Genomic DNA, 57,671 nt, shown 5'->3' with positions numbered 1-57,671 from the left:
ACTTTAGCTTGAAACTTACTACAAAAACCAACAGAATATTTTGTGTAGTTTTGCCTTATAAATTAATTAAAATGAAAAATATAATTATTGCCAGTACCTCAACCATACATGGCAGCGGATATTTAGACTACATATTAGAAGAATTAAACACTTTTTTTAAAGAAGCTGAAACCATATTGTTTATCCCATACGCAAGACCAGGAGGTATTTCGCATGATGAATATACAAACATTGTAAAAACAGCCTTTACCAAAATTAATAAAACAGTTAAAGGCATTCATGAATTTGAAAATCCGGTTGAAGCTATAGCCAATGCAGAAGCTATTTTTACCGGAGGTGGCAATACTTTTGTTTTGACCGATATGCTTCACAGAAACCACTTAATTGAAGCTATACAAAACGTTGTAAAAAACGGAACACCTTATTTAGGCACGAGTGCCGGCAGTAACATTTGTGGATTAACCATTAGAACAACCAACGATATGCCTATTGTTTACCCACCAAGTTTTAACGCCTTAGCTTTGGTTCCCTTTAACATTAACCCACATTACTTAGACCCGGACACCAATAGTAAACATATGGGTGAAACCAGAGAAACACGAATTAAAGAATTCCACGGTTTTAACCCACAACCTGTAGTTGGTTTACGCGAAGGCAGTTGGCTACGAGTTTCTGGAGATTCTATTGTTTTAAAAGGACATTTAACCGCTCGAATTTTTGAAAAAGGAAAATCTCCTTGCGAAGTAGAACCTGAAACCGAATTAAATACCCTGAAATAAAAAAAGCATCCCGAAAGGGATGCTTTAAAAGGAAGTTATTCTTATTTTGATTAACACTTAAAAATTAAACTTCTTCCTTAAGTTTTAGCAATAAAAAAAGCCTCGTCTGTTAGCGATGAGGCTTTTTCTTTTTGAGCGGGAGACCGGGTTCGAACCGGCGACATTCAGCTTGGAAGGCTGACGCTCTACCAACTGAGCTACTCCCGCATTGCGGTTGCAAATATATAAAAACCTTCGAGTATTTCACAAATAAAAAATGCAACTTTTTTAAAAAAATTTCAATTAAAAAATTAAGACATTGATTTTGAACATATTTAGATAAAATTATTTTTAATAATTTCTGCTCACTTCAGTTATTAAAAGGGATTTTCAGTGTTTTTCGAACTAAAATTTGGCTTAAAAAAGATTCAAAAATGTCCGTTTTATTAAATCGTAATGGAATTTTTGATGACTTGAATAAATTTCCTTTCTAAAACAGGTATGAATTTGAATTTTATTTAAGTTTGAATTCATAGATAATTTCAAATCATGACGAAGCAACACCCATACGATATAAAAATAATAAGTGCCCCTGAAACATTTCCTGTTAGACATCCTGTTTTAAGACCTGGCAAACCCATAGAAACCTGTAATTTTGATGGCGATAATTTGGAAACCACATTTCATTTAGGCATTTATAACAACAATCAACTTCTCGGGGTGGTGTCCTATTTTAAAAGCTCCACTAATTTATTATCAGAAGCATTGCAGTATCAACTTAGAGGCATGGCCGTTTTAGATACTTTTCAAGGAAAAGGACTCGGTAATTTATTAGTAGCCTACGGTGACACATTATTAAAAGAAAAGAAAATTCAAGTCGTTTGGTGCAACGCCCGCGAGGTAGCAAAGACATTTTACAAGAAAAACAATTTCAAAGTTATTGGTGAGCCATTCAATATTTCAGATATCGGCTTACACTATGTTATGTACAAATCTTTAAAATAACAAACATAAAAAAGCCCTGTAAAAACAGGGCTTTTTTGAGCGACTAACTCAAATAATCATAAAATTAAGTGTTATAATTATTTTTTTGACAATGCCATTTCAATAACTTGCTGAGCATCTTTAGCACCGTGTAATTCGGCATATTTTTTTGCTGTATAACCTTTTCCACATTTTGCTTTTAAATCGGCACCTTCAGAAATTAAAAGTTGTAAAATTTCAACACGATTATATTTCGCAGCATACATAGCTGGTGTCATCCCGTTAGATTTTTGGTTAACGTCTTCACCTCTGGCTATTAATTTTTTTACGGTAACGATATCGCCTTTAGCAATAGACACACAAAATGAGTTGACTTTAAAATACGTTACTTTGCTAGTTGTAACATTAGGTTCGATTGTTTTTGCATTAACTGATACTACAGATAAACATAATGCAATGGCTGAAAGAATGATTGTTTTTTTCATGATGAAAGAATTTTGATTTGATTAATGATTTTGTTTTTTGATTATACTTAACAGACGACATTAAGTAACATATGTTACATTAAAACCATTCTTTTCTGCATTTTTAACATATCATTCACATTTCTTTAACGGAATCCACTTTTTTTAATTATACCACAAAAAAGCACTAAAAGGGGCTGTTTTTAAACAGTTTCATCTTCCTTTTTTTAACAAACTTCAGTATATTTGATACTGAAAAAATTACACATTATAATGAACAAAAAAGTTATCTTAATGATACTTGATGGCTGGGGAAATTCTCCAGATCCTAAAGTTTCTGCAATCGACAATGCCAACACCCCTTTTATAGATTCTCTTTACACAAAATACCCTTACGCTACCTTACGAACCGACGGTTTACACGTTGGTTTACCTGAAGGACAAATGGGTAATAGCGAAGTAGGACATATGAATTTAGGTGCCGGTCGCATTGTATATCAAGATTTAGTAAAAGTTAATTTAGCAGTTGAAAACAAAACCTTAAATACCGAGAAGGTATTGGTTGATGCTTTTGAATACGCTAAAACAAATAATAAAGACGTTCACTTTCTTGGTCTATTAAGTGATGGTGGCGTTCACTCTCACATAAAGCACCTTTTCGGTTTAATTGATGCCGCCGATGAATACGGTTTAGAGCACACCTACATCCACGCCTTTACCGATGGACGTGATGTAGACCCAAAATCTGGTTTCGGCTTTTTAACCGAATTAGAATCTCACCTTGAAAAATCCAATGCAAAATTAGCTACTGTAACCGGAAGATATTATGCTATGGATAGAGATAAACGCTGGGAACGTGTTAAATTAGCTTACGATGCCATGGTAAACGGTATTGGCGAGAAATCAACCAACGTTACCGATACTGTTCAAAAAAATTACAACAACGATATTACCGACGAGTTCATTAAGCCAATTATTATCACTGGTGCAGATGGCGAACCTGTAACAAAAATAAAAGACGGCGATGTAGTGATCTTCTTTAACTTTAGAACCGATCGTGGTCGTGAGTTAACAGAAGCGTTGTCGCAAACCGATTTCCACGAGCAAAACATGCACAAATTAAACCTGCATTATGTAACGCTTACCAATTACGATGACACCTATAAAAACGTTAATGTAATTTTCAACAAAGACAACTTATCGGAAACTTTAGGTGAAGTTTTGGCTAAGAATGGTAAAAAACAAATTCGCATTGCTGAAACTGAAAAATACCCACACGTTACTTTCTTCTTCTCTGGTGGTCAGGAAAAAGAATTTGAAGGTGAAACGCGTATTTTAAGAAATTCTCCTAAAGTAGCGACTTACGATTTACAACCGGAAATGAGCGCCTACGAGTTACGTGATGCCTTAGTTCCTGAATTAGAAAAAGGCGATGTTGATTTCGTATGTTTAAACTTTGCAAATGGAGATATGGTTGGACATACTGGTGTTATGGAAGCCGCTATTAAAGCCTGTGAAGCGGTTGATGAATGTGTTAAAGATGTAGTAACAACAGCTCTTGACAACGGTTACACAACTATTTTAATCGCGGATCACGGAAACTGTGAAACTATGATTAACCCAGATGGTACACCAAATACGGCACACACCACAAATCCTGTTCCTGTTATTTTAATCGACAACGAATTAAAATCTATCAAGGATGGTATTTTAGGTGATGTAGCACCAACAATTTTAAAATTAATGGGCGTTGAGCAGCCAGCTGCCATGACACAGCATGCTTTAGTTTAATTTCTTAATTAAAATTGTACATTTGTTTTAAACAACAAGTTTATAATCTTAATGAATTTAAACACACAACTTATAATCGCTGTCGATTTTGATGGCACCATAGTTGAAGATGCTTACCCGAATATAGGAAAGCCGATGCTTTTTGCTTTTGAAACTTTAAAAATGCTTCAAAACAAAGGCCATCGGCTTATTTTATGGACTTACCGCCATGGCAGTAAATTAGATGATGCGGTTAATTTTTGCAAAGAACATGGCATTACATTTTATGCCGTAAACCGCAGTTATCCAGAAGAGGATTTCAGTAATAATTCAAGCCGAAAAATTCACGCCGATTTATTCATCGACGATAGAAATATTGGCGGGTTTCCGGGTTGGGGTGAAATTTACCAAATGGTAACCAATACCGAACCAAAGGAAGAAGAAAAAAAGAAAGGCTTTTTCAGAATTTTCAAATAATCTACCTTTCATCGGTAATGTTAATTATTCCTTTCATTCAAAAGTCATTCCCACTATTTTAAGTATCTTTGCCCATATTTTTTTGACACATGATTCAGATTAAAACCAGAGAAGAAATTGAATTAATGCGCGAAAGTGCCTTAATCGTATCTAAAACTTTAGGAGAAATAGCAAAAGCCGTAAAACCAGGTGTAACAACATTACAACTTGATAAAATTGCCGAAGAGTGTATTAGAGATCATGGCGCTATTCCAGGATTTTTAGGCTTATACGATTTCCCGAACACCCTTTGTATGAGTCCAAACTCACAAGTGGTTCATGGTATTCCTAATAATGATCCTTTAGTTGAAGGCGATATTATTTCAATTGACTGCGGAGCTTTAAAAAATGGTTTTTATGGTGATCATGCCTATACCTTTGCCGTTGGTGAAATTGACCCTGAAACTGAAAAGCTACTTCAGGTTACAAAAGAATCACTTTACATTGGTATTCGTGAATTCAAAATAAATAATCGTGTTGGTGATGTTGGTTTTGCCATTCAAAAATATTGTGAAGATCGCGGTTACGGCGTTGTTCGCGAATTGGTAGGTCATGGATTAGGTAGAAAAATGCACGAAGACCCTGAAATGCCAAACTACGGAAAACGCGGTCGTGGTAAAAAGTTTGTTGAAGGTATGGTTGTTGCTATCGAACCTATGATCAACATGGGAACACACCGTATTCAGCAGCATAGAGATGGTTGGACCATTACCACTTTAGATAACAAACCAAGTGCGCACTTCGAGCATGATGTAGCTATTGTTGATGGCAAACCAGAATTACTTTCAACCTTTGCTTATATCTACGATGCTTTAGGCATCACATCAAACGAAGAAGACGAATTCAGACAAAAAGCATTAGTTCTTTAACATGAACCAAATTGAACGTATTGAACAAGAGCTTGCTCCTTTAAGAGCTCAGTTAAACAATCATAAATTATATAGTGACTTAAACGCTATCGACGATGTTAAAACCTTTATGGAACAACACGTTTTTGCAGTTTGGGATTTTATGTCGCTGTTAAAATCACTTCAAAACCAGTTAACCACAACTACCCTACCTTGGGTGCCTGTGGCTAATCCGGCAACCTCAAGATTTATAAATGAAATTGTTTTAGGTGAAGAAAGTGATGTTAACGAACTTGGCGAGCCTAAGAGTCATTATGAAATGTACTTAGATGCCATGCTTCAGGTTGGTGCCAATACAAAACAGATTAATACATTTATCGATTTCATAAAAGAAGGACTTTCAATTACCGATGCAGGCTTAAAAGCAAAACTGGAAGCCGAAACATTAAATTTCATTCAGTTTTCATTCGATGTTATTGACACTAAAAAACCGCATGTTATTGCTTCGGCATTTACTTTTGGTCGTGAAGATGTCATTCCTGATATGTTCTTTCAAATTATAAATCAGTCAAAAACTGAAGATAATACCTATAGTAAACTCACTTATTATTTAAACCGTCACATTGAATTGGATGGTGATGAGCACGGTCCGTTATCTTTAAAAATGATTGAAGAATTATGCAAGGAAGATGATAAAAAATGGGATGAAGCTTTAGCAACTGCGAAACAAGCTTTAGAACACCGCATCGCCCTTTGGGACAGCATTGCTGCCTTAATTCAAACCAATCGTTTAGTTGAAGCCTAACGCCATTGAAAAAGCTTTTTAAAATAATTCTGAATGTTATTCCGCGACCTTTATTAATCAGGTTAAGTTATATCATTCGTCCGGTTCTGGCTTTCTTTTTACGAGGAAACAACTTTATCGATCCCATAGACGGTAAAGGGTTCAGAACGTTTTTGCCTTATGGTTACGGCACACAACGCAATAACGTGTTGTCACCTTCAACTTTAAGTTTAGAACGCCATAGATTATTGTGGCTCTATTTGAATAAGGAAACCAATTTCTTTACCGACAACTTAAAAGTTTTACACTTTGCCCCTGAACAATGCTTTTTAAAACGCTTTAAAAGCTTAAAGCATTTAGATTATACTACAACTGATTTATTATCACCAATTGCGGATGTAAAAGCTGACATCTGCGATTTACCGTTTAAGGATAATGAATTTGATGTTATTTTATGCAATCACGTACTGGAACATATCCCTGATGATACTAAAGCCATGCAGGAATTATATCGTGTGATGAAACCAGGCGGCTGGGGAATTTTTCAAATTCCTCAGGACTTAAACCGCGAGGTTACTTTTGAAGACTACACAATAACCGATAAAAAAGAACGCGCTAAAATCTTCGGACAATATGACCATGTGCGTGTGTATGGTCGTGATTATTTCGACAAATTGCGTTCTATTGGTTTTACGGTTGAAGAAGCTGATTACACCAAAAATTTCTCTAAACAGGATATTGAAACCTACTGCTTAGCTAAAGGCGAAATTATTCCTGTGGTAAGGAAATAAAACTAAGATTAGATTAAATGGCACAACACTATTTTATTATAACAGGCACTTTATATGGTATGCTATCAGTAATATTTGGTGCCTTTGGTGCCCATGCTCTAAAAAAAATAATTTCGGACAGCGAACTATTAAAAAGTTTTGAAACAGGCGTTAAATACCAAATGTATCACGCCATTGTTTTACTTGCTCTAGGCCTAAATAACTTTAATAATTCAATCATTTACTGGTGTTTTACCATCGGGATATTACTATTTTCCTTCAGTATTTATGGCTTGGTTTTAAGCAGTGCTAAAGGCAAAAAATTAAAATTCTTAGGGCCAATCACCCCTCTTGGAGGTTTACTTTTAATTTTAGGCTGGTTGTTTATTCTATTGGAAACATTATAAATTAAGCTTCAGGAAACCCGTTAAGACTTAAGGTTTCAAATTCATGCTGTTCGTTTTCAAAAATTAGAAACACTTTAAGTTCCGGATGCGAATTTAAAAACGTCTTGATCTTTTCAACGCCCATAGCCTTAAACGCTGTTGCATAAGCATCGGCCGTCATACAATCTGACGCAATAACCGAAATACTCAACAAATTCGTTTTACTTGGATAACCTGTTTCGGTATTTATAATATGTGCATATTTGTTACCGTTTTCATCAACCTTAAACTTTCTGTACGTACCCGAAGTAGCCATGGCTTCATTTACTACAGTAATACCCTTTAAAATAGATTGCGTACCGTCAAAATGTGGTTGCTCTACACCCACTTTCCAAGGCGATTGTTTTTCAGCATTAATACCACGCGTTCTTATTTCCCCTCCTATTTCAACCAAATAGTTCTTAATATTTTTACTTTCTAAAAACTGCCCAATCACATCCACACCATAACCTTTTGCAATGGCATTAAAATCGATAAAAGCGCCTTTGGGTTTCTTTAAAATATGATTATTAAGTTGGACTTTATCAAATCCTACCGACAGCATTAAACTATCAATTTTTAAACTATCGAGATTCACTATTTTTCCAGCAGGACCAAAATCCCAGGCATTTACTAAAGCACCAATCGTTGGATCGAAAGCACCTTGTGTTGCTTTATAAATGATTTTTGAGGTATTGAACACCTTCTCGAAATGCGCATCAACCAAACTATCTTCATTTCTGTTGATTTTTGAAATATCAGAGGTTGGAATATAAGTAGACATCGACTTATTTATTACAGCAAACAAACTATCAAATTGCGGTTGATAATTAACTTCTGAATCGTAAAGCACCGAATAACTAGTGCCAAATATAGGACCAGCCAAGGTGGTGTTTTTAACTGAAGTTTCACAAGACACTAAAACAAGTGCCAAGAAAGACGCTAAGAATAATTTCATCTTAATTAAGATTTGTTTCAATAACCTGAATACCGTTGTACTCCATTAAATATTCCTGGTTTAAATAAATGGGCATTTTTTCGCCTTCAACATTACCTATGCCAACTCCGGCATATAGCACTTTTGCATTTTTATCTCTGGCATGTTTTTTAAAGGTTTCCATCCAAACCACATCGTAATTGTTAGGGTTATCGGGTAAAATTACAGCTCTAACAATCACAAAATAGTATTGACTGTTTTTGTCGATACACACAAATTGCGGATGCTTTTTTAATTTGCTGTTTACGGCTACAAACTCAAAACCACGTTGTTCCAAGTCTTTTCCAACATGATTCATAGCCAGATTATGTAGTTCCTGTTCTGTAAGTGGTTTACTCATATTGCAAAAATAATATTAAAAATTCGCCTACCCTAAAATTAAAAAATGTTTAACTTTAAAGCACTTACTTATTTAATCCTTACCAAATTGAGGGTTCATTTTTGTAATTAATATCAATTTATGACACCACATCCTCTATCTAAAAAAGTCGGCCTTTTTTTAGGACCTATTCTTTTTATATGCCTTCGTTTAATCCCTTTTGAATCTATATCAGACAATGCCAGCACCGTAATTGCGATTGCCGGATGGATGATTTGTTGGTGGATTACAGAAGCGGTTTCAATTTCGGTTACGGCCTTACTCCCTTTACTTTTATTTCCGTTGTTTAAAGTCATGCCTATTGCCGATGTAGGCGCCAACTACGGAAGTCCAATCATTTTCCTATTCTTTGGTGGTTTTGTATTGGCTTTGGCTTTAGAAAAGGTGAATCTTCATAAACGTATTGCTTTAACCATTATCAAAAAAACAGGATCAACCCCTAATCGTGTTATTCTGGGATTTATGATTGCCACAGGATTTATGAGCATGTGGATTAGTAACACCGCCAGTACAGTTGTTATGCTTCCTATTGCACTTTCGGTGATTAAATTACTGATTAATGATGAAGATGGATTTACAAAACAGGATAAAAATTTTGCTTTGAACGTCATGCTTGGTATTGCGTTTTCAGCAAATGCCGGAGGCATTGCCACAGTAATTGGCACACCTCCCAATTCGGTTTTAATTGGTTTATTGGAAAATGAATATCATATTGAAATCTCATTTATAAAATGGATGATTGTGGGCTTACCATTTTCAATTATTTTAATTGGAATCATTTATCTGGTTATGGTAAAATGCTTTTTCCCCTGTAATGGATTAATATTTAATACCGAAAAAGATTTTATCGATAATGAACTAAAAAAACTTGGAGAAACTACTCCCAAAGAAAAACAGGTACTTGTCATTTTTGGTATTACGGTCTTTTTATGGATTTTCAGAACAGTTATTAACAACCTAATTCCAGGTTTAGAACTATCGGATACCATGATAAGTATGTTTGGAGCATTACTCCTGTTTACAATTCCTCACAACTTAAAACGTGGCGAATTCATTTTAGAATGGATAGATACTCAAAAATTAGCCTGGGGTATTCTCATGTTATTTGGTGGAGGCTTAGCTTTAGCCAAAGGCATGTCGGCAACTGGTATTGTTGATGTGGTAGCAAATACCATTGCCACAAGTAACATTAGTATTTTAGTCATGGCTTCATTACTTATTATTCTTATGTTATTCATGACGGAGTTAATGAGCAATGTGGCGTTAACAGCCGTTCTTGCTCCTGTTGTTGCAGGTATTGCTTTAGGTTTAGATGTACCGATATTATATTTACTAATTCCAGTAACCATGGCCAGTAGCTGTGCTTTTATGCTCCCCATGGCGACACCGCCTAATGCCATTGTATTTGCCAGCGGCTATATTAAGGTGAGTGAAATGGCTAAAGTAGGGTTCATTTTAAATCTTATATCGGTAGTACTACTCATTCTGCTATTCAAAATAGGATTGCCTTTAGTATTTTAACACACTCGTTTTGGAAAGAGATCTGATTTTTAATAAATTAGGGAAAAGCATCTGTATTATGAAAACAGCTAATAACCGTTTAGATATTGCCATAAAAAAATTATACACGGCATTTCACGATGATTGCCTTCATCCGGAGTGTTGTAAACAATGTGCTGTGGGTAACATTTTAGATCATTCAGATGCCTGGAAACACTTCTCTGATGATCACGGCTCAACGAAACTCAATTATATTGGTCACGTTAATGAGACCTTCGGAAAACGGTTTAACGGTTATACCCCTTCAGAATTACTTCTTATTGAAGTCACTTTTTTAAAAGCCTGTGGATATCAATTACCATTGCATTTCAAAAATAACAAGCCTGAAAACCCAACAAACAAAGACAATCTATTCAAAGGACTGCAAGCGGTTATTGAACTACTATGCGAGTTAGATAAAAGCCCGAATGTGATGGACTACACCAAACTTTTTGATAATTTGAGAATCTCAAAAAAGTCGTTGGTTTTAAAATAAATCTTTTCCTAAGCGCAACCAATTAATTAACTGGGCATCTTATACCAAAACCAATGTTCATGAAAGTTTGTTGTTCCTTATTTTTGTCCTTAATAATTATTTCTTGTTCTTCAAATGACATCTTATCCTATGGCAATTACAAGTTAAAAAATAACCGCTGTTACAATCTTATTGACTCAAACTACGAACTTTGTGTTGATTCTATTTCAGACTCGCGTTGCCCGGAAGATGTAGTTTGCATATGGGAAGGTAATGCTAAAGTTTACTTTTCATTAAAATCGCCAAACGAAAATACTAGTTTTACTTTAAACACATTCAGAGGTTTTCAAACAGATTCCATTTTAAAAGGTTTTAAATTTACATTACTTGATGTTTTACCTTATCCGGTAAATACCACTTCTTCTGAACAAAATAATTATAACGTTGAAATAAACATCACAGATACCAAATAGCATCTATTTTTAAACACTTACCTAATATTATTACCCTAAAAAGATTTAAATCAGTCATTTAGAAATATTTTCTTACTTTTAGTTTTCACTTAATTAACCTCTAACCAACATTATATGAAAACAAAATCATTTATTTTAACTAGCTTGTGCTGTGCCTCACTTATGGCATGTATATCTAAAGAAAAAAAAGAAACTACCGAAGATTATGAACCTGTTGAAGTAAAAGAAGTCGCCATAGATCCTATAAAACGTGGCGAACATTTAGTCAATGCCATTGGTTGCCATGATTGTCATACACCAAAAAAGTTTACTGAAAAAGGTATGGAACTTGATTTTGATCGTTTACTTTCCGGACATCCGGCAGATGAAATCTTACCGCCTTACGATGAAGAAACAGCTAAATCCTATTTACTATTTAATATGGGATTAACTGCTGCGACAGGTCCATGGGGAACTTCTTTCGGGGCCAATTTAACACCAGACGCAACTGGTATTGGCTCGTGGAGTGAAAAACAGTTTTTAACCGCTATTAAAAAAGGTCTTTATAAAGGTATGGAAGGCAGCAGACCACTATTACCACCAATGCCGTGGCAATCGTATAAAAATTTACCTGATGACGATTTAAAGGCTATTTTCGCCTATTTAAAAACGATTAAACCTATTGACAACTTAGTACCAAGCAACATTCCTCCTAAGATTAATTAATAAAAATATAGCGTATAAAAAAAGCCAACTCGTTTGAGTTGGCTTTTTTTATATCATAAGTTTTGGACTATCCTCCGAAGTCATCAAATCTGATGTTTTCATCTGGAAGACCAAAATCTTCTCCCATTTTTTGTACCGCCTTATTCATTAACGGTGGTCCACAGAAATATAATTCAATATCTTCTGGAGCATCGTGTTTACTTAAATAGTTATCAATAACACAATTGTGAATGAATCCTACGAAACCATCACCTTCAGAGTCAATATCTGCTTTAACTTTCCAGTTATCTTCTGGTAACGGCTCAGAAAGTGCTAAGAAGAAACGGAAGTTAGGGAATTCTTTCTCCAATTGATAGAAGTGATCTAAGTAGAATAACTCACGCTTAGAACGTCCACCATACCAATAAGTCACTTTACGACCGGTTTTTAATGTTTTGAATAAGTGGTATAAGTGTGAACGCATTGGCGCCATACCAGCTCCACCACCAACATAAAGCATTTCGGCTTCAGACTCGTTAATAAAGAACTCACCGTAAGGACCAGAAATTGTTACTTTATCTCCTGGTTTTCTTGAGAAAATATAAGATGAAGCTACCCCTGGGTTTACATCCATCCAACCATTTTTATTTCTATCCCATGGCGGAGTTGCAATACGTACGTTAAGCATGATATCACGTCCTTCAGCTGGGTAAGAAGCCATAGAGTAAGCTCTTTCAACCGTATCGTCATTTTTCATTACTAACGGCCATAATCCGAATTTATCCCACTCTGCCTGGAACTTATCCGGAGTTTCGTGTTCTTCAGGGTGTGCTGTAATATCGATATCTGAATATTTAATTTCACACTTAGGGATTTCAATTTGAATATACCCTCCTGCCTTATAGTTCATATCTTCAGGGATACGTACTACGAATTCTTTAATGAAGGATGCCACGTTGTAGTTACGTACAACTTCTGCTTCCCATTTTTTGATACCAAATACCTCTTCAGGAATTGTGATATCCATATCTTGTTTTACCTTAACCTGACAAGCTAAACGCGCTCCGTGTTGTAACTCTTTACGTGTAAAGTGAGGTGTTTCTGTTGGAAGTGCTTCTCCTCCACCTGAATTTACGTGACACTCACACTGAATACACGTTCCTCCTCCACCACAAGCTGATGGTAAAAATATTTTTTGATTTCCTAAAGTAGATAATAAACTACCTCCTGAGGCAACTTCGATTTCCTTTTCACCGTTAATAGTAATCTTTACCGGCCCTGAAGGCGATAACTTTTGTTTTACTACTAATAGCAAGGTAACCAGTAAAAGCGTAATAATTAAGAACGCTACTACCGTTGCTACTATTGTTCCTGTTGTACCTGCTGCTAATAAAATCATCTTAATTATTTGTATTGTTAGCTAACTCTTCTTTTTCTGTTTCAGCTGCATTTATAGCAACCTGATCGTTTGATGTTTCCTCTTGAACAGAAGCTGTTTTCTCTTCTTTCTTAGCCTCATCATCACCACCAGTTAACATACCACCAAAACTCATGAATCCAATCGCCATTAACCCGGTAATGATAAAGGTAATACCTAAACCACGTAATGCAGGCGGCACGTTTGAATATCTGATTTTCTCACGTATAGCTGCAATTGCTAAGATTGCTAAAAACCATCCAATACCTGAACCTACACCGTATACTGTTGCTAAACCTAAAGTTGGGATTTCACGAGATTGCATGAATAATGAACCTCCTAAAATTGCACAGTTTACTGCGATAAGTGGTAAGAAAATACCAAGTGAGTTATATAATGATGGAGAGAACTTCTCTACCACGATTTCTACTAACTGTACCATGGTTGCAATAGTAGCGATGAATAAGATGAATGATAAGAAACTTAAATCGTAAGCTGCATACTCTTCACCTAACCATTTTAAAGCACCTGGTTGTAAAATATACTGATCTAACAACCAGTTTAAAGGTACTGTTATAAGCATTACGAAAATAACGGCAGCCCCTAAACCAACAGCTGTTGAAACTTTTTTAGATACTGCAAGGTAAGAACACATTCCTAAGAACGTAGCAAATACCATGTTATCTATAAATATTGATTTTAAAAATAATTCTAAATGTTCCATATGTTTTCAATTATGAATTCTGAAAAACAGAATCCTAAATTAGAGACTAGTCTTCGATTAATGCTTTGTTTCTAGAACGTTGTACCCAAATAATGATACCTACCACGATTAACGCCATTGGCGATAATAACATGAAACCATTATTTTCATATCCTATGGCATATAATCCTGTTTTTTCGATTGGATCTCCCAAAACTTTAAATCCTAATAATGTACCAGAACCTAATAATTCTCTGAAGAAACCAACGATAATAAGAATAACACCATAACCTAAAGCATTACCAATACCATCTAAAAACGATTTCCATGGCCCATTACCCAAAGCGAAAGCCTCGAAACGTCCCATAATGATACAGTTGGTAATTATTAACCCAACGAATACCGATAAGGTTTTACTTAACTCGTATGAGAATGCTTTTAATACCTGGTCTACTATAATTACTAAAGCTGCAACAACAACTAACTGAACTATAATTCTAATTTTTGAAGGAATAATGTTTCTCAATAAAGAGATAACCACGTTACCTATACCTAATACAAATAATACAGATACAGCCATTACAATAGATGCTTTTAACTGCGCTGTAATCGCTAAGGCAGAACAAATACCTAATACCTGAATAGTAATTGGGTTATTATCTGCTAACGGATCTGTAATTAACTTTGCGTCTTTCTTTGATAAAAGTCCCATACGATTAATTATTTTTTAAATTATCAAAATAAGGTTTGTAAAGCTTTAAATCGCTTTTAATCATTGCTGCAACACCATTACCTGTAATAGTAGCTCCTGCAATAGCATCAACCTCATTATCTGTTTTATCTTCGTTTGTTGGATCGGCATTTCCTTTAGCTACCTCCACTCCTTTAAAGTTTCCGTTAGCATCTAACAAATGTTCTCCAATAAAATCGTCCATAAAGAAACGCTCTTTAATGTTCGCTCCTAATCCTGGTGTTTCACCTTTATGATCGAAGTATGCGCCTTGAATAACCATGTTCTCATCCATTGAAACATATCCCCAGATAGCATCCCAAAGTCCCTTTCCGTAGATTGGCACAATGTAAAATGTCTTTCCGTCTTTCTCTCCAATAAATAAAGGTAAGTTGCGCTTTGCAGCATCTCCACCAGCAGCAGCTTTATCTTTTTTAAGATCGATTAAATAAGCTTGGTTATCTTCAGAAACGCTTCCATTTGTGATAACCTCTTGCTTAGTGATATATTTAGCAAATAATTCTGATGCGTCTTTGGTATCTACAAACACAGCACTACCAGCATCGTTATTATTTACTCCCATGGCATATAGAATATTTTGTTGTTTTTCTATACGCATATTTTCTGAAATCTTCGGACTTAATGAAGAAGCCGTAAATGCTAATAAGGCTCCTACAATTACTACCATTGCTATCGCAAATAGAATAGTATATGAATTTTTGTCTGTTCTATTTTCCATCGTTATGCAACTTTAGCTTTTAAACGTTTCATTCTTTTCTTCACATTACCTTGAACTACGTAATGATCGATAGTTGGTGCAAATACGTTCATTAAAAGAATCGCTAACATTACACCCTCTGGATATGCCGGGTTAAATACACGAATTAAGATAGAGATAAATCCTATTAAGAATCCGTAAATCCATTTTCCTTTATTGGTTTGTGAAGCTGTTACAGGATCTGTAGCCATAAACACCGTACCAAAAGCAAAACCTCCAATTAATAAGTGGTGCCAGAATGGGGTGCTCATTAAGCCATAGAACTTACTTGCTTCAGAAATAATACCAGCATCAACAACCTGATTGAAGATTAATCCCATTACAATAGCTCCTACTACAGAAGATAACATAATTCTCCAGCTTCCAATTTTAGTGAAGATTAAGAATAAACCACCTAAAAGGATTAATACTGTAGACGTTTCACCAACAGATCCAGGAATAAATCCTAAGAACATATCTGAAACTGAATAAGCAAATTCCTTTCCTTGCGCTAAGCTTCCTAAAATGGTTTCACCAGAAATAGCATCTAAATTAGCACCAGCAGCAATCTCGTTAGTTCTTTCAACAGCACCTTCTACCCATACTTTATCTCCAGACATCCAGGTTGGATATGCAAAGAATAAAAATGCACGAATGGTTAAAGCCGGGTTAAGAATATTCATTCCTGTACCACCAAATACTTCCTTACCAATTACAACACCGAAAGCTACTGCTACTGCAAGCATCCAAAGCGGAATATCGATAGGTACAACAAGTGGCACTAACATACCAGTTACTAAGTATCCTTCTTCAACCTCGTGTTTTTTAATGATTGCGAATAAGAACTCAATTCCTAAACCAACACCGTAAGATACGATTACTAACGGAAGTATTTTCCAGAAACCAATCATGAAGTTTGCTAAAGTCCAGAATTCTGAACTAAAGAAACCACCTGAAACTGCATCGATAGAACCAACAGCTAAATTGTGTTGATACCCTGCGTTAAACATTCCGAAAATTAAACACGGAATCATAGCCATGATAACCGTATTCATGGTACGCTTTAAATCATCTGCAGCCTTAACATGAGTTCCACCGTGAGTGGTCTCGTTTGGCAAGTATAAGAAGGTATGAAGCGCGTTGAATGCAGGAGCAAACTTCGTGCTTTTATACTTTTCTTTTAAAACATGTAATTTATTTTTTAAACTCATTTTTTATAGTTTTCATTTTTAATTAGAAAAATGAATAAGATTTTATTTTTCACTCTGCTTAACAAAACGAAGAAAACTTCATTTTTCATTTTGCTTCACAAAAGGAATAATTATCCAATTTCTTTAAGCATTAAATCTAAGCCCTCTCTAATAATTTTTTGATGTGGTTGCTTAGATACACAAACAAACTCAGTTAATGCAAAATCTTCAGGAGCTACTTCATACATCCCTAAAGCTTCCATTTCATCTAAATCTTTATACATACAAGCTTTTAAAATTTGTAATGGATAAATATCTAAAGGAAATACTTCTTCGTAACCACCAGTAACAACGAAAGCACGGTGTTCACCATTTGTATTGGTATCTAAGTTGTATTCTTTTTTAGGGTTTAACCAAGAGAAGGTTAATGCTCTAGAAGTAGAAATTTTGTTGAATACCGGTTTATTCCATCCAAAGAAATCGTAATCATCTCCTTCTGGAATTACAGTTATTACATTACTGTAATAATCTAAAGCACCATCTGGTCTTACTTGTTTTCCACTTAAAACGTTTCCTGAAATTACACGAGCATTAGAGTCTTGAGTAATACCTTTATCGTAAATCATAGTTGCTACTTCGCTACCAATTTTGGTTTTAAAGTAACGTGGTTTTTCAATCTCAGAACCTGCTAAAGCAACAATACGCTCTGCGTTAAATTTACCAGTTAACAATAATTCACCTATAATAACAAGATCCTGTGCGTTTACCGTCCAAACAACTTCACCTTTATTAACAGGGTCTACTCTGTTAATTAATGTACCTACATTCCCTGAAGGGTGTGGTCCTGATACTTTGTGAAGTGTAATTCCAGATAAACCTGCTAAAGGCGAATTAGAATTAGCACCAACAGACACGTGTACTTTACCTTCAGTTAATTTCCCTATGGCAGTAACGGCAGCTTGTAATTCTGCTTCTTTACCTTTTAAAGTAAAATCTAAATCGGCTGCTAAAGGTGCACTTGCGTAACCTGAAATAAAAATAGCCTTTGGTGTTTTAGACGGGTTAGCCACAACATCGTATGGACGTTGTTTGATAAATGGCCAACAGCCTGAAGCCAATAAATGCGCCTTTACCATTCCTGGGTTAGCCGCATCGACATCAAACTTACCGTTGTCTAAGTACACTTGTTCGCTATCAACTTCTATTTTAACAGCATCTACTCTACGTTTTGGTCCACGAACTACCTCAACTACAGTTCCAGATACAGGCGACACAAATTTCACAGATTCGTTCGATTTATCATAAAAAATCGTTTCACCCGCTTTTAATGTGGTACCTTCTTTAGCTACAAGTTTTGGAATTACGCTGTGGAAATCTTCAGGTCTAACCGTGCAGTACTTACTTATAACTGCCTGTTCAACAGTTTTTTCAGCCTCACCTTTAAGTTTTATATTCAGACCTTTCTTAATCTTAATGTCGTTTGACATACGCTATATAATTGAATTTTGTTGTCTAAAAAGCGACGCAAATTTACTGAATTTCTTCAGTAATAAACGTTATTGTAATGCCTTAGTTTGTTATTTGTACAGATTCTAAATAAGAGATTATTGCCTAGGCATGAATTTTGTATATCTTTACAAGATATTATTCGTAATTAGATGAAAATTAACACACATCTCTTTTTTTATTTTTTCTTTTTCTCTTTCTTAAGCTTTGCCCAAGTTGAAGAAGTTACACCACCTGACTATATAAAAACCATAAATTTTAAAGGAAATACGCCCGAAACGCAATTACCCATTTTAAAGCTTGGTGAATATGTGGTTTTAGAGTTCGACGCCTTAAACGGAAATGAGGATGATTACTACTATAAAATTGAACATTTTAATCACGACTGGACACCTTCCGTTTTATTCAAATCGGAATATTTAGACGGTTTTGATAATCAGCGTATTCGCGACTACGAAAACTCATATAACACCTATCAAATTTATTCACATTACAAACTAACCATCCCTAATCAGTTTACTAAAGGTTTAAAGGTTTCAGGGAATTACATGCTTTCAATTTTCAATAGTTACGACGAACTGGTTTTCTCAAGAAAATTTATGATTTACGAAGATGAAGCATCGGTTGGCGTTGCACTTAAACGCGCAAGAAACATTGAGTATATAGACCAGAAACAACGTGTAGATATTACTATTTCCCCTAATGGCGCTGCTTTTAATAACCCTATGCAAACCGTAAAAACTGTTATTGTACAAAACAACAACTTAAACTCAGCTATAAAAGATTTAAAACCCTTGTATACGGTTGGAAAACAACTTATTTACAAGTATGATACCGAAACCAGTTTCTGGGGTGGAAACGAATACCTGTATTTTGAAAACAAAGATGTTCGCGCAGCCAATACAGGAGTGCAATTTATTGATTTAAAAGAACTATACCACAACTATTTATTTACTAATATCCCCAGATACAACAGACCTTACACTTACAATCCGGACATTAATGGAAATTACGTCATCACCAATATTGATGCCGAAGACCCGAGTATAGAAGCCGACTATGTCTGGGTGCATTTTTCCCTGTTAGCCGACGACACTTACAGGAATAAAAATGTACACATCTATGGCAACTTCAACAACTATGTAGTAGATGAAAGCACCCAATTAATTTACGATGAAGATCGAGATACCTTTTCCACGTCTCTACTATTAAAACAAGGATTTTACAATTATAAATACGTTGTTGTTAACACTAACAACACTATTGATGAAGGCGTAATTAGCGGCAACTTTTACCAAACCGAAAATAATTATAAAGTCATCGTGTATTATAGAGATCTGGGTGCCCGTTACGATAAAATTGTAGGCATTGGTGAAGGATCTTCGGTAAACATATCAAACTAAGTCTTTTCATCCATTTTTTTAACACTTTTGGTTAATTTTTACCGATAACTTCTAATATTTCTTATTTTAGCAGTATATCTATACCCATTTTACCCAAAGAAAACATGGTTCAATTAGTTACTAGAGGGATTAAAATCTCGGTCGAAACTACCTACGAAGGCTCTTTTTACAGAGACTACAAAATACAGTATGCTTTCGGCTACACCATTACTATTGAAAACCAAAGTAAAGATGTTGTTCAATTAAATTCCCGTCACTGGGACATTTTTGATGCTTTAAACAACGTTGAAATTGTAACAGGTGAAGGTGTTATTGGTCAGACTCCGATAATCCAACCCGGCGAATCACATACTTACTCTTCAGGATGCCTGCTTTCTTCCCCTTTTGGAGCCATGAAAGGTTTTTACAACATGCTTAATTTCTCAACCAACAGCATTTTTAAGGTCACTATCCCTACATTTAAACTAAGCGCACCTTTTGCGATAAACTAATAAATTATGAAAACTATCATTCATCTTGTATGTCTTGTTCTAATTTCAATGACTACAAGCTGCCAGTCAAAAACCGACAAAAGCAAAACTTCTGAAGTTAATAGAGTTGAATTTGCAGAAAATATATCGAGAAAACTTTTAGAAGCATAAAAAAACGGGGACTACTACAAATTAACAGAAGAAGAGGCCACACCAACCATGATTAACGGTCTTAATGAAGACTTACAAAAAAGTTCATACTCTCAGATAAAAAGTATGTTCGGTGATTACCAAGATTTAAAATTTGAATCTTTAAAAATATATCCTAAAAATGGTGAATCTTTTGATATCTATAGGTTTAAAGGCGCTTTCGAAAAAAACAAAGAAGTTGAAGTTCGAGCAGTCTTAAACAAACAAGGCAAACTTTCTGGCTTTTTCATAAAACCCTGGAACGACAACTTATAATTCCCCTACTCTGTTAAAACGATAAACCCTATCCTTTTGTTTAATGTGAAAAAATTTACAGTTTGAGTAGTGAATAAATTCATAAGTTTCATGATACTCAAAGCCATCGTCCTCAATTCTATAAACAGCATCAACATCAACATTCCCGTGAGGTGAAATACGCCTGAATTTAAAATGTAAAGCCTCCTCCAAATCATGCAATTCAAACCAGGCGCCGGCAGCAATACCAGATAACCACTGTGACTTATGATGCAAATCTTCAATAGGTTTTGATTGTAATGTTCCAACAAAATCAGGTTTATGGTCTTGCAACCTATCTAAAAAACAACGCATATTTTCACTGGATTGAGAACCTCTAAAAACACATATATCCCCTGCCTCAGAAACCTCAAAAACATGAGATGCCGTATTAGCCAACAATACATTTCCAACGGTACTCGGCGTAAACCACTTCGATGTTTCCAACTTGCGTTTAATATTCTTATCTGTCACTGAAGCAATCAAAGCATCAGTAACAAAACGCGCGCAGTTACACGCATTTCTTATAAACGCCGCATACCGAATAAAATGCTTGTTTTGCATTTCGGTAATATGTGCTCGGGCATTTTTATAATCTACAAAAGCACATACCGAAGCCACAAGTTTTCCATCACCATGAGTCAACTTAGGATGTGTTGCTAAAAATTTTAAAATGTCCTCTAAATTTAAAATAGTGTCGCCTTGAATTTCTGCTTTAATAGGAAAATCCAATTCATTATCAGTGTCCTTTCCACGCACACGCCCTGTGGGTTCAGGAGTTATATAACGTCCGAAATCATGATACTCTAAACTCCCAGTAGCTTTGTTAATTAATACCAACGCCGCATGCCCTGCTCTTAAATAATTCTTCTTTCCAATTCCTAAAAATCTTAAAAACGGCGAAAACCATTCCTTAGAAACCATAACAATGGTTTCCGGGTAAGCCAGTGTTAAAATGATTCCAGTATTATTCATTAACGATTTCAGGAAATTTCAAGGTTTCATTAGAAATCATGTCGTTATGAAGATTTTCATAATACATACTCACCTTATGATTCGACTTTTCTATCTGGGTAATACTTGTAGTTTTAACAAATCCGCGATCCATAATAACCCCATAATCCAAATTACCTTGTCCTGCATTTTTGTGAAATTTCATTATAGTTTCTTTAGTCAGTTTATGATTTTCTTTAAAAGTTTTAAACCAAGATATACGTTCCCTCTTCATCTCTCCTGTATACAAGGTTGAAGACGACCAGATATGTTCTTCCAATGGCAACTCTTTAAAATATTTAAGTTCACCATCCCAAACAAGCTCAAAGAATTTCAAACCATTATTCCAGTCGGCAACCACTATGGTAAACGGCTCTATATCTTCAAAATTATAAGTATTTATTTCATGCTCAATATCTTCTTCAAAAAGCAAAAAATCTGTCGCAACTAAGCCTCTGCTTCGTCTATAAACATCTCGTCGTTCATGTAAATCGAAAGCGCCATTCAAGACACAAACCACCCGGTTATGCTCACTAACTCCAATCCAGGTTCCACCAGAAATCACATCTTTTGGAAATAATAATTTTGAGTTCTCTTGAGAATAAATCTCAGGAGGAATTGACACTCTAGACGGAGCTTCATCACGATTAGAAGTTAAAATAAAATTGTTATTCCCTTTAGGAACCAAAGTAACTGTACACATGCAAATTATAGTCTTTAAACCAAATTGCAACTTACAAAAATCTGTGAAATTTTAACAGGTTTTTGACAATTCACTCCCCCATAAACTCCTTTAAAAAACGTAAATTTGCGAAGAACAAAAACAAACAAAACTAAAAACTCGTAATATGGGAAAAGGATTCTTTAATGTACCTGTTGCAGTCAATGAACCTGTAAAGTCTTACGCTCCGGGAACTCCCGAACGTGATGCTGTATTAGCAGAATACAAAAACATGTATAACAGTACAGTTGATGTACCTTTATATATAAACGGACAAAACATAGAAACTGGAAACACCAGAACCATGTCGCCTCCACACGATCACCAACATGTTGTTGGAACTTACCACTTAGCTGAGAAATCGCATGTTGATGATGCTATCGCAACTGCTTTGGAAGCAAGAAAATCTTGGGCTTTAATGCCATGGGAACAACGTGCTGCTATCTTTTTAAAGGCTGCTGAACTTGTTGCCGGACCTTACCGTTATAAAATTAATGCTGCGACTATGATGGCGCAGTCTAAAAATATTTTCCAGGCTGAAATTGATGCTGCTTGTGAGTTTGTAGACTTTTTACGTTTCAACGTACAGTACATGACTGAAATCTACAGCGAACAACCAAAAAGCACAAGCGATGCATGGAACCGTGTTGAGTACAGACCTCTTGAAGGTTTCACTTACGCTGTAACTCCATTTAACTTTACTGCTATTTCTGGAAACTTACCTGCTTGTATGGCATTAATGGGTAACGTTGTTGTTTGGAAACCAAGCGACAGCCAGATTTACTCTGCTAAAGTAATCATGGACATCTTCGAAGAAGCTGGTGTTCCTGCAGGTGTTATTAATGTAGTTTTCGGTGATCCAGTAATGATTTCTGAAACTGTATTATCGCACCCAGATTTTTCTGGATTACACTTCACGGGTTCTACATTTATTTTTAAAGAACTTTGGAAACAAATAGGAAACAACATTCACAACTATAAAACATACCCAAGAATTGTTGGTGAAACTGGAGGTAAAGATTTCATCATGGCGCATAAATCGGCTAACCCTAAACAAGTAGCTACTGCTATTGTTCGTGGTGCATTCGAATATCAAGGACAAAAATGTAGTGCAGCTTCTCGTGCTTATGTACCATCAAACCTTTGGGAAGATGTAAAAGCACAACTTACCGAAGATGTAAACTCATTTAAAATGGGTTCTCCGGAAGATATGAGTAACTTCATCACCGCTGTTATTCACGAAGGATCATTCAACAAATTAGTAAAATACATCGAGCAAGCTAAAACGGATGCTGACGCTGAAATTATTCTTGGTGGCGGTTACGATAAGAGCAAAGGCTATTTTGTTGAACCAACAGTAATTGTAACAACAAATCCTAAATACGTAACTATGGAAACTGAGTTATTCGGTCCTGTAATTACTATTTACGTTTACGATGCTGACAAGTACTCTGAAACGTTAAAATTAGTTGACGAAACAAGTGAATACGCTTTAACTGGTGCTATTATATCTCAAGACAGATATGCAATTACCGAAGCAACCACAGCTTTACAAAACTGTGCAGGCAACTTCTACATTAATGACAAATGTACAGGTGCCGTTGTAGGTCAGCAACCATTTGGTGGTGCACGTGCTTCAGGAACTAACGATAAAGCAGGAAGCCCTCAAAACTTATTACGTTGGGTATCTCCTCGATTAATAAAAGAAACTTTTGTAACTCCAACGGATTACCGTTACCCATTTTTAGGAGAATAGAAGTCTATATTATGATTATTGAAATAAAGCCTATCAAATTTGATAGGCTTTATTTTTTATGTAGAAATTTATTTATCTTTCAATTGCTATTTCAAAAACAAGAAAGGCACATTTTTTGAAGACCATTAGCTATGAAAAAACAACTAATCATTACCGCTTTACTTATATCCAGTTTTACAACTTTTGCTCAGGCCAACAAACTCTTGCGACAGGCAGAGCGCAGCACAAATTTACAAGAACGTATTGAATTATGTGATCAGGTTATTGCTTTAGAACCTAAAAATCTAGATGCTTATTTCTTAAGAGGATTAGCTAAAAATGATACTGGTGATTTCTATGGTGCTATAGTCGATTACTCTAAAATTATTGTTTTAGAACCAGACCCGGACACATACTACAATCGTGGAAATTCCCGATATGCTTTAAATGATTTTGAAGGCGCTAAGCAAGATTTCGAAAAAGCATTTGAATTGGATCCTAATTTTATTGATGCCCTTTACAGTATGGGCTGTGCTCAATATGACTTAGGCGAATACGAAGACGCCGTGAAAACATTTTGGAAGGTTAATGAAGCTGTTCCTAACGACACTAAAGCAATTTATCGTCGAGCCGACAGTTATAATGCCCTAAAACAATACCGAAATGCATTAAACAATTACACCTTAGCTGTTAACCTTGAAAGATCGTCTACAGCTTTTTATAATCGAGGGGTTTTTCTAATTAGCATTAATTATTATAAAGATGCCCTTAGTGATTTTGAAAAAGCCATCAAAAGAGACGACACAAACTCCAACGCTTACTTCTTTAGAGCAACCTCTCATTTATTTTTAGGAGATTATATCAAAGCTTTTGACGATTACAATACCGCATTAAAATATGATAATCTGGATTTTGATGCCATGCTAGGTCTCGCCATTGCTAATTACAAAATGAACGACCTAAGCAACGCGAAACTTTTCTTTGAAAAAGCCGGCAATATTATAGATCCTGACAACACCATCGAAGGTATTGACAAGTTTAAGAACACCTATTGGTATACCAACCAACTCTTTTATTTTAAAGAAAGGTATCAGGAATTAATTAAACTGTAAATTAACCTTTGTATTTAAGAGGTAAGTGTACTACCTTTTTAGTTTCAAAAAAATCTTCGTCGTAATAATCGGTTAAATCGTAAATGGTTGCGGTTTTATAATCCTGAAGTTCTTCGGTTAAATCGCCTCCTTTTAAATACAGGATTCCATTTTTAAAATCGTGTCTTTGTTCTTTAGCTATTTTACCTTTTACCCAATGCACAAAAGTTGGCATAGCGGCAACAGCACGACTTACAATAAAATCGTAAGTATCATCAATTTCTTCAACACGAGTATGCGTTGTTTTTACATTGGTTAAACCTAACCCTTCAACAACCTCATTTACTACTTTTAGCTTTTTAGCTATACTATCTACCAAATGAAACGAACACTCCGGATATAAAATAGCTAATGGAACCCCTGGAAAACCACCACCAGTACCAACATCCATAATTTTACTTCCATCTTTAAACTGCATTACTTTGGCAATTCCTAAAGAATGTAAAACGTGACGTAAGTACAGCTCATCAATGTCTTTTCTCGACACCACATTGATTTTTAAATTCCAATCCTGGTACAAGGTTTCCAGTAATTTAAATTTATTAATTTGATCTTCTGTCAGGTTTGGGAAGTATTTAAGTATAAGTTCCATTCGTGTTAAATTTTCAACAAAAATATACTTTTTAAACACATATTTTTATAAAAAAACGTTATAAGTTCAGTCTGTTTATACCTATCTTTGCGCCAGGTATGATAGGCAAATTTTTCATAAGTAATCATATTAAATTTTAAAGAATGTCAAAACAAACGCTTTCCTTTTCAAGAACAGATTCTGCAAAGTTTTTCAGAACACTTAACAAACGTGTAAATGAATACTTTAAAGAAAATGATGTAAAACGTACGGGGAATTGGAAACTTTGGGTTAAAACTATTGTTATGTTTTCAATATTTTTAACGCCTTACTTTTTATTACTAACATTAAACATCCCAGGTTGGGCTCAATTACTATTAACTATTGTTATGGGAATTGGTATGGCCGGTGTCGGCATGAACGTTATGCACGATGGTAACCACGGTGCTTTTTCTAATAAGGAATGGGTTAACCGCCTTATGGGAAGTAGTATTTATATCCTTGCCGGGAATGTGTATAACTGGCAGGTACAACACAATGTACTTCACCACACCTATACCAACATTCACGGTCACGATGAAGATTTAGAAGCCGGACGTATTTTACGTTTTACAGAGCACTCTGAATGGCGTTGGCACCACAGATTTCAACATTACTACTCCGTTTTACTTTACGGTTTATTGACCATAAATTGGGCTATTACTACGGACTGGCAACAAATGCAACGCTACATGAAGCGTAAGTTGTCTTACGGAAAATTCCCAAATCCGGTTTGGAACTGGAGTAAGTTAGTGATCTCTAAAGTTATCTATATCTCCATCTGGATTGTTCTTCCAATGCTTGTTTTAGATATTGCCTGGTGGAAAATTTTAATCGGATTCTTCGTGATGCACTACACCGCCGGATTAATTTTAAGTGTTGTTTTCCAGTTAGCACACGTTATGGAAGAAGCTGAAATGCCACTACCGGAAAAAGACGGTACTATGAAAAATACATGGGCGATTCACCAGTTAAAAACAACAGTTAATTTTGGAGCTAAAAGCAAAATCATTAACTGGTTTACCGGAGGATTAAACCACCAGATTGAGCATCACATTTTCCCACATATTAGCCATATTCATTATGACAAAATCGGAAAAATCGTGAAAGAAACTGCGAAAGAGTTTAACTTACCTTATAACGAATATAAAACCACACGTAAGGCTATCATAGCACATTTCAAGCATTTAAAAGAAATGGGGATGAAACCGGCTTTACAAGTCTAACTATTATTAATTAATTAAATGCAACTACTATCCGATAGAGTTCTAAATATGGCAACGTCTGCGACATTAGCCATGGCTGCAAAAGCAAGAGAACTAAGAAATGAAGGCAAAGATATTATTGGTTTAAGTTTGGGTGAACCAGACTTTAATACACCAGACTTTATTAAAGATGCCGCGATTCAAGCTATTAACGACAACTACAATTCGTATTCTCCTGTAGATGGTTATGCTGATTTGAAAGACGCTATCATTACGAAGTTTAAACGCGATAATAACTTAACATACACACCAGCTCAAATTGTAGTTTCAACAGGTGCTAAACAATCTTTAGCTAACGTTGCTGCTGTTTTAACAAATCCTGGTGATGAAGTTATTGTTCCTTGTCCTTATTGGGTTAGTTATGCAGATATCGTAAAATTATACGATGGTGTACCTGTTGAAGTAGAAACTTCTATTGATACAGATTTTAAAATGACACCTGAACAATTAGAGGCTGCTATTACTCCAAAAACAAAAATGATTTGGTTTAGCTCTCCTTGTAACCCTAGTGGATCTATTTACAGCGCTGAAGAATTAAGAGGTTTAGCAGATGTATTGGTAAAATACCCTAACATTTATGTAGTTTCTGATGAGATTTACGAGCACATCAACTATGTTGGTGGTCATGCGTCTATGGCTCAGTTTGAAGATATGTACGATCGTACCATTACAGTAAACGGTGTATCGAAAGCATTTGCTATGACCGGATGGCGTATTGGTTACATTGGAGCTCCTGAAAAGATTGCTCGTGCATGCAACAAGATTCAAGGACAAATGACAAGTGGTACAAACTGTATCGCTCAACGTGCAACTATAACTGCCCTTAACGAATCTCCAGACCGTGTTAAATACATGATCGACGAGTTTAAAGTACGTCGTGATTTAATCTTAGGATTATTAAAAGATATTGAAGGTTTTGAATGCAACACGCCACAAGGTGCTTTTTATGTATTCCCTAACGTTTCTGCGTTCTACGGAAAAACATTTAAAGGAAAAACAATCAACAACGCTTCAGATCTTTCTATGTTTTTCTTAGAAGAAGCTTTAGTTGCAACAGTTGATGGTGCTGCTTTTGGTAACCCAAACTGTTTACGTATTTCTTACGCAGCTTCTCAAGAGCAAATTATTGAAGCTATGAGACGTATTAAAGAAGCTTTAAGCTAAAAACACGAAGCATTATATATTTGAAAAGCCACTATTTAAGTGGCTTTTTTTTTATTTAAAATAATAAATACTGAACAATATTAATAACGCTAATACAACTGAAGAAACCACCAATAATTTCATTCTGGCTTTCTTATTCGCCAATTGTACTTTTTCCCGTATCCGAAGCAAATCTGCTTCAGTAGCTTTTGGAAATGTTTTCATTTTCGCATTGGCATAACTGCCTTCCAAAGCTTTATTTTCTTTGCGTTTTGAAACTAAATTTCTGTTATTTTTAAGTGAATTGTTTGCAGCCATCATAGCGCCTTCGCCTCCCATAATTTCTAAAATTTAAAAGTGAAACAAATAGTTAATTCTTAAAATCAAAAAGCACCGCTACAAAACGATGCTTTCATTATTTATTTTTAAAAAGCTGCTTTATCTATAAGTAGTAAAACACTTTCAATTGTTACACCTTTAGAAATTATTTTTCTACGACTTTAGACAGATAATTTAAAGTGACTGCACAAATGCAATAAGTTGATCTCTTTCTTCTTTCGACAAGGACTTAAATTCATTTTTAGCATTTTCAGCCTCGCCTCCATGCCATAAAATAGCTTCTTCAATATTTCTTGCTCTTCCGTCATGAAGTAAATAGGTATGTCCGTTTACCACAGAAATCAGTCCAATTCCCCAAAGCGGCTGTGTCCTCCACTCGTTCCCATCGGCAAGAAAGTCTGGCGCATGATCAGCTAAACCTTCTCCCATATCATGTAATAACAAATCGGTGTATGGACGAATCTCCTGATTGCGATTGGCTTCTATATAATAAGAATTATTGGTAGTAAACTTAGGTGTATGGCATTTAGCACAGGCTATGTTATTAAATATCTGCTTCCCCTTTAACACTTCATCGGTGTCATAATCTCTGCGGGCCGGAACAGCCAAAGTACTTGAATACAGCACTACTCGATCTAAAACTGTGTCTGGCACTTCTGGTTCTCCTCCACTTATAATAGTTGAACCATCGAAACCTGAAGGAAACGTTTCCTTTGGAAAAATAGAGCTCGTTAATCCAATATCACCCGAAAAAGCTCCAGCGACCTGCTGACGAACGGTCGGTTGATTCGCTTTCCATCCGAAGCGTCCCAATTTTATAGTATTCGACGTTCTATCGAAAACATAATTTGCCTTTCCAGAAATACCATCAGCATCAGCATCGGTAATATCTTCCGCAGCCAATATGGTGGATTCTGATAATGCTTCGAGCAATCCCATGCCTATCATTTGGTTTGCTACACGAGGGGACACGTGCAAATCTGAAGTCATATCTCCGTAATTATAACCTTGAATATTGTAGGTTGGTTTTCTTAATTCCGCCGAGCTACCATCGGGATACATCTCGGTAATATATTCATAGGAAATTGTATAAGCTGCCTCAGCATCTACGCCGTTAATAGCCACATCCTGTAATTGCCCACCATAAACAGGGTCTGGTAAATATGCCCCGTGAACATCTTGTTGAGACGTACTTAAACGCAACAATAAACCGGTTCCTAATTCACCATCATATTCTGGCGCGCGTCCTCTACCATCCTTAAAATGACAACTTGCACAAGAAATAGCATTAAAAAATGGTCCTAGACCATCTCTCGCTGTTGCTGTTGCCGGTGCGGTAATCCAACTTTGTCTGAAAAATGAATTTCCTATTCCGAAATCGGTTTCCTGATCTGAGGTTAATCCTCTGGAAAAAAAACCAAAGGCTTCTTCTGAATTATTTACAATCGTTCCATTCTTACCTCCCGAAAGGTATTCTCCTTCCTCAGGCTTCATAACATAACCGCTTTCATCATTTTTACTGCAACTGTAAAAAACGATGAATGCGGTTAGTATAATTAATGCTTTATAAAGCATAAAATTAATTCTTCTTAAAGTTCGTTTAATGTAATTCCCAAGCTGTTCGCAGCATAACTTAGCTCTGAACCAAACAACTGCATTGCTGTTTTAGCTGCTGTTACTTTTGCTCCCTCAATTGATTCCGGTCCTTCTGCAATTGCTAAATCGAATGGAATTAAAGTGGCATCAGTTTTAACAACAACGTCTGTAATTACACCTTGAATTTCTAAAGCTAATTCCGGATTAACCTCAGCAACTAAATCTGCTATGGACGGTCCTGAAATATTTCCATAAGTTCCTTTATAAACATTGATAGACGCCTGAAGATTTAAACGTACATCTCTGTGGGTATTATCACTAAAACAAGAATGCTCATCTTCCTGATCCTGGTTAAACAACGCCACATTAACACGCTCGATTGCTAACTCTGAATACACAAGGATAGCTGCTCCATTAAACATTTTCTTAAGGGCTTCATCTTCCGACAACTCTTGTGTAAAATAAGTACGGTAAGCAGCTCCTGGTGCCCAAGCATCGACTAAATACTGAAGGTTTTCTGTTAATAGTCCTGCACAAATTGACAAATAATCGCGTCTTCTACCCTGGTTATCAGCTGTTCCGCCATCAACAAAATCTGTATATGGTCTTAAACCCGCCAATTCTTCTGAAGGCGCAGTTAAATCCTGACCCCACAATAAAAATTCGATAGCATGGAATCCAACACTAATGTTCTTCTCCCCTCCATCTTCATTTAAATCAATTAATAATTGTTTAGTTATGCTTGGATAATTAACTAAATCGTTAATGATTCCAGAATCTGAAACACCTTCAACATAATCGATAAAGTTCTCATCTAACGGCCAGGCATTAATTAAGGCTTCCGGTCCGTTTTCATCATCGATTGGTCCATCTACAAATCGGAAAGCTTCTGTCGTTCCATAACTTTCACGAGCTTGTTTCCAAGCCGATTTTGCATTTTCGAAGTTTGCTTCAGTAGGTTGTGAAACAAATACATTTACAACTGTTTCTAAGTTTACAGCATCATTATATGAGTCTAAATAATTCTGATAAACAATTTCAGCGTAATTTTCTATTACTGCACTTTTAGAAATCGACAACTTATCATCGTTATCTTCGTTACATGACACCACCCCCATAATACCGAGGGCTAATGCAAATTTGGTTAGTGTTAATTTTTTCATTTAGATAGATTATATAGTAAATTAGATCCACAAATATATAATTTATATTTAATCTAAATAAAAATACTAAATTAAAATACTTTCTCTGTATTCATTAAAAAATCAACTTTCATAAGCAAAATAGTGTTAAAACCCTTACGAAATTACCCTAATACAATAATATAAAGTAAATTACGAGAGTTAAATCTACTCTCTAAGTCTCATTATGTTCCCCTCTAAAAATATCATTTTCTTTATATCTCTGTTTTATTGCTCTCTTATGATTTCACAAAATGAAACAGACAATTGGTACTTTGGTGATAACGCAGGATTAAACTTTGGTAATATCAAACACTTAGTCTTAAATGATGGTGCTATGACTACCCCTGCCGGATGCTCTAGTATTTCAAATAAAAATGGTGAATTACTATTTTACACCAACGGGCAAACGGTATGGAATAAAAACCATGAGATCATGAGTAATGGCATTAACTTAGCAGGAGACATCAACAACACTCAATCAACCATAATTGTCCCTAAACCATCAGATCCAAATACCTATTATATATTCACAACACGAGAAAATCCTACGAGCACACCTTTGGTTACTTCCGGATTATTCTTCTCTACTGTAAAATTTACAGTTCAAAACCCTCTGGGAGAAATAACATCAAAAAATTCCAGATTAACAACAACTATAACTCAAAGAATAACAGCAATTCATGATGCTATAACCAATACAATAAAAGTTATTACATTTGGTAGTGAATCTACTCAAAACAATGCACCGAAAGACACCTTTTTTATCTTCACAGTAACTTCAAACGGCGTAAATAAAACGCCTGTAAAAACACAAGAAAGAACAATAGTTTCTTCAGCAGGAGCTATGAAAATCTCTCCCGATGGAAAAATTATAGCTTTAGCTGATTTCGATGGCAACTTCATTTATTTATATAATTTTGACATTACCACCTCAGAAGTAAAATATTACAATACAATTAACCCTAACCTTTTAATGGATCCTTTAAATCCCTATGGGGTTGAATTTTCTCAAGATTCGAAAATCCTATATTTTACAGGAAATAATGCTTACAACAGAAGCTTTCTTTATAAATTTCTTCTATACGAACCTAGCATTTTTAATTCAAAAAAACTGGTATCAACCACCACTGAGTACAGTTATGGAGATCTACAATTAGCTAAGAACGGAAAGATTTATGTTGCTAATTATTTACCTACTACCCCTCCTGACATTGTTAAAAATATCAACGTAATAAACACTCCTAAAAACGAGGATGATTCTGGTTTTTCCGCTTTTAGTATTAATTTAGAAACAGGTGCTTCTTTAAAAGGACTACCTCTTTTTGTTTCTTCTTTTTTTAGAAACCGTATTATAACAGAAAATCAATGTGCTGGTATTCCATTCACTTTTACCACAGACTCCTATATGCCAATAGACTCTATTCTTTGGGAATTTGGAGATGGTAACACCTCTTCTGAACGCTCACCAGCCTACACCTATACAAACGATGGTAATTATATTGTAAAGGCGACAATATTTTTTAATAATGAGCCTTTTGAAATCTATAAAGATATTCAGGTTTACGAAAATCCTAAAATAGAAAATAACGAAGTACTAACCCAATGTGATACTGATAATGATGCCATTGCAATCTTCAACTTAAATAACATAAGAGATAAAATAAGTAACTATAGAAAAACTTTTGAACTAAGCTTTTACTATTCTAATGAAGATGCCCAAAATGACATGAATAGAATTAAAAATATCGAAAACTATACAAATCGCAGTAACCCCGAAGAATTGTTTGTTAAAATAACAACATTAGAAGGTTGCTACACCATAAGTAACTTTTATTTAGAAACTACATTTAACAATTTACCTTATATTGAAGAAATATACAGTTGTGAAGATGCTGACGGTATTTTTAATAATAGTATAGGCCTATTCGACTTAAATGAGAAGGAAGATAAAATCAGAAATCAATTGACTATTCCTGAAACATCGACACTTATCTTTTATCCGACTTTAGAAGATGCCCAAACCAAAACAAATTCACTAGGCTACACCCATAAAACACAGACTTCTACACTTTGGGTTAGAATTGAAACACCTGATAATTCCTGCGCTGGAATTGGTTCCTTTAATGCTATTGTAAACTCGCCTATTGAAACCAATTTAGAAAAAAATTATACTATTTGTTCTTCTGATGAAGATATTATATTCAATTTAGATGGAGGAAAAAGCAACGACATATGGGAATGGAAAAATAACGAAGGAAATATTATTTCATCCAATCAAAAAATTAATTTAAACACCCCCGGAGATTACTCCTTAACTGTTTATAAAACAGAAAACGCTATAACTTGTTCAAAAACTGAATACTTTAGTATCAATAAAGCTAACCAGATAGAAATCAAATCTATTAATGCTGAAAATTACCAAATTTCAATCTCGGTAGAAGGTCAAAGCAATTATGAATTTTCTATTGATGGCATCCATTATTTTGGAAACGGTAACGAATATCTCTTTACAAATGTTGAAGCCGGAATTTATACAGTGCAAATAAAAGACATTAACAATTGTGAATTTCCTGCTTATCAAAAAGTTTCCTTCATAGGATTCCCTAAATATTTCACTCCAAACAATGATGGAGTTAATGATTTTTGGAAAATTGAAGGTGTAGATTCAGATTTTTACATCTCTGCTAATATTGATATTTATGACAGGTATGGTAAATTCCTATATTCTATGAATATTGACAAAAACCTTATTGGATGGGATGGTACCTTTAATGGAACTCCTCTAACATCAAATGATTACTGGTTTAAAGCCATCTTAACAGATCACAATAATGAAACTTTCATAAAAACGGGCCATTTTAGCCTTAAACGATAATAATCATTTAATCTACCTGTTTCTCCAGAAAAATGGGGTAAATAAGATAAGAACCGTAAATAACTCTAAACGCCCGATAAGCATTAAAAAGGAAGACCACCATTGCGCCAACGGAGGAAGTGCTGCATAATTATTTACAGGACCAAAACTACCTAATGCCGGACCAATATTTCCTAGACTTGATGCTGACAACCCTACGGAAGACGTATAATCGATACCAAACATGGAGAATACTAAAGCGCCAACAATAAAAGATAACATGTATAAAATAAAAAAGGCCAGAATATTAAATACGATATCTCCCGAAATAGCTTTTGTATTATAGCGTACCGGCAAAATCGCATTCGGGTGAAGTACACGCTTAAATTCTAGAAATCCGTTCTTAATTAGTATTAAGTGACGGACTACTTTCACACCTCCTGAGGTACTTCCAGCAGAACCTCCCAAAAACATCAATCCGAAAAAGAACACCACTAAAAATGGCGTCCATAAAGTATAATCGGCAGAAATAAATCCTGTGGTAGTAATCACTGTTAACACCTGAAATAAAGCATGCCTGAATGCACTTTCACCACGCCCCCAGACCATGGGATGATGAATAGTTGATACAGAATGATCGGCTTTAAAATAGATAATAACTGCGGCAATAACAGAAAACACAAGTATAAACCTGAAGTAAAGCTTAAACTCTTCGTCTTTAATAACTTTCTGAACTTTTCCTTTAAAAGCAAAATAACTGAGGACAAAGTTAGCCCCTGCCAAAAACATAAAAAGGATAACAATATATTGAATAATTGGCTGATCGTTCCAATAGGCTAAACTGGCATTTTTTGTTGAAAAGCCACCTGTAGATACTGTAGCCATTGAGTGATTTATGGCATCGAAAAATGACATTCCTGCCAGTTTAAGAAACACGGTTTCGGCAACTGTGTAACCAAAATAAATCAACCATAAACGTTTTGCTGTGTCTGTAATTCTGGGATGTAATTTATCGGCACTAGGTCCTGGCGCTTCAGCAGCAAATAACTGCATACCCCCGATACCTAACAAAGGTAAAATAGCAATCGCTAAAACAATAATTCCCATACCTCCTATCCAATGCGTGGTACTTCTCCAGAACAACACACCTTTTGGAACCGCTTCAATATCGTTTAAGATCGATGCTCCGGTAGTGGTATACCCAGACATGGTTTCAAAAAACGCATTCGTAAAACTAGGTATACTTTCAGTTATCACATAAGGCAAAGTCCCTGATAAAGACATGATAATCCATCCAAAAGCAACAACAATATACCCTTCGCGTTTATTCATTTCTTTGGTATGATGACGCGTAAAAAACATAGCTATTACACCAATCAAAAGTGTTAAAATACCTGCTGTAAAAATTTTAAAAGTAACCCCATCTTCACAAATTAAACTCACCAAAGCCGACAGCAACATAAAGCCTCCATTAAACAAAAGAAGTAAGCCTAAAAAGTGAAAAATGATTTTATAATTAAGTTTCAAAATTGAATATTTTTTGAAGTTGATTAAAGGAACAGCTTTTCTACACGTTTAATAGATTGTAAAAGACAACAAACTACCACTCTATCACCTTCCTGAATTTTAAAGTTTCCTAAAGCTATCATACCAACGCCATCTCGAATAACACCACCTATAATGGCTGAACGTGGAAAATCAATACTTCTAATAACCTTATTACACACAGCAGATGTCGCCTTCACCTCAAACTCTAACAACTCAGCATTTAGGTTACTAAGTTTAGTCATCGCAACCACTTCCCCTTTTCTTATATATCTGAAAATATTATTAGCTGCCAATAACTTTTTATTAATAAGCGTATCGATACCAACCGACTGAGACAACTCAAAATAGTCCATATTCTCAACCAAAGCAATGGTCTTTTTAACTCCTTTAGATTTGGCTACCAGACAAGACATGATGTTCGTTTCAGAATTTTCAGTAACGGCAATATAAGCATCCATATCACTGATATTCTCTTCATCTAACAAATCCACATTTCTACCATCTCCATGTACCACAAGTACATCAGGTAACAAATCTGCAATATAAAAGGCATGCTCCTTATTCTGTTCAACAAGCTTTAGGTTGAATTTCTTTTTACAAAGATCTCTTGCTGCTTTGTAACCTATTTGACTACCGCCAAGAATCATAACATCCTTAATTTCTCGATTTACCTTTCCGGTTAATCGGCATAGTTCTTCAGCACCACCTTCCGATGTAATAAACACCACATTATCTCCTCGCTCAAATTTAGTATCACCACGAGGAATAATGGTAAACTGCGTACCAAAACGCTGAATAGCGATTGGCACAAAATGTAACTCTGGGAAAATTTCAGCAGCTTCCTTTACTGTTTTTCCAACAAATGATGCCGACCTTGACAAGGTTAACCCCACCATAGTTAAAGCTCCTCCTTCAAACTCATAAGTATCATTAAATGAGGATTGCTTTAAAGATAGTTCTATCTCTGCCGCTGCTAAAGCTTCCGGAGAAATTAACTCATCCACTCCAAAACGGTCAAAACCTAACTCCTCTTTATGATGAATAAACTCTGTATTGGAAATTCTAGCAATAGTTTGCTTGGCCCCTAACTGTTTTGCCAGCGCACTTACTGTAATATTTGTGGTTTCGCTGGATGTTACTGCTATAAACAAATCGCAAATCGCCACGCGAGCTTCCTTTAGTATTGTTATAGAAGTTGCATCACCGCGAACCACTCGAATATCTAAATGGGCATCGGCGTAGGCTATACGTTCTTTATCCGGATCGATTAAAGTAATTTCCTGTGATTCGTAGGATAATAATTTTGCTAAATGAAATCCAACTTCTCCAGCACCAGCAATTATTATTTTCATCTGCTAATTTTCATTTTTAAAGAATACATGATACATTCATTAAAGAAATAACTTCGCTATTAATCTTAATTATAGAATGTTTCATTAACCGTTTTTGTAAAAAGTAGTACAAAGATAGAATAATTTACAATTGTTAAATTAAAAGTCCATTTTCATTTCAATTTCCCACTAATTGTAAATTTGCCCTTTTAACGCATTTAGACTTTATTACATATTTTATACTCGGAATAAATTATGTAGGTTTGTCAAAAATTTAAAGCATTGTCAAAAATTAAACCATACAAGAATAGCGATTTAGGAAAAAAAGAGCAGGTAACTCAAATGTTCGACACCATTTCTGGTGATTACGATGGCTTAAATCGTGTTATTTCCTTTGGAATAGATATAAAATGGCGTAACAAAGTTGTTAAAATAGTAAAAGAAAATAACCCTGATACTATTTTAGACATCGCTACAGGAACAGGAGATTTAGCCATTAATTTAGCTGAAACTAATGCATCCAAAATTGTTGGTTTAGACATAAGCAGTGGCATGCTGGAAATTGGTAAAGAAAAAGTAAAGAAAAAAGGTCTAGACAACAGAATTGAAATGATTCTTGGCGATAGTGAAAAAATGCCTTTTGAAGACAATACGTTTGATGCCATTACTGTATCATTTGGGGTTAGAAATTTTGAAACTCTTGAAAACGGTTTAAAAGAAATTTTACGTGTATTAAAACCTGGAGGTACTTTCGTAATTCTTGAGACCTCTATTCCAACAAAAACACCTTATAAACAAGGTTATAATTTCTACTCAAAAAACATCTTACCGCTTATTGGTAAAATATTTTCAAAAGACCGCAGTGCTTACAAATATTTAAGCGAATCGGCTTCTGCTTTTCCTTATGGTGAAGCTTTAAACAATATTTTACGCAAAGTTGGGTTTATTAATGTTGAAGATTATCCGCAAACATTTGGGGTAGCTACCATTTATAAATCATCAAAGTAAAACATCTATATGAAACGCATCCTTGTTGTAATATTCTTTTTATGCTTAGTTCAGGCTGCAAACGCTCAGCTTTTTAGAAGAGATAAAGTTATTTATGATGCCAATCAAGGACGTGGTTCTACCGACAATAATCTACTGCGTTGGGGATACTTTTTAGGTTTTAACTATTTAGATTTCAACTTTGACTATAATCAAGATTTACGTGATATTTATGTAAAACGCAGTCCAGGATTTAATGTGGGGTTAATTGGAAACTTACGTGTCAACGACTTTTTAGATTTGCGTTTAGAGCCTGGTTTATTAATTTCAAGTCGAGAATTACATTATAGTGAACAGTATTTTATAGATGAAGAACCTAATGGATCTGATTTAATAAGAGAAGTTAAATCGACTTACATTTATGTTCCTTTATTACTTAAAGTTTCAACCAAACGCATAAACAATTTTAAGCCTTTTATCACCGGAGGGTTTTCAACAGCATTGAACTTATCGGCTAACGAAACCAATCCTAACGACAATAGTAACGGACAGTTTAGAACCAAAAAGAACATGTTGTTTTACGAGTTGGGCTTCGGTATTGATTTTTACCTGCACAACTTTAAATTCACGCCGGCTATTAAAGGTGTTTTTGCTATGAACGATGAGTTAATTAGAGATAAAGACCCGAATAGCCCTTGGACGAGTAATATTCATAGTATGCAAACCAGAGGTGTTTTTATCAACTTCACATTTCAATAAAAACTCTGAAAAATTAAGATTTATAAAACTAAAATCTACGCTTAAACTCACTTAATAAAATAGCGGTTGCCGTAGCTACATTTAAACTTTCGGTCGCTTGCAAATCACCAAATCTTGGTATTGAAATCTTATCGGTTACCAGGTTTTCAATTTCTTTCGATATACCGTTAGCTTCATTTCCCATAACTAAAATCCCATTTTTAGGTAAGTCTGAGCTATATACATTATCCCCTTCCATAAACGCACCAAACACCGGTACAGGTACCAAACTAATAAATTCTTCCAGATTTACATAGTTAATGTTTACGCGGGTAATAGACCCCATAGTAGCCTGAATCACCTTCGGGTTAAAACAATCTACCGTCTCTTTACTACACACCAGATCTTTAATTCCAAACCAATCACATAACCTAATTATGGTTCCTAAATTTCCAGGATCGCGAACACTATCTAAAGCCACTATTAATTTATTACTATCAATAGCTTTTGGTTTTGGCATTTTAAAAACTGCTAAGGCTGTATTTGGTGTAGTTAAGAAACTAATACGTTTTAATTCGGCTTCAGAAATTACAGTTTCCAGTTTGGCATCAATATTGAAGCTTTCAGTCGTATATAAGGCATAAAGCGTTAATGAAGAAGCTAATAGTTCTTTTATCGTTTTAACACCTTCTACAACAAACAAACCATGTTGCTGACGGTATTTTTTTTGCTTCAAACTGGTTATTAACTTTATTTGACTTTTAGAAAGCATGTAATTAAATGACTTAAAATGTGATTTTAGGGTATAAAGAAATAAAAAAATACTCTGACGAAAGTCTTAATTTATCTAAATCTTTTTTAAGACAAACACATTTTAGATATTTTAAGTTAAACTCAACAAATAAGCACTGAAAAAAATAAAAATAAACTCATGAAATAATGTATTTTTGAGCCTATAAAAGGTGTTTTTTATTTCAGTTAGTAAAAGAATATCAATAACCTACAATAATTATAAATTTCATTTGAAACAACACGTCCTAAAAATATCAATACTAACAGCAATAGCCAGTTATCTTTTTTCTTGTGATGCTGTAAAACGAGTTGGTGAAAATGAACATTTATTAACCAATAACACGGTTATTATTAACGACAAAAAAAATAGCACTGAAACAATCAACAATCTATTGTACCAAAAACCGAATAGTAAAGTACCGGTTTTAGGAACTCCTTTGCGATTACAAATTTACAACTTAGCCAGACCCGATATAGATTCTATCATGGATGAAAAAATCTATAACGACCCTAAAAAACTGGCGCGTAAAACCAAACTTGTATCCAGAAAACAATTAGACAGATACGTTGACAACCGTATAGGTTTTAACAAATGGCTAAAAACTACAGGAGAACCACCTGTGATTGTAGATGAAGACAAAACAGAAAAATCGGTAAAACGATTAGAAGATTATCACATTAATAATGGCTGGTTCGATGTAGAAGCTAGTTACATTATTAATAGAAATGAAAACAAACGTGCCGATGTTGAATACAAAGTAGAAACTGGCCCTGCATTTATTTTAGATACCATTACCACAAAAATAAAATCACCGGTTGTTGATTCTATTTACCACAAAAAAATATTGCGAAACAGTCGAATAAAATCGAACGAGCAATATAAAACTTCAAATTTCGAACAGGAACGCGAAAGAATTTCAAACGAACTTAGAAATTCCGGGCTATATTATTTCAATCAGGATTATGTAGCTTTTGAAATCGACACCATTGGCACCAACAAAAAGGTGAATGTTGATATTCAAATTCAGGATCGAGCCATTCGAACACAAGATTCTTTAATTCGAGTTCCATTCAATGTTTATAAAATAAAAGATGTAAACATTATAACCGATTATACTTTTGATGACCGTAACAAACCTTTTCAGGATTCAATAACATTTGAAGGTTTTAAACTTTACAGTTACGGTAAAATGCGTTATCGCCCTAAAGCCTTAACCGATGCTATTTTTATTCAACCGGGAAGTATTTTTAAAGATAACGACCGAACCTTAACTTATAGACATATTAATGGACTACGAACCTTTAAGTATCCTAATATTGAATACATAGAAAACGACGATCATACCTTAACCGACACCATTCGGCTAACACCACTTAAAAAATTCAGTTTAGGATTTAGTGCCGATGTTTCTCAAAGTAATATTCAAACCATTGGGTTTTCATTAAACCCTAGTTTATTAATGCGTAATATTTTTAGGGGTGCCGAAACTTTAGAAATTTCGGCTATCGGGTCTATTGGTTCTTCAAAAGATCAAAAAGTAGGCGATCCGTTTTTCGATATTAACGAAATTGGTGCCGATTTAAAACTAACCATTCCTCGTTTCTTTTTTCCGTTTAACACCAACAGAATTATCGCGAAAGACATGTCGCCGAGCACACGAATTTCGCTTTCAACCACCAGTCAGACTAACATTGGTTTAGATAAACAAACACTTAGTGGGGTGTTTAATTATAACTGGTCGCCATCAAGAAAAGTGACCGACCGTCTTGATGTTTTCAATATACAATACGTTAGAAATTTAAACGTAGACAACTATTTTAACGTCTATACCAGTTCTTTCGACAACCTTGAAAATATTGCTTTAAACTCATACAACACGCCTTCAGATTTCATTAATGTTAGCGATAATGGAACGGAATCTTTAATTATCGGGAAATCTGACGAATTTATTGATTTGGTATTATCTGATAATAATTACCAAAACAGTAATCCGAATGAATACAAAGAAGTAAATAACATTAACGAACGAAAGGACAGGTTAACAGAAAACAACTTAATTCTGGCATCCAGTTTTAGTTTAACTAATGATGAACGTACTAATTTATTTGATGAAGACTTTTCTATTTTCCGTTTTAAAATAGAAACTGCAGGAAATCTAATTTCAGGAATGGCAGATGTTTTAGGGCTTAAAAAAAACTCAAGTAATCGATATGAGTTGTTTAATGTGGCCTACTCACAATACGTAAAAACGGAATTAGACTATGTTAAGCACTGGGATTTAGGTAAAAAGAATATCTTAGCTGTGCGCAGTTTTTTAGGCATTGCCATACCATATGGTAACTCAACGAATATCCCATTCTCCAAGAGTTTCTTTGCAGGAGGAGCTAACGACAACCGAGCCTGGACTGCCTATAGTTTAGGCCCTGGAAGTTCCAGAAGCAGCAACGATTTTAACGAAGCCAACTTAAAAATTGCTTTAGGAGCTGAACAACGCTTCAATATTTTCGAGGATCTTAATGGTGCCTTCTTTATTGATGCAGGCAACATCTGGAACGTATTGGATGATGTTGAAGATGAAAATGCCGTTTTTTCAGATTTTAGTTCGTTAAAGGATATCGCTATTGGCTCTGGTTTTGGATTACGTTACGATTTTAGCTTTTTCGTGTTCCGTTTCGATATTGGTTTTAAAACTTACGATCCTTCATATCAAGATCAGAATCGTTGGTTTAACGACTATAACTTTTCTAATGCTGTTTATAACATTGGTATCAACTATCCTTTCTAACTACCAGTAACAGACAAAACCACAACATTTCATATTCGTAATAACTAATTGTATTCTTTTATAAAAACTACAACGTTTTAGTTTATTTTTAGCATTTTACCACTCAAAAACAAGCCTGCTTTATATAAAAATTGATTATTTTTGGCTCTTACAAACTAAAAAAACAAAATTTAAATAAAATGGGACACAATATTAAACCAGGAGTTGCTACAGGACAAGAAGTTCAAGCAATTTTCAAACTTGCCAAAGAAAAAGGATTTGCTTTACCAGCAGTTAACGTCATCGGTTCAGACACTATAAACGGTGTGTTAGAAACTGCAGCTGCCTTAAATGCTCCGGTAATCATTCAGTTTTCTAATGGTGGTGCCCAATTTAACGCAGGTAAAGGTTTAAATAACGACGGACAAAAAGCGGCTATCGCAGGGGCTATTGCTGGAGCAAAACACGTACATACTTTAGCTGAAGCTTACGGTGTTCCTGTAATTTTACACACAGACCACTGTGCTAAAAAGTTATTACCTTGGATTGATGGTTTATTAGATGCTAGCGAAAAACACTTCGCTGAAACTGGTAAATCGCTTTTCAGCTCACATATGATTGACCTTTCAGAAGAGCCAATTGAAGAAAACATTGAAATCTGTAAAACCTATTTAGAGCGTATGAGCAAAATGGGAATGACTTTAGAAATAGAGTTAGGTATTACAGGTGGTGAAGAAGATGGTGTTGACAACTCTGATGTTGATGACTCTAAATTATACACTCAACCAGAAGAAGTTGCTTACGCTTACGAAGAATTAAGCAAAGTAAGTCCACAGTTTACTATTGCTGCTGCTTTCGGAAACGTTCACGGTGTTTACAAACCAGGTAACGTAAAATTAACTCCGAAAATCTTAAAAAATTCTCAAGAATATATTTCAGAAAAATATGGAGTTGAGCATAACCACATCGATTTTGTATTCCACGGTGGTTCTGGATCTTCAGTTGAAGAAATTCGCGAAGGTATTAGCTACGGTGTAATTAAAATGAACATCGATACCGATTTACAATATGCATTCATGGAAGGAATCCGTGACTATATGGGGGCTAAAGCTGAATATTTAAAAGGGCAAATTGGAAATCCTGAAGGAGACGATTCTCCAAACAAAAAATTCTATGATCCACGTGTTTGGTTACGTGAAGGTGAAAAAACGTTTGTTGAGCGTTTAAAAAAGGCTTTCGAAGATTTAAACAACGTAAACACGTTATAATAAACATCGAAAAAAACATAAAAGACTCTACTTAAGTAGGGTCTTTTTTTATACTTAGATATTTACAAAACAAGTATTTATACTCTAAAAAATAAGATTTTAAGCAATAAAAGAGATACGAATTGTCTCAAAACTAAAAAAAGACTTAATTTTGTGCACTGTTTTATTATCAAGTTTCGTTTATTTGACAAATAAAAAAGCTTAGAACAGAGCAAAATAAAAGGATAGATAATCCGTAGTGCAAACAGAAATGTTTCAGATTAAAATCTAAAAAATCATAAATCATTATGTCTTGGTTTAAAAGAACAACAAAAGGAATAACCACTACTACCGAAGAGAAAAAAGACACCCCTAGAGGATTATGGTACAAATCTCCAACTGGTAAAATTGTAGACGCAGAAGAATTAGAAAAAAATTTTTACGTGAGTCCTGAAGACGGTTACCACGTTAGAATTGGAAGTAAAGAATACTTCGAAATTCTTTTCGATGATAATAAATTTAAAGAATTAGATAAAAATTTAGAGTCTAAAGACCCTTTAAAATTCGTAGACACTAAAAAGTACCCAGACCGTTTAAAAACGGCTCAGGAGAAAACCAAACTTAAAGATGCCGTACGCGTTGGTGTTGGTAAATCAAAAGGTAAAGATTTAGTAGTTGCCTGTATGGATTTCGCTTTTATTGGAGGATCTATGGGTAGTGTTGTTGGTGAAAAAATTGCTCGTGCAGCCGATTATTCTTTAAAAAACAACATACCATTAATGGTTATCTCTAAATCGGGAGGTGCTCGTATGATGGAAGCTGCTTTATCATTAATGCAGTTAGCTAAAACTTCGGTAAAATTAGCTCAATTAGCCGATGCTCAAATCCCTTACATCTCACTTTGTACCGACCCTACTACAGGAGGAACAACTGCTTCTTTTGCTATGTTGGGAGATATTAACATTAGTGAGCCAGGAGCTTTAATTGGTTTCGCCGGACCTAGAATTGTAAGAGATACAACTGGTAAAGAATTACCAGAAGGTTTCCAAACTGCTGAATTCTTATTAGAACACGGTTTTTTAGATTTCATCACCGTTCGAAAAGAATTAAAAAACAAAGTGAATCAATATCTGGATTTAATTTTAAATCAGCCGTTAAGAGCTTAATTAAAATATCATTCAGTTTAAAATACAGAGAAAAGCGACTTATTGAGTCGCTTTTCTTTTTTTTAAACACCTAAATCATTTATATTCAATATATTTAACCTTCACAACAACAACCCAAATCTTGTAATATGAAAATTAAATTACCAGTTTTAGCAACAATATTATTCACCTTTTTTAGTTGTGAAGAACTAGATAAGCTCACTGAATTTAATGTAAGTGACAATTTTGGAACAACACTCGAAATTTCAATCCCTGAAGACGCATCAACAACATGGTCTCAAGAAGTTTCTGTAGATTTAGCTTCCAACGAACAAGTTCAGCAAAATCTAGATTACGTTCAAAATGTAACAATAACCAACCTAAGTTTTGAAATTACAGATTATGTTGGTGCCGTCGATACTCAGTTAACAGAAGTCTCCATTAACATTGCAGGGACAAGTATAACCATTAACGAAGCTATTATTCTAAAAACAGCAGATGATAACAATCAAACCTTCCCTATTGGAACAAAAGAACAATGGGCTATAATTGCAGCATATTTAAAACAAGCAGAAAGCGTTACTGCAACATTAACTGGAATAGTTAGTGCAACTCCTGTAGAGTTCAATGTAGTAATCGATGTTAAGGCTACAATAACTATTGATGTTATCTAATTCAAAAAACTTTCACAAAAAATCGACCGCCAATGGCCCATTTTCTTTTTAACATATTAGCTTGTAAATCATTTTTAATTCCTATATTTGCCGCTCGAAAGATAGTCTTTCGTTTACATAACAATTATTTACAATAATATTAGCATGTATTTATCAAAAGAAGTAAAAGAAGAAATCTTCGCAAAACACGGTAAAGGAACAAACGATACTGGTTCTGCTGAAGGACAAATCGCGTTATTTACGCACAGAATTAATCACTTAACTGAACACTTAAAAAAGAATCGTAAAGATTTTAACACTGAGCGTTCATTAGTAAAATTAGTAGGTAAGCGTCGTGCTTTACTAGATTACTTAACTAAGAAAGATATCTTAAGATACCGTGCTATAGTTAAAGAACTAGGTTTAAGAAAATAATTCGAAAAGAGGCTTTTACAGCCTCTTTTTTGTTTATACACTACTCATGTGCAAGAGTCTAAACCGCACAAAATAAGAAGCTAATTACAGTTTTTCATTGGTCAAACACACAACAACTACACACAACAACACAACGACCATTGTTTAATTAGAATTAAAAAATTTATGATTCCAAAAACATTTAAAGAGGTTATAAACCTTGGTGATGGTAGAGAAATCTCTATCGAAACCGGAAAATTAGCAAAGCAAGCGCATGGTAGCGTTGTGGTACAATCTGGAAACTGTATGTTATTATGTACAGTTGTTTCTAACTATCAACAAGCTGATGTAGATTTCTTACCATTAACAGTAGACTACCGCGAAAAATTTGCTGCTGCTGGTCGTTACCCAGGTGGATTCTTCAAAAGAGAAGCTAGACCAAGTGACGGAGAGGTTTTAACCATGCGTTTAGTAGACCGTGTGTTACGCCCGTTATTCCCAAAAGATTACCACAGCGAAACGCAAATCATGATTCAGTTAATGTCTCATGACCCAGAAGTTATGCCAGATGCTTTAGCTGGATTAGCTGCTTCTGCTGCTATTCAATTAAGTGATATTCCTTTCGAAACTCCTATTTCTGAAGTTAGAGTTGGTCGCATTAACGGTGAGTTAATCATCAACCCTTCTTTAGCACAGTTAGAAGAAAGTGATATCGATATGGTTATTGGTGCTTCTTCAGACTCTGTTATGATGGTTGAAGGTGAGATGAAAGAGATCTCTGAAGAGGAAATGACTGAAGCGATCAAATTCGCTCACGAAGCTATTAAAGTACAATGTGAAGCTCAGCTTAAATTAGCAGAAGCTTTCGGTAAAAAAGAAACTCGTGAATACGAACCAGAACGCGCTGACGAAGATTTAGCTAAAAAGATTCACGACATGGCATACGATAAAGTGTATGCTGTTGCTAAAGCAGGATCTTCTAAACACGAAAGAGGTGCTGCATTCGCTGCTATTAAAGAAGAAGTTGTTGCTTCATTCTCTGAAGAAGAACAAGAAGAATACGGCGATTTAATTTCTAAATACTACAGCAAAGCTGAAAAAAATGCTGTTAGAGATTTAACATTAAATGAAGGTTTACGCTTAGACGGACGTAAAACTACAGATATCAGACCAATCTGGTGTGAGGTTGATTATTTACCATCTACGCATGGTTCTTCAATCTTTACACGTGGGGAAACTCAGGCATTAGCAACAGTTACTCTAGGGACTTCTAAAGAAGCTAACATGATTGACATGCCATCTCAGGAAGCTGAAGAGCGTTTCTATTTACATTACAACTTCCCTCCTTTCTCAACTGGTGAGGCTCGTCCAATTCGTGGAACGTCTCGTCGTGAAGTAGGACACGGTAACTTAGCACAACGTGCCTTAAAAGGTATGATTCCTGCTGATTGCCCATATACTGTTCGTGTAGTTTCTGAAATTTTAGAATCTAACGGTTCGTCTTCTATGGCGACAGTTTGTGCTGGTACTATGGCGCTTATGGATGCCGGTGTACAAATGGTAAAACCTGTTTCAGGTATTGCTATGGGATTAATCACCGATACTGAAACTGGTAAATACGCTGTATTATCAGATATCTTAGGAGATGAAGATCACTTAGGTGATATGGACTTTAAAGTAACTGGTACAGAGGACGGTATTACAGCTTGTCAAATGGATATTAAAGTAAAAGGATTATCTTATGAAATTCTTGTACAAGCTTTAAAACAAGCTCGTGATGGTCGTTTACATATTTTAGGAAAAATAACTGATACAATTTCTACACCTAACGAAAGTGTTAAGGCTCATGCTCCTAAAATGGTTACTACAACAATCCCTAACCAGTTTATTGGTGCTTTAATTGGACCTGGAGGAAAAGTAATTCAAGAGTTACAAAAAGAAACCAAAACAACTATCGTTATTAACGAAGATCCGGTTACTGAAGAAGGTATTGTTGAGATTTTAGGTACTGACCAAAATGGTATTGACAAAGTTTTAGCTAAAATTGATTCTTTAATGTTTAAACCTCAAGTTGGAGAAGTTTACGAAGTAAAAGTTGTAAAAATGTTAGATTTCGGAGCGGTTGTAGAATATACAAAAGCACCAGGAAACGAAGTATTATTACACGTAAGCGAATTAGCTTGGGAACGTACTGAAAATGTTTCTGACGTTGTAAATATGGGTGATGTATTTGAAGTGAAATACTTTGGTACAGATCCAAAAACACGTAAAGAAAAAGTTTCTCGTAAAGCGATTTTACCAAAACCTGAAGGTTATGTAGCGCGTCCACCAAGAGACAATAACAACAAAGGGGGAAGCAGAGACAATAGAGATAACAGAAATCGCGATAACCGTCGTGATGACAGAAAACCAAGAAATGATAGAAAAGAAGAATAATTTTTTATCTACTCTATAAAACTAAAATCCCGCAAAGTATTTTGTGGGATTTTTTTATTCATTCCTTTTAAAATTTAAACTAATTCTCAAAAAGTAGAGTATAAGATTTGCTCGTAGATTTAACACCACAAACACTTACATCATCATCTGTCTCGTATGCTACAGCACTAACGCTAACCTGTAAAATAAAGTTTCCTGTTTCCAATGTTACTCCTTCAAAAACCAAGAATCTGCCATCTTCTTTGACTTCTATTCCATCGGGCAGACGACCTTTAACATTAAATCTATACTGGTATGCATCATCATCAGGTTCATTATTTACAGAAGCCTTAAGTTCATCATAATAATATACCTCTGCATGTCCTCGCTTTAATTCTTTATCCGGCAGCTCGGCATGTTTTTTTATAATACAATCTGAAAAATCAAGATTTTCGCAAGTCATCAACAAGCAGCCTAAAAGAAAAAATTGCCATTTAAAAACGGACTTAGGGAGATTTAATTTATTAGGATTTTTCATAATTCCTTCAAAAAATTAAAAAACAAAACTTAATGATAATTTCACCAGATAGTTTTCGGGCTTAGTTGCATCATAACTCCTGAATCTCAGCATCCCTAAGTTACAAATTCCTTTTAATTTCACACCTCTCCTAATCTCTTTATTTAGTCCCAAATTTAAACCCAGATCAAAGAAATTATAAAACTGGTTAAAATTGGTGATACCTTCAACATATTTAAATGAATCTTCAAATAGTCCTCCAAATTGGGGCTCAGCACAAAACTTAAAGTTGTTATGAATTATGATTTCAGGATTGAAGTTGACTTGTTGTGCGAAAAGATGATTTAACCGGATTTCAGGAAACACCACCTGTTCCTTTTGCGCATAACAATGAACAGTCAGTGTCAAAATCAATATGAGCTGCTTCAATGTTTTCATGACTATTATGGTTTTACATTATATCTTTAATTGCTTTGTAAAACTAACAACTTGCAACCTATTCAATATCCAGAATTTTACAACATAGAAAAACTTAGACACTTTTTATTCGTTACTAATTCGAAAGAATTTCTATGTCGTACTCTCGACTCGTACTATAATCTATACAGATTAAACTTTCTGGATAACGCCGATCGATATCTAAATACACCTTAAACTTAAATCTTCCTGTTTGTGTTGGAATACCTTGAAACGAAACCGTTCTAAAATCATAAACAATTTCTATTCCGGATGGTATGCGACCTTCTACCGTAAAATAATAATCATAATAATCGTCGTGTGGTTCATTATCGACAGATGCTATAATTTTATCATCATAATACTGGTCGATATAACCTTTTTTAAACTGATGACTTGGAAGACTTGCTTTTACATTCCCAATACATTCTAAATTGAAATCTTCATCAACTCGACAACTAATAAATATTGCATTTAAACTAAACAGCAATATATACAGGAGTTGTCTAAATCGGTACGCCTTAATTATACAGGATACTTTCATAATTCTGAATTTAGATTTCGATAAAGCAAATTTCGAATTTATATTAAATTGAATATCCTAAAATGTTGTATTTAGATAATTTAGGACATTTTTCTTTTCATATTTTCATTAGTGATGAACCAAACAACTGCTTCCTTCAGTCCTTTTTCAATTGGAGAAAATGTAAGACCTAGTTCTTTTTTTGCCTTAACATTGGAATAAAAACTGCTTGCACAAAGGATTTTCATGTTATTAGAAGAAAAAGGAATTTTAAATTGAAGTCGTCTTAAAAGATCACCAATAAATCCCATAAAAAGCAGACCCACTTTTGGAATTTCAACCAATACTGCCTTAGTTAATTGTTTCTCATTTAAAAGCTTAAAAAAATTTTTAAAGCTTAAATTTTCATTTGATAAAATATAGGCTTCACCATTTTTCCCGTTCGTTATTGCTTTTACAATACCTTTTGCCACATCTTGTGCACAAATAAAACTCTTACCTCCCGGTGGATGAAAAACAAACCGTTTATTTAAACCCAGCAACACCAATTTACCCGAAGTTGGTTTAGTATCGTAAGCCCCAATTATAAAAGAAGGATTAAGAACAACTACTTCAATATCGTTTGCTTTAGATAAAACAAACTCCTGAGCTTCTAACTTACTTTTTGAATACAATGATTTTGAGAATGGTTTCTTTATAGCTTTTAACTCATTTCCTAAATCGTCTAAGGTTCCATACCCAAACACATTTGCAGTACTGATGTAAATAATTCTTTTAATCTTATGTATTATTGCAAATTGAACAATCGTTTTGGTTCCCTGTATATTAACATCCTGAAATTCTCCATAATTTAAAATTTCAGGATTGGTTAATGAAGCTGCATGCACTACATAATCACAACCTTTTATAACCCGCTCCATGGTCTTCTCATTTAAAAGATCTCCTTTTATCAATCTTAAATTTTTATGTTCACCCCCTTTAAACCTACTCTTAGATCTTACCAAACCAACCACCTGATATCCGTGAGTCAATAATTCAAGAACTGCATTCGTTCCTAATAATCCGCTTGCTCCTGTTACTAAAACTGTAATTCCATTAGACATTACTAAATAATTTTCAGGTTAAAATGCACGACATGTCTTCCTTAAAAAAGTTCTTAATAAAAACATTCATAATAATCTAAGTCGAGACCGGTAATTTATTTATCTCTCTTTCTGCCAGTTTATCTTTAATAATTTCAGGCAATAACTTATCTAAAACCATAAGACATTTATTTATAAACCCTGGCACCACCATTGCTTTTCCTTTAAGCAATGCCTCTACAGCAATTGTTGCCGCATCTTCAGGGTTTAATACAGACTGTCTTGTAACCCACCCCATCAATCTGTTTTGGTAACACAACCTTGTGGTGGTATTTAATCCCCCCGGACAGATGATTGTCACCGACACATTATCTGGCTTTAATTCTTTGGCTAAACTCCTTGAAAAAGATGTTAAGTATGCCTTGGTTCCTCCATAAACCTGTTTCTTTGGCAAGGCAAAAAAACTTGCCATACTACTTATATTTAATATACCAGACGGAGCATTTCTTTTAAGGTTGGCTAAAAGTAATTTAATCAACAAAGTCGGCGTCATAACATTAACATCGATTTGCTTTAAAATGTAATTTTCATCTAACCCGGAAAATAAGCCACGACTTAATACGCCTGCATTATTCACTAAATATTTAACTGGCAGATTATGTGTTTCAATATAGCGAGCAACAGCATAACAACTTTCGGTAAAGCTGAGATCGAATTCTAAACAATGTACACGAACCTGAAGATGTTGTTCTATAAAATTTGACACTTTTTTCAATCCGGAATTTGGTAATGCTACCAATATTAAATTCATTTCTCTTTTTGCAAATTCCAAGGCCATAGCCTTACCAAACCCTTGACTTGCTCCTGTTATTAACGAGTATGTTTTCATGATTCAACTTTTAGACTATTTATGGTTTCAATCAATCCTTTTTCTAAGGATGTCGTTCTATATTTCAATTCCCTTTTGGCTTTATCAGATAATGAATTCCTACATACAAACAAAGCCTCTAAAACTTGAGGAGACAAACCAGACTTCCCGATGATGTTCCCTAAAAAACTACTAACAGCCAAACAGGTCTTAACCAGTCCATAATTAAACTTTACTATTTTAGTCTGACTTTTAGTGAGTGTTTTTATCTTTTCAAATAATCTACTATAACTTATATTATCGCCGCCTACTATATACTTCTCATTAGCTAAATTACGCTTCATTGCTTCTATATGTGCTTTTACAACATCTTTGATGTAGACATAATTTGACGTCACCTCTATTCTATTAGGCACAAACAAAACATTCTTTTTTGCTATGAGCTCTATTAAACGGTTAACTCCATTAGAAAACGTTTTAACTCCAGGTCCGTACACCTTGGAGACATTTAAAATAACATAAGGCAAACCTTGCTTTGCATATGCAGCGACCCTTTCCTCTGCCATACTTTTAGTAAGCTCATAATCATTAGCATAAGATGACAATCGAGGTTGTTCTTCTGTAATAGGTATATCTTTATACGATGGCCCATAAACCGACAAACTACTTGTAAACACGAACTTTTTAATACCATGTTGTAATGAAACTTCAAGTAAATTCTCTGTTCCAATAACGTTAGCCCGGTAAAAATTTTGGATGCTTTTACATTTTAAATTGGTATATGCCGCTGTATGAAACACATAATCACAATCTTTAATAGCTCTTTTTAATGAAGTCTTATTACAAATATCACCCTCAAATAAAACTATTTTTTCGTGTAATGGAACTTTTGGCGAATGAATATCTCTACACAATGCGTGTACCGTAATGTGTTCTTTAGCCAAGGTCAATGCCAATTGATGACCTATATAACCTGTTGAACCTGTAACTAATACTTTCATGACAATAATTTATTTTTTAAGGTTAAACGATAGAAAACAGAAATTTCATAAACTGCTGATAGCACTAAATGCAGTACAAATGCATACCATACACTATTAGTATAATAGCTAAACAAACACAAAACAATCCCAAATGGAATGGCGCCTAGCATTTCACGTTTTGAATCAAACACATGGATAAGCACATAAAAAAAAGTAACATACCCAATAGATAAGGTTAAGCCATACGATTCTAAAAAGTAAAAAAACATAATACCTCTAAAAAAGAATTCGTAACATAGTAAGAATATAAACCGAACTGTGAAGTAACCTATAGATTCAGAAAGACGGTATAAACAAGTTTCGTTAGCACTTATAACCTCATCGTTATTCTTAACACCTAAACAGCTAACATAAACACATAAAAACGTCAAAAACAAAAAAAGTATTAATGTCGGCGTATTTAACTCTTGTATGCTAAGGATCAAAAACCTTGAATCTGGGATTAGCACAAAAGGCAAAACACCAAAAAATATAATTCCTAAGACGTGTTTTAAATTCAGTAAACGTAAGCCACTTACAACTTGTAAAGAAACTACAAGATTATTCAAATGAAGCTTTTTAAAAACCCAACTAATTAAAAAATATGCTGAGAAGCTTATTACTAAAATCCATATAACAACTTCAGTTTTCATGATGAAACAGGTATTAAAGTAACATTAAACAGTTTGCTTACAGCATCTATTTTAACGCATTCTCCATTCCTGTAATGAAATACATTGTATTTCCCCTTTTCAAAATCTACTCGATAACACCCTTCATTTAGAGGTGTTATAACTATTTCCTGTTTCAGGTTGTCACAATAGACTTTGCGAATTGTTTTGGGCTCTTCAAAATATAGAGTTACTAAATTCTGTGTTAATTCATCCAGTTCCAGTAATTTCTTTTTATTTTCATAAAGCAAGGCATACCTGCCAGATTCACGCAACAACTTATGATTAGCCTTTACCTTACCATTAACTTTTCGGTATACCGAAGAATATACCAAAATGTCATTTTTGTAAATAGATTTCTCATCACATAAAACACTTACATTTACCAGAAAATTGACTTCAACGTTACTTTTCAAAATATAAGTTGTAACATTACTTGTTACTTGCTTTTCTATTTTAATAAAACCAATAGTCGTATTTTTTTTAACGATTTTATAAGTAATAGTTTCACCGGTATTTATCGTATTATACGCAAAAGATGTGCTTATAATAAAAAAGAATAGAATCGACTTTATTTTAAGTACCATTTCCCTAAACTTACTAAGGTCTAATGAAGTATCTGTGCCATACTTCATTCTTCTTATCAGATATAAAATTAATGCTGGTATCATAACTCATAATTTTTAGATTATTTTTTCTAATGGTAAAATTATGACCAAGCTTGAAATTAGCTATCCGATAAATTCTATACTGCAGATAATAGGATGTCCAACGATAATTCAGGACACGATAAACTTAGAATTGATTTCTGTAAATGGTTGGTGTTACTGAAGTGAATTTTTTAAACGCCGAATAAAATGTAGATTTTGAATTAAAACCACATTCCAGACCAATAGCCACGATAGTATATTCGCTAAATTCATCGTTAGACAAAAACTTTTTGGCCTGTTTTACACGTAACGAATTGATAAAATCTGAAAAATTGTAGTCGCTGTAGGAATTGATTAGTTTTGAAAAATAGCTTTTGCTCATCCCTAAATCTGACGCCACCGCTTCCATACTTAGGAGTGGATCGAGATATAGCTTTCTTTTTACTATATGAGCCTTTATTTTAGCAAAATCGGCTTGATGTTTTTCATTGAAAAAATCATCGCCTTCTTCGTTACCATTTTGGCTAACTGATTTTGTTAAAATATCATCATTCGCAATTTTTGATCTTAATGAAATACGATCACTCACTATGGTATATTTATAAAATCCTTGATACCCCAACCAATACAGCAAAACCGAGGTACAAAAATTTAAAGGTAAGTAGGCTGTTCTTTCCCCTGTTGCAATATGAAACAGTAAAGCCAAACCCCATAATCCTATATTCAAAACACCTAAACGGACAAACCACTTTATCCAGTTTAAATCATCATAAGAAACAATGTAATCTAACAGATAATGCTTTTTAAAAATGATTAAACAAGCATTGAGAAACATGAAAAGTGAATATCCTAAGTTTATTATATTTTCAATAAAAAACCATTTGGTAATTAAAGGGGAATCTTCTTCCATGTAAGGATCAAAATCGAATACTATTATTCCTAATCTTATAACGATCTCTGCAACAAAAAGAATTATAGTTGGTTTTATATATTTATAGACTTTATCTTCAATCCTAAAATAATGAACGGTAAATGCATAAAACATAGGAACAATAAAAATATGCCAGGGTACCTCTAAATTATTAAGAACAAATCTAATCGCTGAATGCTCCTCAATTAGTCCCCAAGTTATTAAACTACCTAAATAATCCTTATACCTCAACCATGCCTGTAAATTATTTAATGAAATAGCTAAGACAATTAAATTTAAATATAAAACTGTTGGATTGAATTTCCTTTTCACACCAAAAGTTACAAGGTTAAATCCAAAACCTTGCAGCACTCCTGCAATGAGTAGAAAGTTTATAACGGAAACTAAACTCATACCTACTTCTTAACTTTAACAAATTAATTATCTTATCTTCAATATTTTAAATCCTTTAATCTAAAATACTAAAAATTAAGCAAACCATTTGAAAGAAAAACAGCATTATCCTCAACTGTAAAATTAATTGACAGCATGCTTTGAGACATTTTTAACTTCTTTTTTTAAGACATGTTTCTTGTAGGTTTCGCGAATAACTACATAATGAACATATAAGTCTATGGCATTTTGAATAAAGTTTACGAAGCCTTTTTTCTGAAGATGTAATTGTGTTTTCATAATCTAAATTTTTACATGAATAGTTCTCTAAAGGCTACTAATTGATTTTTTGTTTTGCTAGGGAAGTGCAACTAGCCTCTGCTACGAAGCTATTGCCCAATAAAGGTATTTAATCTATAAAAAAAAGACTTTCAGTATTTGGTCAAAACCATGTATTATTTGTGCAAACTCTTGAAGTTATTTGAGTTTTATCAAATTCAACTTTTCCCCAGATCACTTGGAGAAAACCCAAATTCTTCCTTAAATGCCCGACTAAACCAAGAAGGATCATTAAACCCAACAGCATACGCTATTTCTGAAATGGTTTTATCGGTAGTCTGGATTAACATTTTGGACTTCTGTAAACGAACACTGCGTATAAATATGGCTGTAGATTTATCGGTTACCGCCTTTAATTTCCTGTATAATTGCGATTCACTCATATGTAGAATCTGAGCCAATTGAGCTGAATTAAAATGACTATCGTCTATATTTTCATGAATAACAGAAATAATTTTATTTACAAATTTCAATTCGGTTTTAGGCTCGGTTTCTCTTGATATTAATTCAGTGTAACTGCCACGAAATTTATCAATCATGCGTTTGCGCAGTTCAACCAAACGATTTAACCTTACAAGCAATTCCTTCTTATTAAATGGTTTAATTAAATAGGCATCTGCCCCACAGGCTAACCCCTCTAACCGATCTTCTTCTAAGGACTTTGCTGTTAGTAAAATTATCGGAATATGATCAGTTATTGCATTACTTTTCAATTCCCTACAAACTTCAAACCCGTTTTTTATGGGCATCATGACATCACATATAATAACATCGGGCACTAATTTATACGCCATATCTAACCCGTCTTTTCCGTTAGGCGCATGATGTATTAGATAATCTTTAGTTAAACACATTTTTAAATAATACACTATGTCTTTATTGTCTTCAATGATTAAAGCTATAGGCTGGTCAATGTCCTGTTGACTCTCAATTTCATAACTAACAACGTTTTGCTTTATATTTTGAATTCCATTTTCGTACGTTTCAATATTACTATGAACAATCTGAGCTTCATTTTTAACCGGTAATAAAATTGAAAACGTGCTACCTTTACTCACCTCACTAGATACCTGTATCTCGCCTTCCATCAGCAGCACCAATTCCTTCACCAAAGCCAAACCTATCCCAGTGCCTTGATAATGTCTGGAGATCGAGGAATCTACTTGATAAAATTTTTCAAATACTAACGTCATTTCTTCCTTTGATAGTCCAATACCCGTATCAATAACCTGCATTTCAAAATAGCACCCTAAAGTACTTTTTAAAGTACTCAGTTGCATGGTTACCGACCCATTAGCCGATGTGAATTTTATAGCATTCATCAATAAATTAGTCACTATAATGGCTAATTTATCCTTATCAAAATCCATCAAAAAATGTTCTTCTCTGGAATGAAACTCATAACGAATCTGTTCGTCTTTTGCCAAGGACTCAAAACTCTCAAACAAATATTTCAGATATGATACGATATCAGATTGCTCCAGATCAAGTTCCATTTGAGCACTTTCGAGCTTGGTTAAATCGAGCATATCATTAACCAGTTTCAAAAGACTTCCTGCATTACGTTGTATAACTTCCAAAGGTTTATACAACGCTTTTAATTCCTGCTTATTTGTCTCTGATTTTAACTCATCAATTAACCCCAAAATCACGGTCAGTGGGGTTCTAAACTCATGGGTTATATTAGTATAAAGTGAATTTTTAAGGCTATCGATCTCCTGAAGTCTTTTGCTTTCTGAAAGTGCTAGTTTTCGTGATACCGTAAAATTATAAAACCAGTAACCCGACAGAACAAAAATTAAAAAGTAAATAAAATAGGCCGTTTTAGTTGACCACCAAGGTGCTTTAATAATTAAATGCATTTCTAAAGGCTTTGAGGCCCACTCCTGTCCTCGAGAAAACCCATTAACCTGTAAAGTATAATCTCCAGATGACAGATTTAAAAACTGAATTTCATTATTTGTTAAAAAGTTCCAGGCTTTATCTTGAGGTAAAAGCTTGTATGCATATTGAATATTTTTATCGAATCGGAAATCTATTGAAGAAAACGACAAATAAAATGGAAACTGGTCATAATTGAATGTTAATT

The 57,671-nt window shown here is 34.5% G+C and carries 57 protein-coding genes and 1 tRNA gene (1 of these 58 cut by a window edge); 28 read left to right on the top strand and 30 right to left on the bottom strand.

Annotated elements, in window-relative coordinates; genetic code table 11:
- The first annotated feature begins 71 nt into the window (after positions 1-71).
- On the top strand, positions 72-779 hold the full coding sequence (gene pepE, locus R1X58_RS09850; RefSeq protein WP_240574782.1) for a dipeptidase PepE: 708 nt from the start codon (positions 72-74) through the stop codon (positions 777-779).
- A 134-nt stretch (positions 780-913) separates the two neighbouring features.
- Here the strand turns inward: pepE and R1X58_RS09845 are convergent.
- Positions 914-986: transfer RNA gene (locus tag R1X58_RS09845), tRNA-Gly, on the bottom strand.
- Positions 987-1,307: 321 nt separating this feature from the next.
- Here R1X58_RS09845 and R1X58_RS09840 point away from each other — a divergent pair.
- Positions 1,308-1,763 (top strand): GNAT family N-acetyltransferase, encoded by a 456-nt coding sequence (locus R1X58_RS09840; RefSeq protein WP_240574779.1) that lies wholly within the window; start codon positions 1,308-1,310, stop codon positions 1,761-1,763.
- 77 nt (positions 1,764-1,840) lie between these two features.
- Here R1X58_RS09840 and R1X58_RS09835 read toward each other — a convergent pair whose 3' ends face one another.
- Positions 1,841-2,227 carry an ankyrin repeat domain-containing protein gene (locus tag R1X58_RS09835; RefSeq protein ID WP_240574772.1) on the bottom strand — a complete coding sequence of 129 codons (387 nt, stop codon included), beginning with the start codon at positions 2,225-2,227 and terminating at the stop codon, positions 1,841-1,843.
- 252 nt (positions 2,228-2,479) lie between these two features.
- Here R1X58_RS09835 and gpmI point away from each other — a divergent pair, with 252 nt between their 5' ends.
- From gpmI to R1X58_RS09805, 6 genes are all read left to right on the top strand, one after another.
- Complete coding sequence (gene gpmI / locus R1X58_RS09830) at positions 2,480-3,997, top strand: 2,3-bisphosphoglycerate-independent phosphoglycerate mutase (RefSeq protein WP_240574769.1); 1,518 nt, start codon at positions 2,480-2,482, stop codon at positions 3,995-3,997.
- 51 nt (positions 3,998-4,048) lie between these two features.
- Complete coding sequence (locus R1X58_RS09825) at positions 4,049-4,453, top strand: BT0820 family HAD-type phosphatase (RefSeq protein ID WP_240574766.1); 405 nt, start codon at positions 4,049-4,051, stop codon at positions 4,451-4,453.
- Between the two features lie 89 nt (positions 4,454-4,542).
- Positions 4,543-5,361: a type I methionyl aminopeptidase gene (gene map, locus R1X58_RS09820; RefSeq protein WP_240574763.1), complete on the top strand. Its 819-nt coding sequence runs from the start codon at positions 4,543-4,545 to the stop codon at positions 5,359-5,361.
- A 1-nt stretch (position 5,362) separates the two neighbouring features.
- On the top strand, positions 5,363-6,145 hold the full coding sequence (locus R1X58_RS09815; protein ID WP_240574760.1) for a DUF3050 domain-containing protein: 783 nt from the start codon (positions 5,363-5,365) through the stop codon (positions 6,143-6,145).
- Positions 6,146-6,150: 5 nt separating this feature from the next.
- Positions 6,151-6,915: a class I SAM-dependent methyltransferase gene (locus R1X58_RS09810; protein WP_240574758.1), complete on the top strand. Its 765-nt coding sequence runs from the start codon at positions 6,151-6,153 to the stop codon at positions 6,913-6,915.
- A gap of 17 nt (positions 6,916-6,932) precedes the next feature.
- Positions 6,933-7,301, top strand: coding sequence for a DUF423 domain-containing protein (locus tag R1X58_RS09805; protein ID WP_240574756.1), 369 nt, complete (start codon positions 6,933-6,935; stop codon positions 7,299-7,301).
- Between the two features lies 1 nt (position 7,302).
- Here the strand turns inward: R1X58_RS09805 and R1X58_RS09800 are convergent, their stop codons facing one another.
- Positions 7,303-8,277 carry an FAD:protein FMN transferase gene (locus R1X58_RS09800; RefSeq protein ID WP_240574753.1) on the bottom strand — a complete coding sequence of 325 codons (975 nt, stop codon included), beginning with the start codon at positions 8,275-8,277 and terminating at the stop codon, positions 7,303-7,305.
- A gap of 1 nt (position 8,278) precedes the next feature.
- Positions 8,279-8,656: a Na(+)-translocating NADH-quinone reductase subunit F gene (locus R1X58_RS09795; RefSeq protein ID WP_240574752.1), complete on the bottom strand. Its 378-nt coding sequence runs from the start codon at positions 8,654-8,656 to the stop codon at positions 8,279-8,281.
- A 120-nt stretch (positions 8,657-8,776) separates the two neighbouring features.
- Between R1X58_RS09795 and R1X58_RS09790 the strand changes: the two genes are divergently transcribed.
- From R1X58_RS09790 to R1X58_RS09775, 4 genes are all read left to right on the top strand, one after another.
- The gene (locus R1X58_RS09790) at positions 8,777-10,216 is read left to right on the top strand and encodes an SLC13 family permease (protein ID WP_240574750.1); all 1,440 of its coding nucleotides are present in this window, start codon (positions 8,777-8,779) and stop codon (positions 10,214-10,216) included.
- 58 nt (positions 10,217-10,274) lie between these two features.
- The gene (locus R1X58_RS09785; protein ID WP_240574743.1) at positions 10,275-10,730 is read left to right on the top strand and encodes a Na(+)-translocating NADH-quinone reductase subunit F; all 456 of its coding nucleotides are present in this window, start codon (positions 10,275-10,277) and stop codon (positions 10,728-10,730) included.
- Positions 10,731-10,789: 59 nt separating this feature from the next.
- Positions 10,790-11,182: a hypothetical protein gene (locus tag R1X58_RS09780; protein WP_240574742.1), complete on the top strand. Its 393-nt coding sequence runs from the start codon at positions 10,790-10,792 to the stop codon at positions 11,180-11,182.
- Between the two features lie 114 nt (positions 11,183-11,296).
- On the top strand, positions 11,297-11,887 hold the full coding sequence (locus R1X58_RS09775; protein WP_240574740.1) for a c-type cytochrome: 591 nt from the start codon (positions 11,297-11,299) through the stop codon (positions 11,885-11,887).
- 67 nt (positions 11,888-11,954) lie between these two features.
- On the opposite strand, the gene nqrF is transcribed toward R1X58_RS09775, so the two are convergent.
- From nqrF to R1X58_RS09745, 6 genes are all read right to left on the bottom strand, one after another.
- Complete coding sequence (nqrF, locus tag R1X58_RS09770; protein ID WP_240574941.1) at positions 11,955-13,262, bottom strand: NADH:ubiquinone reductase (Na(+)-transporting) subunit F; 1,308 nt, start codon at positions 13,260-13,262, stop codon at positions 11,955-11,957.
- A gap of 4 nt (positions 13,263-13,266) precedes the next feature.
- On the bottom strand, positions 13,267-14,007 hold the full coding sequence (gene nqrE / locus R1X58_RS09765) for an NADH:ubiquinone reductase (Na(+)-transporting) subunit E (RefSeq protein WP_240574738.1): 741 nt from the start codon (positions 14,005-14,007) through the stop codon (positions 13,267-13,269).
- A 46-nt stretch (positions 14,008-14,053) separates the two neighbouring features.
- Complete coding sequence (locus R1X58_RS09760) at positions 14,054-14,698, bottom strand: NADH:ubiquinone reductase (Na(+)-transporting) subunit D (RefSeq protein WP_188224532.1); 645 nt, start codon at positions 14,696-14,698, stop codon at positions 14,054-14,056.
- Between the two features lie 4 nt (positions 14,699-14,702).
- Positions 14,703-15,455: a Na(+)-translocating NADH-quinone reductase subunit C gene (locus R1X58_RS09755; protein WP_240574735.1), complete on the bottom strand. Its 753-nt coding sequence runs from the start codon at positions 15,453-15,455 to the stop codon at positions 14,703-14,705.
- A 2-nt stretch (positions 15,456-15,457) separates the two neighbouring features.
- A complete protein-coding gene (locus tag R1X58_RS09750; RefSeq protein ID WP_240574731.1) occupies positions 15,458-16,684 on the bottom strand; it encodes an NADH:ubiquinone reductase (Na(+)-transporting) subunit B in 1,227 nt (408 codons plus the stop codon).
- Positions 16,685-16,794: 110 nt separating this feature from the next.
- Complete coding sequence (locus R1X58_RS09745) at positions 16,795-18,150, bottom strand: Na(+)-translocating NADH-quinone reductase subunit A (RefSeq protein WP_240574730.1); 1,356 nt, start codon at positions 18,148-18,150, stop codon at positions 16,795-16,797.
- A gap of 171 nt (positions 18,151-18,321) precedes the next feature.
- Between R1X58_RS09745 and R1X58_RS09740 the strand changes: the two genes are divergently transcribed.
- From R1X58_RS09740 to R1X58_RS09730, 3 genes are all read left to right on the top strand, one after another.
- Entirely contained in the window at positions 18,322-19,572 is a 1,251-nt protein-coding gene (locus tag R1X58_RS09740; protein WP_240574728.1) for a type IX secretion system plug protein, read from the top strand.
- Positions 19,573-19,676: 104 nt separating this feature from the next.
- On the top strand, positions 19,677-20,063 hold the full coding sequence (gene apaG, locus R1X58_RS09735; protein WP_240574727.1) for a Co2+/Mg2+ efflux protein ApaG: 387 nt from the start codon (positions 19,677-19,679) through the stop codon (positions 20,061-20,063).
- Between the two features lie 198 nt (positions 20,064-20,261).
- The gene (locus R1X58_RS09730; protein ID WP_240574726.1) at positions 20,262-20,507 is read left to right on the top strand and encodes a hypothetical protein; all 246 of its coding nucleotides are present in this window, start codon (positions 20,262-20,264) and stop codon (positions 20,505-20,507) included.
- Here the strand turns inward: R1X58_RS09730 and R1X58_RS09725 are convergent.
- Both R1X58_RS09725 and R1X58_RS09720 read right to left on the bottom strand, forming a co-directional pair.
- Positions 20,502-21,500 carry a DUF6695 family protein gene (locus R1X58_RS09725; protein WP_240574721.1) on the bottom strand — a complete coding sequence of 333 codons (999 nt, stop codon included), beginning with the start codon at positions 21,498-21,500 and terminating at the stop codon, positions 20,502-20,504. The two genes, R1X58_RS09730 and R1X58_RS09725, sit on opposite strands and share 6 nt — an antisense overlap.
- A complete protein-coding gene (locus R1X58_RS09720; protein ID WP_240574720.1) occupies positions 21,493-22,221 on the bottom strand; it encodes an NRDE family protein in 729 nt (242 codons plus the stop codon). Before R1X58_RS09720 ends, R1X58_RS09725 begins: the two co-directional genes overlap by 8 nt.
- Before the next feature lie 145 nt (positions 22,222-22,366).
- Between R1X58_RS09720 and pruA the strand changes: the two genes are divergently transcribed.
- Together pruA and R1X58_RS09710 are read left to right on the top strand one after the other, a co-directional pair.
- Complete coding sequence (gene pruA / locus R1X58_RS09715) at positions 22,367-23,995, top strand: L-glutamate gamma-semialdehyde dehydrogenase (protein WP_240574718.1); 1,629 nt, start codon at positions 22,367-22,369, stop codon at positions 23,993-23,995.
- 131 nt (positions 23,996-24,126) lie between these two features.
- The gene (locus R1X58_RS09710; RefSeq protein ID WP_240574717.1) at positions 24,127-25,086 is read left to right on the top strand and encodes a tetratricopeptide repeat protein; all 960 of its coding nucleotides are present in this window, start codon (positions 24,127-24,129) and stop codon (positions 25,084-25,086) included.
- A gap of 1 nt (position 25,087) precedes the next feature.
- On the opposite strand, the gene rsmG is transcribed toward R1X58_RS09710, so the two are convergent.
- On the bottom strand, positions 25,088-25,717 hold the full coding sequence (rsmG, locus tag R1X58_RS09705; RefSeq protein WP_240574716.1) for a 16S rRNA (guanine(527)-N(7))-methyltransferase RsmG: 630 nt from the start codon (positions 25,715-25,717) through the stop codon (positions 25,088-25,090).
- A gap of 143 nt (positions 25,718-25,860) precedes the next feature.
- Here rsmG and R1X58_RS09700 point away from each other — a divergent pair, with 143 nt between their 5' ends.
- Together R1X58_RS09700 and R1X58_RS09695 are read left to right on the top strand one after the other, a co-directional pair.
- Positions 25,861-26,961: a fatty acid desaturase family protein gene (locus R1X58_RS09700; RefSeq protein ID WP_240574715.1), complete on the top strand. Its 1,101-nt coding sequence runs from the start codon at positions 25,861-25,863 to the stop codon at positions 26,959-26,961.
- Between the two features lie 18 nt (positions 26,962-26,979).
- The gene (locus R1X58_RS09695) at positions 26,980-28,164 is read left to right on the top strand and encodes a pyridoxal phosphate-dependent aminotransferase (RefSeq protein ID WP_240574714.1); all 1,185 of its coding nucleotides are present in this window, start codon (positions 26,980-26,982) and stop codon (positions 28,162-28,164) included.
- 51 nt (positions 28,165-28,215) lie between these two features.
- Here R1X58_RS09695 and R1X58_RS09690 read toward each other — a convergent pair whose 3' ends face one another.
- The 3 genes from R1X58_RS09690 to R1X58_RS09680 form a co-directional block, all read right to left on the bottom strand.
- Positions 28,216-28,482 (bottom strand): hypothetical protein, encoded by a 267-nt coding sequence (locus tag R1X58_RS09690; RefSeq protein WP_240574713.1) that lies wholly within the window; start codon positions 28,480-28,482, stop codon positions 28,216-28,218.
- Between the two features lie 174 nt (positions 28,483-28,656).
- Complete coding sequence (locus tag R1X58_RS09685) at positions 28,657-29,976, bottom strand: di-heme oxidoreductase family protein (protein WP_240574712.1); 1,320 nt, start codon at positions 29,974-29,976, stop codon at positions 28,657-28,659.
- Positions 29,977-30,071: 95 nt separating this feature from the next.
- Positions 30,072-31,241: an imelysin family protein gene (locus R1X58_RS09680; RefSeq protein ID WP_240574711.1), complete on the bottom strand. Its 1,170-nt coding sequence runs from the start codon at positions 31,239-31,241 to the stop codon at positions 30,072-30,074.
- Positions 31,242-31,500: 259 nt separating this feature from the next.
- On the opposite strand from R1X58_RS09680, the gene R1X58_RS09675 reads away from it, so the two are divergent.
- The gene (locus R1X58_RS09675) at positions 31,501-34,137 is read left to right on the top strand and encodes a T9SS type B sorting domain-containing protein (protein ID WP_240574710.1); all 2,637 of its coding nucleotides are present in this window, start codon (positions 31,501-31,503) and stop codon (positions 34,135-34,137) included.
- 12 nt (positions 34,138-34,149) lie between these two features.
- Here the strand turns inward: R1X58_RS09675 and R1X58_RS09670 are convergent, their stop codons facing one another.
- Both R1X58_RS09670 and trkA read right to left on the bottom strand, forming a co-directional pair.
- On the bottom strand, positions 34,150-35,646 hold the full coding sequence (locus tag R1X58_RS09670) for a TrkH family potassium uptake protein (RefSeq protein WP_240574940.1): 1,497 nt from the start codon (positions 35,644-35,646) through the stop codon (positions 34,150-34,152).
- A gap of 20 nt (positions 35,647-35,666) precedes the next feature.
- Positions 35,667-37,016, bottom strand: a complete 1,350-nt coding sequence (trkA, locus tag R1X58_RS09665; RefSeq protein WP_240574709.1) for a Trk system potassium transporter TrkA — start codon at positions 37,014-37,016, stop codon at positions 35,667-35,669.
- A 261-nt stretch (positions 37,017-37,277) separates the two neighbouring features.
- Between trkA and ubiE the strand changes: the two genes are divergently transcribed.
- Together ubiE and porT are read left to right on the top strand one after the other, a co-directional pair.
- Entirely contained in the window at positions 37,278-38,003 is a 726-nt protein-coding gene (ubiE, locus tag R1X58_RS09660) for a bifunctional demethylmenaquinone methyltransferase/2-methoxy-6-polyprenyl-1,4-benzoquinol methylase UbiE (RefSeq protein ID WP_240574708.1), read from the top strand.
- Positions 38,004-38,012: 9 nt separating this feature from the next.
- On the top strand, positions 38,013-38,741 hold the full coding sequence (gene porT / locus R1X58_RS09655) for a type IX secretion/gliding motility protein PorT/SprT (RefSeq protein WP_240574707.1): 729 nt from the start codon (positions 38,013-38,015) through the stop codon (positions 38,739-38,741).
- 28 nt (positions 38,742-38,769) lie between these two features.
- Here the strand turns inward: porT and R1X58_RS09650 are convergent, their stop codons facing one another.
- On the bottom strand, positions 38,770-39,492 hold the full coding sequence (locus R1X58_RS09650; protein ID WP_240574706.1) for a TrmH family RNA methyltransferase: 723 nt from the start codon (positions 39,490-39,492) through the stop codon (positions 38,770-38,772).
- Between the two features lie 250 nt (positions 39,493-39,742).
- On the opposite strand from R1X58_RS09650, the gene tamL reads away from it, so the two are divergent.
- The 6 genes from tamL to R1X58_RS09620 all read left to right on the top strand — a co-directional run bounded on the left by tamL (position 39,743) and on the right by R1X58_RS09620 (position 48,172).
- A complete protein-coding gene (tamL, locus tag R1X58_RS09645; RefSeq protein ID WP_240574705.1) occupies positions 39,743-42,298 on the top strand; it encodes a translocation and assembly module lipoprotein TamL in 2,556 nt (851 codons plus the stop codon).
- Between the two features lie 179 nt (positions 42,299-42,477).
- Positions 42,478-43,545: a class II fructose-bisphosphate aldolase gene (gene fbaA, locus R1X58_RS09640; protein ID WP_240574704.1), complete on the top strand. Its 1,068-nt coding sequence runs from the start codon at positions 42,478-42,480 to the stop codon at positions 43,543-43,545.
- A gap of 287 nt (positions 43,546-43,832) precedes the next feature.
- Complete coding sequence (gene accD / locus R1X58_RS09635; protein WP_240574703.1) at positions 43,833-44,690, top strand: acetyl-CoA carboxylase, carboxyltransferase subunit beta; 858 nt, start codon at positions 43,833-43,835, stop codon at positions 44,688-44,690.
- Between the two features lie 128 nt (positions 44,691-44,818).
- Positions 44,819-45,343 (top strand): hypothetical protein, encoded by a 525-nt coding sequence (locus tag R1X58_RS09630; RefSeq protein WP_240574702.1) that lies wholly within the window; start codon positions 44,819-44,821, stop codon positions 45,341-45,343.
- A 144-nt stretch (positions 45,344-45,487) separates the two neighbouring features.
- Positions 45,488-45,757, top strand: coding sequence for a 30S ribosomal protein S15 (rpsO, locus tag R1X58_RS09625; RefSeq protein WP_240574701.1), 270 nt, complete (start codon positions 45,488-45,490; stop codon positions 45,755-45,757).
- Between the two features lie 165 nt (positions 45,758-45,922).
- A complete protein-coding gene (locus R1X58_RS09620; protein ID WP_240574700.1) occupies positions 45,923-48,172 on the top strand; it encodes a polyribonucleotide nucleotidyltransferase in 2,250 nt (749 codons plus the stop codon).
- Between the two features lie 79 nt (positions 48,173-48,251).
- On the opposite strand, the gene R1X58_RS09615 is transcribed toward R1X58_RS09620, so the two are convergent.
- The 11 genes from R1X58_RS09615 to R1X58_RS09565 form a co-directional block, all read right to left on the bottom strand.
- Positions 48,252-48,614 carry a hypothetical protein gene (locus R1X58_RS09615; RefSeq protein ID WP_240574699.1) on the bottom strand — a complete coding sequence of 121 codons (363 nt, stop codon included), beginning with the start codon at positions 48,612-48,614 and terminating at the stop codon, positions 48,252-48,254.
- Positions 48,615-48,704: 90 nt separating this feature from the next.
- Positions 48,705-49,106 (bottom strand): hypothetical protein, encoded by a 402-nt coding sequence (locus R1X58_RS09610; protein ID WP_240574698.1) that lies wholly within the window; start codon positions 49,104-49,106, stop codon positions 48,705-48,707.
- Positions 49,107-49,221: 115 nt separating this feature from the next.
- A complete protein-coding gene (locus R1X58_RS09605) occupies positions 49,222-49,668 on the bottom strand; it encodes a hypothetical protein (RefSeq protein ID WP_240574697.1) in 447 nt (148 codons plus the stop codon).
- A gap of 80 nt (positions 49,669-49,748) precedes the next feature.
- A complete protein-coding gene (locus R1X58_RS09600) occupies positions 49,749-50,750 on the bottom strand; it encodes an NAD-dependent epimerase/dehydratase family protein (protein WP_240574696.1) in 1,002 nt (333 codons plus the stop codon).
- 76 nt (positions 50,751-50,826) lie between these two features.
- Positions 50,827-51,618 carry an SDR family NAD(P)-dependent oxidoreductase gene (locus tag R1X58_RS09595; RefSeq protein WP_240574695.1) on the bottom strand — a complete coding sequence of 264 codons (792 nt, stop codon included), beginning with the start codon at positions 51,616-51,618 and terminating at the stop codon, positions 50,827-50,829.
- Positions 51,615-52,598 (bottom strand): NAD-dependent epimerase/dehydratase family protein, encoded by a 984-nt coding sequence (locus R1X58_RS09590; RefSeq protein WP_240574694.1) that lies wholly within the window; start codon positions 52,596-52,598, stop codon positions 51,615-51,617. Before R1X58_RS09590 ends, R1X58_RS09595 begins: the two co-directional genes overlap by 4 nt.
- Positions 52,595-53,272 (bottom strand): CPBP family intramembrane glutamic endopeptidase, encoded by a 678-nt coding sequence (locus R1X58_RS09585; RefSeq protein WP_240574693.1) that lies wholly within the window; start codon positions 53,270-53,272, stop codon positions 52,595-52,597. The genes R1X58_RS09590 and R1X58_RS09585 overlap by 4 nt, the downstream gene beginning before the upstream one ends.
- The gene (locus R1X58_RS09580; protein ID WP_240574692.1) at positions 53,269-53,961 is read right to left on the bottom strand and encodes a DUF6134 family protein; all 693 of its coding nucleotides are present in this window, start codon (positions 53,959-53,961) and stop codon (positions 53,269-53,271) included. Before R1X58_RS09580 ends, R1X58_RS09585 begins: the two co-directional genes overlap by 4 nt.
- 124 nt (positions 53,962-54,085) lie before the next feature.
- Positions 54,086-55,264 (bottom strand): helix-turn-helix domain-containing protein, encoded by a 1,179-nt coding sequence (locus tag R1X58_RS09575; protein WP_240574691.1) that lies wholly within the window; start codon positions 55,262-55,264, stop codon positions 54,086-54,088.
- A gap of 123 nt (positions 55,265-55,387) precedes the next feature.
- Positions 55,388-55,543: a hypothetical protein gene (locus R1X58_RS09570; RefSeq protein ID WP_240574690.1), complete on the bottom strand. Its 156-nt coding sequence runs from the start codon at positions 55,541-55,543 to the stop codon at positions 55,388-55,390.
- 197 nt (positions 55,544-55,740) lie between these two features.
- Positions 55,741-57,671 carry the 3' portion of a hybrid sensor histidine kinase/response regulator transcription factor gene (locus R1X58_RS09565; RefSeq protein ID WP_240574689.1) on the bottom strand. Its footprint extends 2,161 nt past the window's final position, so 1,931 of the gene's 4,092 nt are visible here — the last part of the coding sequence; the start codon falls outside the window, past its right edge; its stop codon occupies positions 55,741-55,743.

Origin of the sequence: Aestuariibaculum lutulentum (assembly GCF_032926325.1) — a bacterium.
Lineage (GTDB): Bacteria > Bacteroidota > Bacteroidia > Flavobacteriales > Flavobacteriaceae > Aestuariibaculum > Aestuariibaculum lutulentum.
This window is presented reverse-complemented; position numbering and strand designations above follow the sequence as displayed.

Bases quoted from the DNA above. Each gene is read 5' to 3' on its own strand.
- R1X58_RS09610 (WP_240574698.1), bottom strand. From the start codon at position 49,106: ATGAAAACATTGAAGCAGCTCATATTGATTTTGACACTGACTGTTCAT.
- R1X58_RS09720 (WP_240574720.1), bottom strand. From the start codon at position 22,221: ATGTGTACAGTTACTTTGGTTCCTAAAGGGAATAACAATTTTATTTTA.
- R1X58_RS09695 (WP_240574714.1), top strand. From the start codon at position 26,980: ATGCAACTACTATCCGATAGAGTTCTAAATATGGCAACGTCTGCGACA.
- apaG (WP_240574727.1), top strand. From the start codon at position 19,677: ATGGTTCAATTAGTTACTAGAGGGATTAAAATCTCGGTCGAAACTACC.
- R1X58_RS09815 (WP_240574760.1), top strand. From the start codon at position 5,363: ATGAACCAAATTGAACGTATTGAACAAGAGCTTGCTCCTTTAAGAGCT.
- R1X58_RS09785 (WP_240574743.1), top strand. From the start codon at position 10,275: ATGAAAACAGCTAATAACCGTTTAGATATTGCCATAAAAAAATTATAC.
- R1X58_RS09835 (WP_240574772.1), bottom strand. From the start codon at position 2,227: ATGAAAAAAACAATCATTCTTTCAGCCATTGCATTATGTTTATCTGTA.
- rpsO (WP_240574701.1), top strand. From the start codon at position 45,488: ATGTATTTATCAAAAGAAGTAAAAGAAGAAATCTTCGCAAAACACGGT.
- R1X58_RS09690 (WP_240574713.1), bottom strand. From the start codon at position 28,482: ATGGGAGGCGAAGGCGCTATGATGGCTGCAAACAATTCACTTAAAAAT.
- R1X58_RS09755 (WP_240574735.1), bottom strand. From the start codon at position 15,455: ATGGAAAATAGAACAGACAAAAATTCATATACTATTCTATTTGCGATA.
- fbaA (WP_240574704.1), top strand. From the start codon at position 42,478: ATGGGACACAATATTAAACCAGGAGTTGCTACAGGACAAGAAGTTCAA.
- R1X58_RS09595 (WP_240574695.1), bottom strand. From the start codon at position 51,618: ATGAAAACATACTCGTTAATAACAGGAGCAAGTCAAGGGTTTGGTAAG.
- R1X58_RS09600 (WP_240574696.1), bottom strand. From the start codon at position 50,750: ATGTCTAATGGAATTACAGTTTTAGTAACAGGAGCAAGCGGATTATTA.
- map (WP_240574763.1), top strand. From the start codon at position 4,543: ATGATTCAGATTAAAACCAGAGAAGAAATTGAATTAATGCGCGAAAGT.
- gpmI (WP_240574769.1), top strand. From the start codon at position 2,480: ATGAACAAAAAAGTTATCTTAATGATACTTGATGGCTGGGGAAATTCT.
- R1X58_RS09675 (WP_240574710.1), top strand. From the start codon at position 31,501: ATGATTTCACAAAATGAAACAGACAATTGGTACTTTGGTGATAACGCA.
- R1X58_RS09780 (WP_240574742.1), top strand. From the start codon at position 10,790: ATGAAAGTTTGTTGTTCCTTATTTTTGTCCTTAATAATTATTTCTTGT.
- R1X58_RS09725 (WP_240574721.1), bottom strand. From the start codon at position 21,500: ATGAATAATACTGGAATCATTTTAACACTGGCTTACCCGGAAACCATT.
- R1X58_RS09750 (WP_240574731.1), bottom strand. From the start codon at position 16,684: ATGAGTTTAAAAAATAAATTACATGTTTTAAAAGAAAAGTATAAAAGC.
- R1X58_RS09805 (WP_240574756.1), top strand. From the start codon at position 6,933: ATGGCACAACACTATTTTATTATAACAGGCACTTTATATGGTATGCTA.
- accD (WP_240574703.1), top strand. From the start codon at position 43,833: ATGTCTTGGTTTAAAAGAACAACAAAAGGAATAACCACTACTACCGAA.
- R1X58_RS09605 (WP_240574697.1), bottom strand. From the start codon at position 49,668: ATGAAAGTATCCTGTATAATTAAGGCGTACCGATTTAGACAACTCCTG.
- rsmG (WP_240574716.1), bottom strand. From the start codon at position 25,717: ATGGAACTTATACTTAAATACTTCCCAAACCTGACAGAAGATCAAATT.
- R1X58_RS09575 (WP_240574691.1), bottom strand. From the start codon at position 55,264: ATGAGTTTAGTTTCCGTTATAAACTTTCTACTCATTGCAGGAGTGCTG.
- R1X58_RS09590 (WP_240574694.1), bottom strand. From the start codon at position 52,598: ATGAAAGTATTAGTTACAGGTTCAACAGGTTATATAGGTCATCAATTG.
- R1X58_RS09615 (WP_240574699.1), bottom strand. From the start codon at position 48,614: ATGACTTGCGAAAATCTTGATTTTTCAGATTGTATTATAAAAAAACAT.
- R1X58_RS09570 (WP_240574690.1), bottom strand. From the start codon at position 55,543: ATGAAAACACAATTACATCTTCAGAAAAAAGGCTTCGTAAACTTTATT.
- R1X58_RS09700 (WP_240574715.1), top strand. From the start codon at position 25,861: ATGTCAAAACAAACGCTTTCCTTTTCAAGAACAGATTCTGCAAAGTTT.
- porT (WP_240574707.1), top strand. From the start codon at position 38,013: ATGAAACGCATCCTTGTTGTAATATTCTTTTTATGCTTAGTTCAGGCT.
- pruA (WP_240574718.1), top strand. From the start codon at position 22,367: ATGGGAAAAGGATTCTTTAATGTACCTGTTGCAGTCAATGAACCTGTA.
- R1X58_RS09740 (WP_240574728.1), top strand. From the start codon at position 18,322: ATGAAAATTAACACACATCTCTTTTTTTATTTTTTCTTTTTCTCTTTC.
- R1X58_RS09650 (WP_240574706.1), bottom strand. From the start codon at position 39,492: ATGCTTTCTAAAAGTCAAATAAAGTTAATAACCAGTTTGAAGCAAAAA.
- R1X58_RS09760 (WP_188224532.1), bottom strand. From the start codon at position 14,698: ATGGGACTTTTATCAAAGAAAGACGCAAAGTTAATTACAGATCCGTTA.
- R1X58_RS09730 (WP_240574726.1), top strand. From the start codon at position 20,262: ATGATTAACGGTCTTAATGAAGACTTACAAAAAAGTTCATACTCTCAG.
- R1X58_RS09680 (WP_240574711.1), bottom strand. From the start codon at position 31,241: ATGAAAAAATTAACACTAACCAAATTTGCATTAGCCCTCGGTATTATG.
- R1X58_RS09790 (WP_240574750.1), top strand. From the start codon at position 8,777: ATGACACCACATCCTCTATCTAAAAAAGTCGGCCTTTTTTTAGGACCT.
- R1X58_RS09775 (WP_240574740.1), top strand. From the start codon at position 11,297: ATGAAAACAAAATCATTTATTTTAACTAGCTTGTGCTGTGCCTCACTT.
- R1X58_RS09840 (WP_240574779.1), top strand. From the start codon at position 1,308: ATGACGAAGCAACACCCATACGATATAAAAATAATAAGTGCCCCTGAA.
- pepE (WP_240574782.1), top strand. From the start codon at position 72: ATGAAAAATATAATTATTGCCAGTACCTCAACCATACATGGCAGCGGA.
- nqrE (WP_240574738.1), bottom strand. From the start codon at position 14,007: ATGGAACATTTAGAATTATTTTTAAAATCAATATTTATAGATAACATG.
- R1X58_RS09800 (WP_240574753.1), bottom strand. From the start codon at position 8,277: ATGAAATTATTCTTAGCGTCTTTCTTGGCACTTGTTTTAGTGTCTTGT.
- R1X58_RS09630 (WP_240574702.1), top strand. From the start codon at position 44,819: ATGAAAATTAAATTACCAGTTTTAGCAACAATATTATTCACCTTTTTT.
- R1X58_RS09685 (WP_240574712.1), bottom strand. From the start codon at position 29,976: ATGAAGCCTGAGGAAGGAGAATACCTTTCGGGAGGTAAGAATGGAACG.
- R1X58_RS09710 (WP_240574717.1), top strand. From the start codon at position 24,127: ATGAAAAAACAACTAATCATTACCGCTTTACTTATATCCAGTTTTACA.
- trkA (WP_240574709.1), bottom strand. From the start codon at position 37,016: ATGAAAATAATAATTGCTGGTGCTGGAGAAGTTGGATTTCATTTAGCA.
- R1X58_RS09825 (WP_240574766.1), top strand. From the start codon at position 4,049: ATGAATTTAAACACACAACTTATAATCGCTGTCGATTTTGATGGCACC.
- R1X58_RS09795 (WP_240574752.1), bottom strand. From the start codon at position 8,656: ATGAGTAAACCACTTACAGAACAGGAACTACATAATCTGGCTATGAAT.
- R1X58_RS09620 (WP_240574700.1), top strand. From the start codon at position 45,923: ATGATTCCAAAAACATTTAAAGAGGTTATAAACCTTGGTGATGGTAGA.
- R1X58_RS09585 (WP_240574693.1), bottom strand. From the start codon at position 53,272: ATGAAAACTGAAGTTGTTATATGGATTTTAGTAATAAGCTTCTCAGCA.
- R1X58_RS09580 (WP_240574692.1), bottom strand. From the start codon at position 53,961: ATGATACCAGCATTAATTTTATATCTGATAAGAAGAATGAAGTATGGC.
- R1X58_RS09745 (WP_240574730.1), bottom strand. From the start codon at position 18,150: ATGTCAAACGACATTAAGATTAAGAAAGGTCTGAATATAAAACTTAAA.